Source organism: Paucidesulfovibrio longus DSM 6739, assembly GCF_000420485.1.
GTDB lineage: Bacteria > Desulfobacterota > Desulfovibrionia > Desulfovibrionales > Desulfovibrionaceae > Paucidesulfovibrio > Paucidesulfovibrio longus.
Map to the genome: position 1 here is coordinate 343,440 of NZ_ATVA01000015.1, position 42,169 is coordinate 385,608.

Below are 42,169 nucleotides of genomic sequence, written 5' to 3' on the forward strand. Positions count from 1 at the left end.
TGCTGACCAAGATCCTGGAAACGTTCGGATTTCGTTGCGACGCTGCGGAAAGCGCGTTCACGGCGCTTACGCTGCTCGAAAAGGCCCATACGGAAAACGATCCTTACCGCCTGGTCGTCACGGACTGGCGCATGCCCGGCATGGACGGACTCGACCTGGCCGCCAGGATAAAGAGCGACGAAAAGCTCTCCCCTCCTCCCAAGGTGATCATGCTCACCGCTCACGGCCAGGACGAAGCCATGCACCGGGCGGAGCAGCTCGCCCTGGACGGGTTCATGCTCAAGCCCTTCAACCGCTCGATCCTCTTCGACACCATCATGTCCCTGTTCATCAGCTCCAAAACGGAAGATACGGGGGTACCCCCGCGCGTTCCGCGCCACCAGAACGCCGCGGGCGTGCCCGACGCCATCCAGGGCGCGCATCTGCTGCTCGTGGAAGACAACGCCATCAACCAGCAGGTGGCGCTGGAGATTCTGGAAAGCGCGGGACTCAGCGCAGATGTGGCCGCAAATGGAGAAGAGGCCGTGCGCATGGTCTTCGAAAAGCATTACGACGCCCTGCTCATGGACATCCAGATGCCGGGAATGGACGGATATCAGGCCACGCGCATGATCCGCTCCTCGCCGGAATTCGACCGCCTTCCCATCATCGCCATGACGGCCCACGCCCTCAGCTCGGACATGAAGCGCTGCCATGCCGCGGGCATGAACGACTACGTGGCCAAGCCCATCGATCCGGACAAGCTCATGCTCACCCTCGGCCGCTGGGTGGATGTGAGCAGGCCGCAAGAAAACGTGCACCCGCGCCCCACGGAAGACGACGACATCTGCGAAGGGGAGCTCTGCGTCCAGGGCGTGGACGTCCACGGCGCCCTGACCCGCCTGCGGGGCAACAAGAACCTGCTCATCCGGCTCTTGCGCAACTTCGCCTCGGAATGCGGCGACATGCTCCAGGACATCGAGCGCATGCTCGGCAAGGGACAGCGGGCCGGAGCGCAGCGGCAGATACATGCGCTCAAGGGCGTGGCCGGAAACATCGGCGTGGTCGCCGTGGAAAAGGCGGCAACGCGGCTTGAAGGCCTGCTCAAGGATCCCGAAGCCGACCTCGGCTTTTCCCTGGCCGAATTGCAGGAAGCCATCGCGAGTTTCGTGCAGGCGATGCAACTCGCCCTTCCGGACGTGGCCTCCCCTGCTTCGCCCCAGAAAAGAAGGACTCCTCCGAACTTCGAGGAATTGCCGGACTTGCAGGGTCCGCTGGACGAGCTTCGAGAGCTCATCGAACTCGCGGACATCTCTACGGAATAATCGACAATCTGCGCGCGGTGCATCCGGATCACACGGATCGGTTGGCGCAAAAACTTGCGGCCTTTGATTTTCCCGGTGCGCAAGAAGAGCTGGAATACATCATCGCCGAATATGAAAAACGGAGCGAAGCCAGACAATGACTGAAAAGGCACGCATTCTCATCGTGGACGACCAGCCGTTCAACATCGAAGTGCTCAGCGAGCTGTTGCTCGTGGATTTCGATATCAGCGTCGCTGTCAACGGGCCCGACGCCCTGGAGCTGGTCTACGGAAAAACGCCGCCGGACCTGATCCTGCTCGACATCATGATGCCCGGATTGGACGGGTACTCCGTATGCCGTCTGCTCAAGTCGGACCCGCGCTCGCGCGACATTCCGGTGCTCTTCGTCACGGCCATGAGCGCCCCGGAGGACGAAGCCCACGGCCTGGAACTCGGAGCCGTGGACTACATCACCAAACCCTTCAGCGCGCCCATCGTGCTTGCCCGCATCAAGACGCACCTGTCCATGGCCAGCGAAAAGAAAATGCTCGAGCTGGCGGTGCGCGAACACACACGGGAACTGCGCCAGGCCAAGGAGGCGGCGGAGCAGGCCAACAAGGCCAAGAGCGCCTTTCTCTGCAACATGAGCCACGAACTGCGCACGCCGCTCAACGGCATCATCGGCATGACCCAGCTTCTGCTCGGCAACGACCCCACCACCGAGCAGGAAGCCTTCCTCATGGACGCGCTCGGAGCGGCCCAGCATCTGCTCGCCCTGGTGGAAGACCTGCTCCAGCTCTCCTCGCTGGAATCGGGCAACGTGCCGTTCAGGCCCGCCGAGGCCAGCCTCGAAGAATCGATCACTCCGCTTCTCGCCATGTACGGCAAGCAGGCCATGGACAAGGGGCTGGAATTCTCCTGGGACATCGACCCCTCCGTTCCGGACCGGCTGTTCATGGACGCGCCCAAGGTGCGGCAGGTGCTCATCAACCTGCTCAACAACGCCCTGCGCTTCACCATGCACGGCGAGGTGGAGATGACCGTCTACGAGTGGGCCTGCGAAACAGCCCCGGACGGGAAAGGCCCCGCCGGGCTGGTGCTCTGCTTCCTCATCCGCGACACGGGCATCGGCATTCCCCCGGACAAGCTGCACGACATCTTCGAGGCCTTCAGCATCGGCGAGGACTTCATGACCAAGCGGCACAGCCGGGCCGGACTCGGACTGGCCATAGCCAACCAACTCGTCAAACGGATGGGCGGAACCATCTGGCTGGAAAGCGTCGTGGGACAGGGCTCGAACGTCTTCTTCACCGTGCCCTGCCGACCTTGCGGCGAGGAATGAAGCAAGCGGCCCGGCGCTTTCGCGCCGGGCCGCTCTCCCGTCAATCCACTTCGCGATAAACGCGCGTTTTCACGGAATCGGGCATGACCCCCTCCGTGAATTCCCCGAGAACGGCGTCCTCCAGCAGGGAGCTGCGCCGGTGCGCTTCCACGTCGTCCCATGTCTCCCAGACGGACTCGAAGAAGATGTTGATCCTGTCTTCCAGGTTCACGGAATAGCCCGCGCGGGAGGTGACGAACCCAATCTCGCCCGGAAGCAGGCTGCGCAGATAGCCGAGACTGCGCTCCAGCGAAGAGCCGACCTCAAGTTCCCTGGCCCTGTCCATGCCGATGTCGAAATGCAGATGGTAGATGAAGGCCATGCGCTTCCCCCTATCTCGGCGACCAGTACGCGATGATGTAATAGACCCACCAGGCCAGCACGCCGATGATCGTCAGCTTGACGATGGGCGGCAATCCTCCGCCCGCCTCCTGGATGGTTCCGGCGAAGCTGTCGATGTAGCCGTCGGGCTTGATGGCGGCGGCGTCCTCCCCGGAGGGATCGGGCCGGTGGCCCTTGCTGCCCGGCAGTGTCTTGGCCCGGTGCGAGCGCAGGCCCAGCACCACGCCGAAAGCCAGCAGGACCAGGGCGCTGCCGATGATCCAATACAATTCGGTCCAATATTGCAACACGTTGTTAGTCACGGTGTCCTCCAGGTTCATTCGTCGGCCAGGGGGCGGGGTCGCGGTCGTCGAGCATCTCGAACTTGGCCTGCTCCACGTTGCGGAACTGGCCGCTGCGCAGGCCCCAGCCCAACAGGACCAGGCCCACGCTGATCACGAACGCGCTGAAACCAAGCAGCACCCACATTCCTTCAGGCATCATTCCCCCTTTTCCGAAGCGTTCAAGGACTTGGTCACGTAGGCCGCGGCGTCCCAGATGTCGCCGTCCGGCAGCAGCCAGCGGAACGGGGCCATGACCGTTTCGGGCACGCCCTCCATGGTCCGCCAGAAGACGTAGCCCATGCCCATCCCGGCGGGATAGGGCGCGGGCGCGGCAGCCATGCTCATGGCGGTTCCGGGGCCGCCGCCCTTGCCGTCGTCGCCGTGGCAGGTGGCGCAATAGACGCCGTAGACTTCCTTGCCGTGCTCCGTCGATATCTCATGCCCTTCGCCGAGCCAGTTCTCCTCGCTCAGGGTCATGTAGTCCGCGGCCACCTTGCCCGTGGCGAAAACGCTGAGGGCCACCTTGCCCGTCTGCATCTCCCCGTTGCCGGACATGTCCATGGAACCGGACATATCGCCCATATCGCCCATGCCGCCCATGAACGTATCCATGAGGTACTTGATCAGATCCCAGCGTTCCCGCCAGGGCAGGAACTCGCCCCAGGCGGGCATGGCCGTGTCCTGGATGCCGTAGCTGATCTTGGCCATGTGCTCGCCCAAGGATTCCGGCCCCATCTTCTCGTCGCGCATCTCGCGGAAATCAGCGGGCTTTGGATCCAGAACCTGTCCGGCCCAGCCCTTTCCGTCTCCGGCGGGACCGTGGCAGCGGGAACAGTTCACCAGGAAGGCTTTCTTGCCCCGCTCGTAGTTCACGCCCTGCGGGTATTTCTGCGACTTGAACACTTCGGGGAAAACGAAGTCCTCGCCTTCGGCCGGAGCCTTGGGAGCCTTCTCCGTCTGCGTGAACACCGTGCGCACGTAATGCACCACGTCCCAAATCTCCTTCTCGCCGTATTCCACCTTCCAGGCGGGCATGGCGCTCCAGGGCAAGCCCTCGCTGACGCGCCAGAAGTAGTCGTCGTCCTTGAAGTCGGGCTTGTCCACGGTGCCGTAGCTGCCGTCGCCGAAGTCCGGCGGCCTGGGCTGGAGGAAATCGGCGTAGGGGCCTTCTCCCCTGCCTGCCGGGCCGTGGCAGACCAGGCATTCGCGGGTGAAGATGTGCTTGCCGTTTTCAAGCGAGGCGATGCTCTGCGGCTCCGGGTTGGTCATGCCCGCATACGGAGCGGGCACGTCGCCCTCATCCGGGTCGCGCATCGCGGGACGCGAGAAGATGCTGCGCACATAGCGGATGACGGCCCAGCGTTCATGCGGGGTCAGGCTTTCCTTCCACGGCGGCATGACCGTGCCCTGCACGCCTTCGGAAACATGCCAGTACCATTGCTCGGCGGGCATGTTCTTGAACGGCTCCTGCTTGAAGTCCGCCGGGGTGACCACCAGCGTGCCGCCGTAGGAACCCAGGCCGTTTCCGGAGCAGCCGTGGCAGGTCATGCAGCGGGAAACATACAGTTCCTTGCCTTCCTGCAATCCAGCCGCTTCCCAGGTGGGCCAGCCCGCGGCAACGCCTTCGGCCGGAACCGCCAGCGCCGGAGCCGGGTCAGGATCCGTTTCCCCCTCGTAGGGCGCGGGAGGCTCGATCATGCGTTCCATGGCCACACGGTCCCCATGATCGAAGAGATAATGCGAAACCGCTTCCAGATCCTCCTCCGAGAGGAAGGAGTAGCGCGGCATGATCGAAAGCGGGGAATACTTGCGCGGGTTCTTGAGGTGTTCGATCTCCCAGGTGCGGCTGCGCTTGCGGCCCACGTAGGAAAGGTCCGGCCCGGTGCGTTCCGAGCCCAGGGTCAGAGGGCTGTCGAACACGAAATCGCCGCCGTTCGAAACCGGCCCCATGGCGTTGTCGCTCTCGCGGACATACTGCGTATGGCAGTAGTTGCAGCCGTTGGAATAATAGACCTTGTGCCCGCGCTCCTGCACCGCGTCGTAGGGATGCGCGATGATGGACTGCTTCGGAGCCCACATCATGTCCGGCATGAACACGACCATGAGCACCATGATGCTGAAGACCACCATCCCGCCGAAAACAGTGAAGCGGAAAGTCATCTTCATGACGCCACCTCCTGTCCGGCGCCCGGCTCAGCCACAGGCAGGCCGGGTTCCACGATGGGCTTGCCCGCGAAGTAGGTCAGCAGCACGTTCCAGGAAAAGAGAATGAAGCTGATGACCACGAGCACGCCGCCGATGGCCCGCAGAGCCATGAACGGCCGCAGGCCGGGCAGCACGCTCCAGATGGGCAGGCCCTGGTGAATCCAGGCCGAACCCTGCACGATTCCGGTCAGGAAGAATCCGCCGAAGAAGAAAAGAAAGCCGATGAAATAAACGCTGTACTGCACGTTGACCAGCGCGCGGCTGTAGAGTCCGCGTCCGAGTATGCGCGGCATGATGTAGAAGATGCCGCCCATGACCGTGGAGGCCGCGAAGAACATCAGCGCGAGGTGCGCGTGGCCGGGCACGTACTGCGTGAAGTGCGTGAGGTTGTTGATGGCCCGCAGGGACTGGTGCGACCCCTGGTAGGAGACGAGCACGTAGGCGGCCCAGCCCGTGACGGCGAAGCGCAGCGGAATGCTGGAGAAGAAGCGGTTCCAGTTGCCGCGCATGGTCAGGAAGATGTTCATCATGATCGCCAGAACCGGGATGACCATGCCGATGCTCTCGGCCACGCCGAAGGTCTTCAGCCAATAGGGAATGGGCGACCAGAGCAGATGGTGCGCGCCCACGCCCGTATAGAAGAAGATGATGCCCCAGAAGCCCACCAGGGACAGCACGTGGCTGTAGAGCGGGGTGCGCGTGTCCAGGGGGATGAGGTAGTAGATCACCGGAAGCAGGCCCGTCGTGAACCAGAGGCCCAGGACATTGTGGCCGTAGAACCAGTTGTAGAAGGAATCGTTGATGCCGACCGACGCGCCCGCGGGCACGTTCCACATCACGTTGCCGATGAAGTAGAGGATCGGCATCCAGATGACCGTGCCGGTGATATACCAGAGGCTGACGTAGAGCTTCTTTTCCACCCTGTGGGCGATGGTCATGTAGATATTCAAAAGATTCAGGAGCAAGACGATCATCACGCCCACGTCAACGATCCAGGGAAGTTCCGCATATTCGCGGCTCTGCGTGTTGCCGTTCAGTATGGACGCTATGCCGAGCAGCATGGCCGCGTTCCAAAGCAGCATGCAGACGTTGCCGAGCTTCTCGCTCCAGATTCTGCGTCCGGTGAGCTTCGGGACGATATAGTACCATGCGCCCATCATGCCCATGGAAAGCCAGGCGAACATCACCGTGTTGGTATGCGCCTGGCGCAATCTGCCGAAAACGAGCCAGGGCACGCCCTGGAACATGTCCGGAAATACGAATTCCAGCGCCAGGACAAGACCCATGAGGGTTCCCAGCACCACCCAGAGGCTTGCGGAGAGCATGAAATTCAGGCTCGCACTGTTTTGTTTGTCGAACATGCAATACTCCAGACTATAGTTCGGTTCTCTAGAACATTTAAAATGACGACAAATGACTAATGTACAATATTAATCCGAGAAATGACGGTCGCATTCAACGTTCAACGCCAATATGGACAACCACAATTTCTTCAAATAAGCGCACTCTAATCCACTGATTGCTTTTATGTCAATTGAACCTGTTTTTTCGTGTTTATTTTTTTGTCACAAAACCCTTCACAGACAACGTATTGCAAACGAAAACAATGCATCTGCCTTGCGTCAACAATTCTTCGGACAAAGCTGCCTCGCCGTCATCAGTCCCCTTTTGCGATCGAATCGGTTCGAAGGCCGCCATCCGGCCGGAACGCATTGAACTTGTTCATGCGCGGTGGTATCGGTCGATACAGGATGCATAATTTGTAGCTGCGGGACAGCCGGGCGCGAAACGCCGGGAGCATGACGGAAACAGCGAAAGGAGCAGGCATGAAGTCAGCCGGAAAAATCCATCTCGTCCTCTGCTGCATTGCGGCGCTGCTGCTGGCGGGCCTGCCCGCGCGTGCGGCCCAGCCTGGGCAGGGCGGAGCGGACCGCCCCCTGGAAATGGTCAAGGCCATCTACGCCCCCTACCTTGGCAAGGCTCCCATGACCGCCTCCTGGCTGGACCAGCTGGCTCCCATCGCCGCGCCCAGGCTCGCGGCCCTGCTGGAGCGCGAACGCTCCTGCCAGGCGCAGTACCTCAAGGCCTGCAAATATCTCTTCGACGTGATCGCCAACGGCGAAAAGCCCGACGTGCGCGGCCTGCAACTGCAACTGGCCGCGCCCAGCAAGGAAACCATGGAAATCGCCGCCATGTTTACGAACAACGGCGCGCCTGCGCGGCTGGTCTACCAATTCCGGAAGATGGGCGGCAAATGGCTGCTGGAAGATATCCGCTCCATGGAAGGCGAGACATGGAGCCTCGTGAAGCTGCTGCAATGAGGTGAGAACCGGACAAGCCGGGGACGGGACACCCGGCCAGGGCGGCCTACGGGCCGGCCCGAAAAGCGCCGGGCGGCGCGGGCAGGCGCCGCCCGGCCAATAAACGGAGCAAAGCGGACGAAACAGCTATCTCCGGAAGCGGTTGCGCAGGGCAAAGCCGAAAAGCGCGGCCTGGAACGTTATCAGGAGCTGCCAGAAGAGCATCCAGAGGCGCGTCGCGCCCCAAAAGCCATCCGCCGCAGTGGGCTGCTCCCGGAGCAGCGGGATGTAATAGAGGTAGTGGCCGGGGAAGACCCAGGGCAGGAGCGGCAATAGAACGAAAAGCAGCAGCCAGCAGAGCGCCAGGACCGGCTTCTCTCCGAATCCGCTGAGCAGCTTGTAGGCCCGCAGGGCATGGCGGGTCATGCGCTCGGAAGCCGCGTCGAACGTGGGCAAGGCCCACTGCCCGGCGATTTTCCAAAGCACGCGCGCGGCACGCCGCGCCTTGCCTTGCCGAACCCTTCGCACGGCCCGCTGCAATCGCGCCCGGCACTTGTTGGAAACCAGCCCGGCAAGCGCCTCTCTTCCGACCTCCCGCAAGGACCGGGTCCGTTGCGTCATGAGCTTGAGCTGCGCCTCCTTTTCCGCGATGTGCCAGCGCGAGGCCTCGTATTCGTTGTGCTCGTCCTTGTACTTGCGCTTCATGCGCTGGTAGAAGTCGCGCGTGGCCTGGAGCTGCCCCAGCTCATCCTCTACGGCCACCTTGATCCGGCCGTGCTCCTCCGGCCACTCGCAGTTAACGAAATGCAGGTTGGCGACATTGAGCACGCCGTTGAAGTTCAGCTTCGCCTTTCGCAAGTCGGGACAATCCCGGAAATAGATCGGTTCCGGGCCGATGCTGGCGCGGACAAAGCACAATTCGATTTCAGGTTCAAGCTTGAGGTTTGCGAAAATGCATTGCTTTAGAAAACTCGCATCAGTGAACCACACGTGCCCCTTGAAGTTCGTAGAACCGAAACCCACTCCCCCCCCGAAGATCGCTTTCCAGAAATCCGCTTTCCCCTCGAAGCTCGCGATCGAGAAATTCGCTGCCCCCCCGAAGCTCGCTTCACGGAAATACGCTGCCCCCTCAAATCGAGCATGGTGAAAAGATATCGCAGGAAGGGGGCACGCCTTCTCGAAACAGATATCCCCCGGAAAGACCACCCCCCTCAAATCGCACCGCGCCCCCTCGTCCTCCAAATCCACGGTGGCCTGGATGCGCTCCGAGATCAGCGCGTTGAACTCGTCCACGGATAGCGGCCTGCCCGCCAAATCCAGCTTGAGATGCTTGGGCGCATGGAACACGCAATACTCTTTCCCGCCCGCCGGATCGGTCCAGACCGGTTCCTGCGGGTCCGCCCATCTGAACTCGGCGCATTTGCAACAGGCCATGATTCCTCCGCGATGTACGTTTCGGAAGAACAATATAGAATGCATCGCCCGGCAACAAGTGCGCGAACGGCGCAAAGCAGCCCGCAGTGCGAACGGCGCAACCCGCCCGCAGAACACACCGAGCGACAGGAGCAGAGGACAAACGAAAAGGGCCGGATCATTGCTGATACGGCCCTTTGACATTCGGTGGTGGAGACGAAGAGATTTGAACTCTAAAGAAACGAGCCTTCACAGGTCCGCACAAGAGCGCACAGAAAGCATAAAAAGTCCTTTGTTGACAGCAATTAATGACGTGTATTATGTTCACACAATCACACTGGAAAAACCTGAGTGTCACGCTAAAAAGTTGTACAGGGGTTGTACAGAATGGCTGCCTCCAGATTTTACAAGACCGAGTTCAAGGGTGTCCGCTACCGGAAGCACGCCACTAGAAAGCATGGCGTGCAGGCTGATCGGTATTATGTGCTGACGTACAAGATCGACGGCAAGACCAAGACCGAGGCGGTCGGGTGGGCCTCAGAGGGCGTAAAGCCGTCTGAAGCGTATGATCTTCATTGCCAGCTCCTCCAGAACCGCAAGAAGGGACAGGGGCCGAGGACCATAGCCGAGATGCGCGCCGAGGGCGATGAGGAACGAGCTGAGCGTGAGGCAGAGAACAGACGCCAGGCGCGTCTGAATATTTCGTTTAAAAAGTACTTCGAGAAGTACTATCTCCCGGAAGTGCTGCAAGCGAACCGACCTGAAACCGTGGATAAAACTAAAATCCAGGTGGATAAATGGATAGATCCGGTCGTTCAGGAACTTCCTATGCGTGAGATTACACTTGAGTATATCAAACGGATTCGGGCGAATCTGAACAAGAAGGAGCGCAGTCCTCGGACCATTCAGTATGTTTTCGTTTCCTTCAATGCCATTTGGAATATGGCCAGGGAGGACGGCTTCGTCGAGGGCGAAAGTCCGGCCAAGAAGCGGAGCTTCCGTAAGACTATGCCCACGGTCGATAACCGGCGGGAGCGTTTTCTGACGAGAGACGAAGAGGACAAACTGCTCGCTGAGTTGGCTCGCCGGAGTCGGCAGTTACACGATATGGCTTTGCTTTCCATAGAGTGCGGTCTGAGGCGGGGCGAGATCTTCGCTCTGACATGGGATTGCGTGGATTTCGAGTCCGAAACCCTGCACCTGCGGCGCACTAAAAGCAACAAAAGTCGTTGGGTGCCTCTCACGCAACGAGCCAAGGCAATGTTGCTGATTATGGAGCCGGGCAGTGTCGGTGAGTTTGTATTCCTCGATCGATTCGGCAATCAGCTCAAAGCGCTCTCCAATTCATTCGACAAGGCCGTGGATAAGGTCGGCTTGAATGATGGCATCACTGACCGGAAGATGAAAATAGTCTTTCACTCCCTACGGCATTCCTATGCCAGCAACTTCCTCAAGGCGGGCGGGAGTCTTTATGCTCTTTCCAAGCTGATGGGGCATGGCAGTATAAATGTGACCGAGCGCTATGGTCATTTGGTCAATGACGATCTGGTTGCCGCCACCAAACAGATGGAGGCGAGTCGGACGAGCGAGAGGAGCGGTGGGAAGGTTGTTCCTCTGCATAAGGCACAAAGCTCCTCCAATAGCTTCTAACCGGAACGCTCTGTTTTTTGCGACCTTTTCAGCGAATACTGAGCTGTGTGCAGCTGAAGCACCCCACCTAGAACCGGAACCCATCCTGAGGTTGGCATATCCGGTTGGCAGTGCGAAAAGAAAGGGCTAGCCTCAAATCGAGACTAACCATTTATTATATTGAAAGAATAATGCCCCGGCAAGATTCAAACTTGCGGCACATGGATTAGGAATCTCGTGCTCTATCCTACTGAGCTACGGGGCCACATAAAGACCAATGATTGTGGCATGTTAAAGAACAGTTTCGTTGGCAGAGCCATCCGCCGTTCACCCCGGAAAACCCCGATTTGACGCGCACAGGATTAGGAATCCGAGCAATACATTTAATCCATTGAAATAATTGAAGAAAAATCCATAAAATGTCAGAGATAGCCTCGGAAAACTGGACCACTCGTCAAGGTGGACGTAAACAAGCCCAAGGAGGCTGTTGATGTCCAAGCAGAGAAAAAAATTTACCGCCGAGCTCAAGACCCGTGTCGCCCTGGATGCTTTGTCCAACGAGCGCACGCTTTCCGTGATCGCCAGCAAGTATAGCGTACACCCCCAATCAGGTTGCCCAGTGGAAAAAGCAGGCCAAGGAAGGCATCACCGCTTCTTTCTCTGACAAGGTCCAGCAGACCCAGCAAAGCGATGAGACTCAGATCAAGAAGCTTCACGCCAAGATCATGCAATTCATCATGTAGAAGGATTTCTTCCAGCAAACCTTCGCCAAAATCTGAGCTGCGAGCGTAGGCGTGACATCTTCGACATGGGCAATCCAGTGCTCAGCGTCCGGCAGCAATGCCGATCTATCAGACAGGGCCTCAAAATCATAGCCTCTAGTTGACGTAGTCAGATATGCAGGACAGCCGTTGCCAATACTTATAGATGATGGTAACATTTCGATAAAATTTAGAATGATGGAGCCAATCTATGCGCTTCGGAAGCTATTTTATCACGATCAACTTCGATGAAGATGTGCTACTACCAAGCTATCTTGGCTCCACACTGCGCGGAGCCTTTGGAGCTGCCCTGAAGACCTCTATGTGTGGGAACCTGAATCGCGAGTGCGAGTCTTGCAGGATTGCTGAACGTTGCCTTTACGCCAAAACGTTCGAGCCCAAGTCGTTCACTGGCAAGATGAATGTGCGAGGGGTGGAACCTCCTCCTTCATATGTAGTTGCCCCCCCCGACAGCCATACAACTTTCCTCGGCAAAGGGGAGACACTGGCCTTCACATTGCTTCTGTTTGGAGAGGCCAACTACTACCTTCCCTTTTTCCTTAACGCCGTTGAGATGATGGGACGGCGCGGGATCGGGCGGCGTCCGGATGGCCCAGGAGGAGCACTGTTTTCATTATACAGTGTTGAACAGGACCAGGGGCACAACCTTTTCGACCCGGCAGATGGACGGCTGGTTGGAGAGCCAGCAGTGCAGTACATCCGGCTGGAGCCCCCACCTGCGGGCAACCCTGGGATCCTGACCGTAAAGCTTCTGACCCCACTTCGGTTAAAGTTCCAGGGCCACCTTCAAGATACACTCCCCTTCCATGTGCTCGTACGCGCGGCACTTCGTAGGGTGTCATCCGTCTTTGCCGCCCATGGTGACGGAGCTCCTGAGATCAAGTACGCCCAGCTTGTAGCTGAGGCGAGCGCAGTGAAGACGATCTCGAGCGATCTGCGATGGCTGGACTGGGAACGGTATTCCAACAGACAGAAACGGCGGATGCTCCTGGGCGGCATGGTCGGAACGATCAGTTTTGCCGAGGTCGCCGCCGCCTATCTACCGATCTTGGCAATCGCCAGTCTTCTGCATATTGGCAAACAGTCCACATTCGGACTGGGCAAGTTCTCTCTTGCTTGGCGGCCAGATCAGGAAAGAGGAGCAATGACAATGTCTTCCACCGCTAGCCCAGCCAAAGATGAAAGCATTTGCTCACCACAGCTTTCGTCAAAGTAGACATGGAGGAGGCCTGAATGGATCAAATCGATATGGAAATATTGGCTCTTGCTTCTCTACTGCACGACATCGGCAAGTTTGCCCAGCGGGCGAAGCGGCCTAAAAGCGTCAACATGGAAGGCGAATATTGTCCGGCGTACAAAGGTAGGCCGAGCCATGCACACGTTCTCTACACCGACAACTTCATTGAAAAAGACCTTCTGCTTCCGCCAGAGTTGGTCCCTTCTCGGTCTCGAATTGCACGTTTGGCCTCCGCTCACCATAAACCTGCGGGAAGCGACCTCTTGGAATTGGCTATTGCGCAGGCGGATCGGCTCTCCGCTGGGATGGACCGCGTGCCGCAGGAAGATGACGCTGGCGACTATATGAACGCTCGCTTGCTCTCAAGCTTTTCCCAGATCAAGCTTTCCGAGAGCGGCGACGAGACGCCTAGACAGTATTACCGCCTTAGATCGATCGAGGAAGACCCCTTCCCTGTAAATCTAGAAACAGCGCAAGCCAGCAGCTATGCGGAACTGTTCCGCGCCTTCATTACGGGGCTCGGTAATATCCCCCTGGACATGGGGGTGAGGCCCTACCTAGCATCACTTGTTTCCCTTCTTGAAAGATACACGTGGTGCATCCCTTCCTCCACCTACCGAACGGAACCGGACATCTCGTTGTATGACCATGCGGTAACGACCGCCGCCATCGCCCAGGCCCTAGCGATGTACCACGAACAGCAAGGGGGGTTACCCGGCTCCGACGACCGGCGCCAACCAAAGTTTCTCCTCGTTGGGGGCGACCTCTCGGGGATCCAATCCTATATCTTCGACATTGAGAAATCACATGGCGCTGGCGTTGCCAAGTTGCTGCGTGCTCGGTCATTCCATCTGCAGGCCCTAACTCAATCGGTCATTCTCACCCTCCTGGAACGAACAAACCTCTTGCCCCAGGCCAAGATAATGGACGCGGGCGGACGTTTCGTGCTTCTTTTGCCTGCCGTGCCCAAGGTTGAAGAACTGCTGCCCCAGTTCGAGGCTGAGGTTCAGGAGTGGTTCCTTAAGGAGTTCAAGGGGCGCTTGTCACTCAACATGAGCCATTCAGTGCGAATGGATGAGACGGACTTCGCCCTTTCCGCTTTTCACAAGCGGCTTGATGAGTTCTTCGACTGCCTTGAGCTGCAGAAAATGCGAAAGTTTGCGAGCCTATTGGAGGGAGGACGCCCGCCCATTGCTGTGCTCGCTGGTGAAGACTTCACTGCAGGTGCCTGCGAGATATGTCGAACCAACCCGGTCTCGGAGAATGCTAGCGCCCGGTACGAAAACCAGACAGGCAAGTCCGCTAAGCTTTGCGAGCAATGCGAAGGGCAGATCGAACGGATAGGCAGGAGGCTACCACAGGCGGGTGCAAAATTCGCACTTTTCTCACGGATGGGCAACATGGATAGCATTCCGTTATTTGGGGGGATGGCGCTCCATTTTGCAGAGGTGGCGGACAAACGCCACAAGGGTGCCTTGGACATTGTAAACCTGCGCACCCGAGGACAATTCTCGTACCATGCCATTGCAGGACACCTGCCCAGGTTTGCTTCCGGTGATGATGCCCGGTGGGAGACAGAGGGACGAAAGGCAAGCCTTGAGGAATTTGTCATTCCTGATACCCCGAAGACATTCAGTCAGATTGCTCAGGAGGCACGAATCCCGGACGGCCAGGGCAGGCTGCGCGGTAAGGCCTTCCTGGGTGCGCTTAAGGCCGATCTGGACAATTTGGGGATGATCTTCAGCGTCGGGTTCGGCGACAAGCTTTCGCTTTCAAGATTTGCGGGCCTCTCCAGAATGCTGAACCACTTCTTCGCGGAGGTCATGCTTGACTTGATTGGCAAGAACCCTCTGTTCCATGACATCTACGTGGTGTTTGCAGGCGGCGACGACCTCTTCCTCATCGGCCCCTGGCACCAGTTAATGACCTTTTCGGAAACCCTTGCAGGTGCCTTCCGGCGATATGTTGCAGGCAATCGGGATGTCACCCTCTCCGCTGGCATCTTCATCACCAAGCCTACCCTGCCCGCCAACACCGTAGCACGGAACGCCTCGGCCCTGCTGGACGAGTCCAAAAAGTACCAACATTCCGGGGAAGAGGGCAAAACCAAAAATGCCGTCACCGTGCTGGGGGTGACGATTGGGTGGGAGGAATACTCGGCGCTCATGCAGAGAGGGACGTGGCTCGAACGCCTTGTGTTGGAAGGGCATATTCCCTCGGGGCTGGCGATGCGGCTCATGCGCTACGCCGACGACTGTCTGGCCTTTCGCAGCGGGAAAGGCGGTCGCCGGAGCGGTATGTACCGGTCGCAGATGCGCTATGACTTTGCTAGGAACTTGAACAATAAGTCTCTCACACAAAGGGACAAAGAAGAACTGGAAGCTCTGGGAACAGATCCTTTGACGCTGGAGCGAATGCGCCTGCCTATTTCGTATGCACTGTACAGAATGCGGACAGAGTGAGGAGGACCTATGAGTATCTACTTTGATGATCAGGGCAACATACGCAAGGAACTGCTTGGGGAGGAGTCGGAAAATGTCGCCCAAACTTTTGTTGTCCTTAAGGACAATAAGCTTGTTGCTCGAGAATCGGTGAACTCAGCACAATTACGCCGATTTTACGGGGAGTTGAAGAGCTTGGAGAAGAAGCTGGAATTTAAACGGCAAGGCGGGAGCAATTCCGATGCGTTCCTTTCGATTCTTCCCCTCGTGAAGATGGTCAAGTCCAAGGTTGCCTATGCCTCGAATCCGAAAAACCAAAAAGTCCCAATGGCCTTTGCAAACTGGCTAAAGAAAAACATAGATGCCATTGAGACTGCTGAGGACTTCGAGGCCTTTATGCTTCACTTCGAAGCCGTCGTCGGATTTTGTTATGGCCGGGGCATAAGCAATTCTTGAGCGAGAGGGAAAACTACATGAGATTGGAAAAAATCAAGCACATCAACGGCACGCTCCTTGTTGTCTCCGGCCTGCACATCGGTGCTGGCAGGGATGTCATTGAGATCGGTGGTATGGATCAACCCATAATTAAACACCCCATTACCAGAGCTCCCTACGTTCCAGGCTCGTCCATCAAGGGTAAAATGCGCTCTTTGCTTGAGGTCTACTATTTTATCAATAATGAGAAGACTCGAGAATTCGTTGTTCAGGGGAAGCCATGCGGGTGCGGAGAACGCAGCTGCCCGGCGTGTGTCATCTTTGGCGCCGCCAACGACAAAAAGGACATCACTATCGGCCCATCCCGTCTCATGATGCGTGATGCGATGCTCAGCAAGATCGATCAGGAGCGGTTCGAAAAGGGCGAACTGCCTATGGAGGTCAAGTACGAGAACATCATCCACAGAGTGAAGGGGGTTGCGGAGCATCCTCGCCCGCTCGAGCGCATTCCAGCCGGGGTGACGTTCGACTTCAATTTCTCCTTCAAAGTGTTCGAGGGGGACGAACCGGGCCTGCTCGACTACGTGTACCGGGGGCTCCGGCTCATCGAACTGGATGCCTTGGGAGGTTGCGGCTCCAGGGGCTGCGGGCAAGTGCGCTTCGACAACTTGGCCTGCGACGGTCAGAAAATTGATCTGACGAGCGTGAACCTCGACTAGGAGCGAGCCATGCCACTCTATCGGTACATAATCACGCCTCGCGGAGCGTTCGGAACCCCTATGCGCAGCGATACCCTGCACGGACAGCTGCTGTGCGCGGCTGCGGAACTTGATGGACAGGATGCGGTGACCGAACTCATCACCGCCTTCGAGTCGGACAAGCCTCCGTTCATCTGCTCTTCCGCCCTGCCGGAGGGGATGCTCCCCATGCCCTGCCTGCCGCCGCTGCCCAGGGACGAGTTCCGGGCGCGCTTTTGTAAGCAGGACGGGCCATTTTGTGGCGATCGCGTGCGGGCCCTAAACTTCTACAAGGCGTTCCGGAAACTTGCCTATGTGCCGATCGGCGTATGGAGTGAATTGCGAAGTGGGCTGGACCAGGCGAGCCTCTTCAAACGATGGGTCCAGGACTGGCGGAATGACTGCAACGCATTTCACCCAAAGCAGGCCTCAGCCGAGGCTGTATGGCAAACTGCCCATGTGGAATCGCACAACAGCATTGATCGAGCTACTGGTGGGGTACTGCAGGATGGTGGGCTTTTTCTTTCAGAATCTACCTTCTTCGGGTCTGACGCCAGACTCGACCTGTATGTTCGCGCGGAGACACCCGAGGCATTCGAAAGGCTACTCGGACACGTGGCGGCGACCGGTTTTGGAAGGGACACGAGTACGGGCAAAGGGTGGTTCACTTTTGAACGTGACGATACCTTCGACCCCTCCAGACTGAAAGGGTTGGGGACGCACAGGATGACACTGTCCGTTCTCTCCGCCATGGACATGTCCGAGGCCAAAGGGTGGTACCGGGTCTTTGCTAAGTCTGGCCGCGTCTGGGGTGCGCTGGGGGAGGGCAACCCCTTCAAAAAGACCTTTCTCGCCATGGCGGAGGGCTCGGTATTCGAGAGCCTGCCCGACCGGGGCTATGTACTGCGGGGGCTGCACCCGAATCCGAAGGTGGTCCAGGTGACGTGGCCTGTGACCATCGCCTTCACACTCGCCACCCAGGAGGCCGCAGCATGACGCGCCTTCACGAGCAGGTATCCTTCATTCGCCTGGAACCGCTCACGCCAATCCATATAGGTGTTGGCGACAGCATGGATCCCCTGGACTACATCATGAAGGAGGAGCACGGACAGCCATTTCTCTACTCTGTAGATGTGCAGGCCTGGGTGGAGGCGCAGGCAAACCCGGTCGAACTGGCAGAACTGTTTTCCAGAAAGTCACTTACAGAAATCCGGTCCTACCTGACAAAGGAGATTTCCCCTAGTGTGGATGTGTTCGGCGGCGCGTCGGCCAGAATTGCCTCGCGAGAGGTCTACGACAAGTACACCCAGGAACTGCGTGTACAGAGCAGCCTCAACCAATTGCTCATTGATCCGGCCCTGAAAACCCCCCTGACAGGGGCCCTGCTCATCCCCGGCTCGTCCATCAAGGGAGCGATCCGCACGGCCGTCATCGATTGGCTGGACACCAACTGGAGCATAGGCCTGAAGACAGCTATGAATAAAGACCCCAAGCACGGATATACAAACGCCTTGGAGGGGCTTCTTGGCAAGATTTCGGATAATGACTTCCGCGACCTCAAGGTAGGCGACTTTCCAGCAGCGATTGGAGAATCAGTCATCGTATCGGCCAAGGAAGTTCGCAAGCGGTACAAGCCGGAAAAACAGGGTACCCCGAAGAATCCCTGCGAGGTGAGCTTCTCGCAGGTCATGTCCAGCAAGGGCTATGCCGTGTATGGCAAGATTGCTGTGGGCGCCCACGGAGCTAGTCGGCGCGATACAGCCCTGACAATCTCGCAGGGGGGGAGGACCAAGACATGGACGTTGCAGCAGTTGATGGAGTTGTGCAACGAGTTTTACAGTAAACGCTATCTAGACGAGAATGCCCGATTCTATTCTCAGCCGCATCTCTCCAGAACCGCTGAGGCCCTCGGTCCCATCGATCCTTTGTTCGCCAATCCTGATCCCAGCGCCATGCTTTTACGGCTGGGCCACTACTCCCACGTGGAATGCATGACGGTTAGCAACAACCAACCCCAGACCCGCCGCATGAAGGATGGCACTTTCATGCCCTTTGGCACGACGCGGACCCTGGCTGACGGCGTTTACCCCTTCGGTTGGGCTCGCCTGACAATCATAAACGCCGAGAAGTATGCTCAGGCCTGCAGCCGGAGAGAGGAGGAGGATGCGGCCTTCCTGTCTGAGCGCACACGACGACGCATGGAAGCCAACCAGAGGCGAGAGGCGAAGGCGCGGCAGAAAGCGGAACAGGAGCGCATTGAGCAGGAGCGCCTGGCGGCAGAAGCAAGGCGCAAGGCCGCCCGTGAATCCATGACCCCAGAGGAGCGGCTTATCGACGATGTGAGGAGCGGACTCGGCAACGAGAACCAAGCCGTGGAACTTTACGGGAAGCTGGATGGGCTGCACGATGAGCTCCGTGTCTGCGCGGCTCGTTTGCTGAAGGCCTTCTGGGAGAAGGCCGGCAAGTGGGAGAAAAAGAAGTGTACGAACAAGCAGTGGGCAAAGGTCCAGAAAGTCCGGGACATCCTTGGAGACGAATAGCCAGGGGAGCAGCCAATGCCTGTGCTTTACGTGACGGAACCTGGGGCCACTGTTCGCTTGTCTGGTGAGAGCCTGCTGGTGACTGTTGAAGAGCACCATGAGGAAGCCCACGGGGCAGGTCGACGCAAGACGCTGCTGGAGGTCGAGTCCCACAGGCTAGAGTTAATCAGTATTGTTGGCGCGGGGCACATCACATCCACAGCGATGCAGCACTGCCTGGAGCGAGGAATTTCTGTAGCCTGGCTGACGAGGAGCGGCGAATTCCTTGGGCGCACGATCGGGGCCATGCCCCGCTCTGCCGAAATCAGATTACGGCAGTATGCTGCTACCTCGAATGTTGGGACGAGGCTGGAGCGGGCTGTGTCCGTTGTGAATGCAAAACTTCGAAACGCACATGCCGTCCTGCTGGACATCCAGAGCAACGACTCAGGAAACGATACTCTGAGGCAGGCTCTGACAGAGGTGAAGCGAATCGCGGAACATACGGATTCATGCAAAGAGATCAAGAGCTTGCTCGGCAGTGAAGGAAGTGGAGCGCGTGCCTATTTCGCTGCTTTTGGCGCTGCCTTCAAATCGGAAATCCCCTTTCGGGGTCGCAAGCATCGACCAGCTCCTGACCCCGCCAATTCATTGCTTTCCTTCGGCTACGTTATCCTGGGCGCAAGGCTTGCCGGTCTTCTAGAGGCCCGAGGACTTGATCCCTACCTTGGGTTCTTCCATGAACTGCGGCCCGGTCGTCCGAGTCTCGCTCTTGATCTTCTTGAAGAACTCCGTCATCCTATCGTTGATCGATTTGTTCTTCGGAATTGCAACTTGCGCGTTTTCCGTCCAGAACACTTCGACCCCCCTGACGAGGATGGGGCCGTGCGAATGAACCGGGAAGGGCTCCGGGTATTCTTCTCGCACTGGGAAAATCATCTGCTCAAACCCTTGCGTGAGCATGGCCAGGAAGAACGCATCTCTCCTCATGATCTGATCAGGCGCCAAGTGGAACGGTTTGCCGCCTCGCTGGGGGGAGGAGAGTTGTATCGCCCCTTCCTTTACGGGAACTGAGGATGCATGGCAAAATGTTGCGGTACGTCATCTGCTATGACATTCCTGACGACAAGCGTCGGACAAAAGTGGCCAAATGCCTGGACGGCTACGGTGACCGCATCCAGTTCAGCGTTTTCGAGGCGCTGCTCACCCATACGCTCATTGAAAAACTCATAGGGAAACTTACGGACATGATCGACGAAAAGGAAGACAGCGTCCGCATCTACGCCTTGTGCGCTAATTGTGCGGGCAAGGTTCACAAGCTTGGGGTCACTGACCCGGGGCCGGAGATAGGTGAGGAGACCGTCTTTATCGTTTGAAATGGATTCCAGTCGGCACCCTGTTTTCGTAACTGCAGAAACCCTCCCAAAGGAGGTCCGGTTACGGCATCTGGCATGTCAATAAATCTGAAGGGTTGTCGCCTTCACACTGCATTCCACCGAGCTTGTTCAATCGCGATGCCCTTTGCCTTGTGCCTATTACGAAACCATAACCTCGTGCCTTTGGGAACAGCCATCTTCTGGAATAGGGATTACACTGCATGACCCGCTAGAAAGGGGATTGCGACTAGGCGTAGATTTTGTTGTTGAATTTCTGGATTTGCTTATTACACTGCATGACCCGCTAGAAAGGGGATTGCGACTCGGCAACCTCGACCAGTCCCATCACGTCGTCCAACGTATTACACTGCATGACCCGCTAGAAAGGGGATTGCGACTTTTGTTAAGCGAGTTAAGCACACTTGACGCGCTCACCAATGATTACACTGCATGACCCGCTAGAAAGGGGATTGCGACCGGCTTGCCCGCCTTGACCCCAAAAAGGCGCTGGTTAAGGATTACACTGCATGACCCGCTAGAAAGGGGATTGCGACCGTTGAGAGTCGGAGGTGTAGCCCCCTCGTCAACAAGCCCAATTACACTGCATGACCCGCTAGAAAGGGGATTGCGACGACTACGAAAAAATACGCGCCTGGTTCCCGATGGTGGAGATTACACTGCATGACCCGCTAGAAAGGGGATTGCGACCCAGCTTCTCGGTCTGCTTGCGAATCGCCGCGAGCGTATTACACTGCATGACCCGCTAGAAAGGGGATTGCGACGCCGTGTGGTCATAGCTGACCTCGGCGGCAGTGGGCAGCTGATTACACTGCATGACCCGCTAGAAAGGGGATTGCGACACGTGTGGCGGGCGGTAGCCGTAGGGGATTGCGCCGAATTACACTGCATGACCCGCTAGAAAGGGGATTGCGACGCGATATTGCGCGCTGCGGGCCGCACGCTGGGCCTGGATTACACTGCATGACCCGCTAGAAAGGGGATTGCGACGCCTGAACATCGGCCTTGCTGGACTTGTTGAGGACAAAGGATTACACTGCATGACCCGCTAGAAAGGGGATTGTGACGCCAGTACATGAGACGCACTTACCAACGCCTGAAATTCTCTGATTACACTGCATGACCCGCTAGAAAGGGGATTGCGACGCTCCTTTTTGCGTTTTGTTGATGCTGGTTCTAGTATAAAACTAATTACACTGCATGACCCGCTAGAAAGGGGATTGCGACCTGGACCATCTCGAACCGCGCCCGCTTATCCGTTACGCCCATTACACTGCATGACCCGCTAGAAAGGGGATTGCGACGCTTGTTGAGCTTTTCCTTGATAGCCTTTTCGTCGAAAGTTTACACTGCATGACCCGCTAGAAAGGGGATTTCAGACTTTTCCTGAACCTTATAAGAATGAGACAACCCTCTCGAACAGAACCGGGGAGCACGGTACCATCGAATGTTAATTGCTCGGCAAGGACACCATGTAATGACCAGCCCAGCTCGCGCATAAAGGAGGCATGTATGGCAAACGGTGGCAAGACGCTTTTTTTGACCGTGGGGACCGGCACTGCAGAGATCCTACGTGAATCAATGCTCGTCCCGCTCCGCAAGTCCATTCTCCACGGGACATGGGAGGAAGTGGTCCTGCTGCCATCGCAAAAGACCACCGACTCCGCCAAACTGCTCTGCGAAGAGCTGCAAGGCATACGGCTTGTTGTGTCCCCCCTGCCCAGGCCTGGACAGGAGGACAACGCGGACCAGACCTATGCCCATTTCGAGTCCGTAATTGCCGAGCGGATTGCCTCCGGAGTGCCCCCAGGACAGATGGTCGCGGACTTCACACGTGGGACAAAGGCCATGAGCGCTGCCTTGGTCCTCGCTGCTGCCCGCCACGGAATTCCCCGTCTGAGGTACATCATTGGCGAGCGAAACAGCAGTGGAAGCGTCAAGGCCGGCATGGAAGTCGTGCAGGAATTCTCCACGACAACGGCAAGCGGGCACCGGCTTCTGGACCAAGCTCTGTTGGTTATGACGAAGGGCAACTTCGCAGCCGTACAGGACATTCTGCCTGCCGTGGAGGATCCCTTGGAGGTGGTGTGGCCGGAGGCCGTCAGAGAATTGTTCTCCTTTGCGCGGGCAGCCGCCGCCTTCTATAGCGCTTGGGACCGGCTCGACTATGCCGAGGCCCTGAGACTGCTCAAAAGTGGGATCCCGGAATGCCCAGATAGAGCGTGGGCGCGGTTTACTCCAGGCAAGGACGTGGCCAAGCATGTGAAGGAGCTGGCAGCAGCCAGACCAAACACGAATAAGGAGTGCGCGGCCTGGGTTCGGATCAAGGCTGTAGACCTGCTCGCCAACGGAGAGCGCAGGATACGGGATCGGCAATTCGAGGATGCCTACCTGCGGGCCTACAGGGTCCTGGAACTCATCGGACAGGTGGGGCTCTTTGTTCACGGACTGGATTCTAGCGATATCCCGAAGGACAACCCGGCTGTGCAGGCACTGCAGGAAAAGCTGAAAAAGAAACACGAGAACGGATTTGGGATGAACCGTCGCACAGGAAACTATACGGCGCCGCGAGAGTTGGCGGCCAGGTTGCTGAAGTTTATGGACGACCCGATGGGGGCCAAGCTCCTGGAAGTCGGCAAAGGCGGATTCACTCAGGCTCGGAATAACAGCCTGCTGATCCATGGCTTTACCGCCACCCAACAGGCCACTGATGAGTCGTTGCGTTCCATTTATGCCGATTTGGAACGCTTGCTGCGCGAGGAATTTCCATGCGAGGCCGAATCTACGCTCGAGGTGGCACGGAGCGCCGACTTCTGCCTGACGTCATGCCAGGAATAGTCTGGCCTAGGAGAACACGACTCTTAGCTAACACTGAAAATCCAGAGAGCTTATCAAAGAGGCGGGTCCATCCCATTACCTTGCTTTACCGCTACGAGGTCCGAAGAAGTGAACCCATTACTCACGTCAAGCAATACTTCAACTTGCTGACTGAGCGAAAGTGAGCCGCCAACATCCGCCAGCGGCTCTCTTTGTTTGCTCTACCTGATGATCAGCCCTCCCCTGTCCTCGTGGTCGTGGGCTTCATTGCTTTCGCGCTCGCCCTCTTCAACCCCTTCCATGACCTCGAGAGCCACTTCGGGGTCGGAGAGACAACGACGTTTTTCCACAGTCACAGCGTTAACACCCGTGACGGCCAAGATGCCGACAACAACGCTGCCGAGGAATGTCATGATGCCTCTCATGATTTTCTCCTTTATTCTAGATTTCAAACTGATAGCCGCAACGGTTGCAGCGGTAGTGGCCAATGACGTTTCTGTCCACATGTTCGCCGATCTGGTTGCCCACGGCGGCCCCGGCAAGAAAGCCTGCCAGGGCTCCAGCAAGCCCACCGGCCAGGACACCGATCCCGGTTCCCACCACCGGAACCACGGACCCGATGGCCCCGCCGAGCACGGCCCCGCCTTCAGCCCCCAGGTAGCCTGTTGCGGCCCCGGCCACGCCGCCCACCGCAGTGCCCATCCGCTGGACCACATTGACCAGCACGACATGGTCCGGACTATTGCAGACCGGACATTTCTGATTCTCCTTCATCTGAGACCTCCCTACGATTTGGTTGAATGGAAAAGCGCTTGGCCAAAGAACTGGAACACGGCCGGAGCCAGTTCCTGGATGGCCTGGATATTGATGCTGCGCCTCGGCATGAGGCTCGTGATGCCTGGGGAGTCAATGCCAAGACCGAAGACCTCGATCTCCGCCAGCAGCGCCGCAGACAGGGCCTGCGTCGCAGTCTCGTGGTTGTCGGGATCTCCGTCCGTGACGAGCAGCAGAATCTTGCGCTGCTCCCGCAAGGGGACCATCTCCAGGATCGCCCACCAGAGCGCCTCCCCCATGGGCGTCTTTCCGCTGGCCGCGAGACTGAACCGCGTATGCACGGGTTGGCCGTGCCGAACCAGCGGAGCCACCGTTTGCAGGTCCCCCTCCCCGTGTCCCGCCGGGAACGCTGTGACCGCCACGTTGATGCCCATGAGCTCCATGGTCCTGGCAAGCACATGGCAAACCTGCCCGGCCATAGCGATCCGCCTGCGCATGGAGCCGGAACAGTCCAGCAGGAGATGCACGGCGGTGTTCATGGCTGTGCGTTGTCCCTGTCGCAGGAAGACCTTCGCGTCCCGCGCCGCGAGCCGGTGCAGCCGAGTGGGTGCGACCCTGCCGCGCGACGACGGGACATTGTGACAGGCCAGCTGCGCCTGGAGCTTTCCCTGGAGCCGCGTGCGCAAAGCCAGGGTGATCCGCCGCGCGGCTTCCAATTGCTCCGCCATGAGCGGGCGCATGCTCTTTCCGGCAATGGTGGCCACCTGAACACGCGCCCCGGCACGTTCGTCCTTCCCTTGAACGCCCAGCTCCAGGGACTTGCCCAGGATCGCGCCGAGTTCGTCCGGCAGTTCCTTTTCCGTGGCTCTGAGCAACCGCTCCACGCTCGCGGCCTGCGGCTCGGCAGCCGGAAGCGCCTTCGCTTTGTGGCCAATCTCCCGGACAACCGCCCTGGCGGCGTCCAGGCAGGCCTGGGAATCCGGACAGGAACGCCTGACCTGCTCCAGGATGATTTCGACCCGAACCAGCAGGTCCGGCCAGAAGCGGTCCAGGATATCCCTGGTTTTCCGGACACGCACCCCCAGTTCCGGCACATCCCAGCCGCGCACGCTCAAGAGCAGCCAGTTCAGCAGCAGAAGGGCCGGATTTTGCTCGTCCGGCTCCGGGCTTCGCTCCAGGAACAGATGCCGGATCAGCCAGGTGAAATTCCGGCGGCAGCCCGGATACTGGGCCGCCAATCGGTTTTCCACGCGCCAATCCTCGAAGATGTTCCAGATGTGCTTCTCCAGGGCGGTGAGATCACGCAGGCAGTCAAAGTCCGTGTGTCGCAGATGCGCGGCCTCGTGATCGACATAGCCGCGCACCAGCCCCAGGAAGGTGCGGTCCGCTTCCGTTGGCAGGCTCGGCAGATGGATCACCCGACCGTCCGTCCAGGCCCTGTTGCCGCCGATATGCACCTGAATGCCGTAGGAACGCCCGAGAGCACTGGCCAGCAGGGGCAAACTGTGCAGGAGGGGATTCGTCCTCGCCATGACGCACCTCCCCTACCAAAGCCCCAGGCTGTCGAGATGGACCACAGGAGATGCCACGGGAGCATGCGCGGGGCTGAACGGCGCTCGCCCCAGGGGAAGCTCGGGAGCGAATTCCTCATCATTCTCCAGTCGCGAATCCAGACCCGAATCCATATCAGAGACCGGAACGGCGGCATCCAGGGCAGGCAGACGCGGAGCCTTGAGCAGACCCTGGAGAATCGCGTCCGGACTCCTGCCGTCCATGACCTTCTTGCCATGCTCCACAAGCAGGTCGGGATTGCCGAGCAAACAGACCAGCCCCTGAAGCATGACCAGTTCCGCGCCGTCGATCCTGCCGGACTCCGGAACCCTGGCCAGGGCCGTCTCGATCAACTCCGCCACGGGAGCCACCCGAGGCTCCACAAAACTCAGGCCGCAGAGCTTGCGCTGGAGGGTGCGCAGCGGCGAAAGCGCCTTGCGGGTGATCTCGGTTCTGCCCGCATAGCTCTTGTGCCAAGCATCCCTTGCGGCCTTGGCCACCTCACCGAAGAGCCGCGTGCCCAGCCCGCTCACCTCCTCATGCAGTCCCACCTGCGCCTCGGCATTCCGATCCTTGCGCGGAGGCGCGACCCGGAAGAGTTGCCAGCTGAAGCCTAGGCGACTGCGCACATGGTCCGCACTGACCAGTGAACTCGCGATGATTGACTCCCAACCAGGATTGTCCAGAATCCATCCGTGCACCGCATCGTCATAGCGGTGCAGGAAGGCCTCCTTGGCAGACTGGTAATCGTCCGCAATGGCCTGGAGTCCGGCCTGGACCTTTTGTACCGACGCTTCCGGGATGGCCCAGCCTCCCAGGAAACGCACGCCGATCCGGTCCAGCATGGTCACGGCCTTGGCCTTGAGCGAGCCGAAAATGCGCAGTTCCGCAGGATCGCAGATGCGCTTGCTGCCAAGCGAAGCCAGTTTTTCCGGCGGCAGGTCCGCCGTGCCGAAATCCGAGGGCGTGAGCTTCTTGCGGGCCGACCAGATGTTCACGTCCAGACGAACCGCCACCAATTCCTTGAGCACCTTGATATCCGTGGACATGGCGTCCTCCTTTGTATTGCTTTCATGTTCAAACCGCCCGGCATGGGCGCAGAAAAGAAGAGGGGGAACCGGAACCGGCTCCCCCTCAGGACACGTCTTGGTTTTGCGCCCCTGTGGGGGCGTCCGCCGATGGGAACATGCGCTGGGCCAGCTCATGCAGCATGGAGCGCGTTTCCCGTGTGGCCCGAAAGCCCAGCGCCCGGTCCAGGGCGTAGCTCACGGGCTGCACCCCTTGATGCGCCAGGGGCTGAAAGCGCAGGGTCAGGTCTGCCCAGCGCAGAAGCGTCCGTGTGGAAAACGTGACCTCAATGCTCTCGCCGAGCGGGGTCTGCGTGTCTCCGAAGCCGCGAAAAAGCCTGCGCACCTCGCCCGCGAACTCCACCATGGTCTCCCGGACCGCCTCGGGAAGCAGGGAAGCGGTTCTGGCAAGCAGGCGCAACTCCGCCTCCTTTGCCGGGTAATCCACCTCGCAGAGCCAAAACCGGTCCATGAACGCCAGGTTCTGCCGCAGCGTGCCCTGGTAGAGTCCGGTTTCGTCCGAACCGCCGTTGGTGTTGGCCGTGGCCACGAAGCGGAACATGGGATGCGGCTTGATGACCTCCCCGCCGTTTTCCGGAATGCAGAGCGGATCGCCATCCAGAATGCCGTTCAGGCCGGAAAGCGTGGCCGGGTCCAGCAGATCCAATTCGTTGAGCAGAAACAGCCCGCCGAACTTCAAGGCCAGGGCCAATGGACCATACTGGAAGGTCATCCGGCCCTCTTCCAGGCTCAGATGCCCGACCAGGTCGGTGAACTCCAGCCGCGCATGGCCGGTCACGTCCAGGACCGGGTAGTTCAGTTTGGCCGCCAACTGCCGGATCAGGCTGGTCTTGCCGCTACCCGTGGGGCCGAAGACATAGAGCGGATCAGCCTGTTGCATGAACCAGACGATGATCTCCCGCATGGTCTCGTGGAACTGGTAGTCCGGATCGGGATCCGGCGTGTACGCACACGGAGCGGCAAAGCCCTGGATCATGCGCCCCGAGGGTTGGCCGCTGAACACCGTGCCCGCGTCCATTTCCACGACCTGAAGATTCTCAAGCTCCAGATGCGACATGATTGTTCTCCTGTTGTGTTTTGGTTGCGGCTTGCGGATGACGCCCCACGAACAGACGCTCATAGGGGTTGCCCATGTCCGTGCTGCGGGTCAGAATCCGCTCGCAGACCTCTCCCCCCACCATACTGGTCAGTTCCGCCTGTAACCTGCCACGGTTCAGCGTGGTCCGGCCTGGCATGTTCGACACCTTGAACCGGTACTTGCCCGTGCTCAGCCAGCCGCCAGCTGCATCCCACCTCGCGTACTGTCGGCAAATCCTTTCCTCCATAGCCCGGATCTCCTGCTCCAGGCTCTTGCGGTTCGCCTTCAGCTCCTCAAGCTGACGGAGCGCGGCGTCCCCCTCCGGGCTATCCACCTGCCCGGAGCTGAACTTCGGGCAGGTCGCCGCATGGTCGCACCAGTCGCAGAGCGGGTGAAACCCCTTGGCGTATTCCAGATCACCCAGCCGGATCAGGCCGTTCGCATACTTCCGGTGATTGTCCCACAAATCGCCCGCTAGCCGCAGGGCCAGGGAATGCATGGCCTCATCCGGAAGATACGGCCCAAAAGGCTTTGCTTCGGACATGGAAAGGCAGAGCACCCAGCCTTCGATATCAACCTGTTCCGGGGATTCCGGGAGCCGGGCGCGGAAAAGACGTGCCGCAAGCTCAGGGAACGTCAGGCCGGAGAAGAGCACATGGCCATCTTCCGCCCGTAGGTTGAAACAAGGCTGGTTCCAGCAGGACGCGAGCAGACCAAGCTGGCCATAAATCTGCATCTCGTAGGCCGGGTTCAGGGTTTTGGGCAAATGCCCGGTGCTCTTGAGCTCCAGAATGCGCACCGCAGGTTGCGCGCCTCCGCGAACCAGGGTGAAATCGAGATGCGCACGGAGCGGAATCGAGCTTTCACCCTGCTGAAGGGTGGTTTCAATCTCCAGTTGCGCAATGAACTGCGAACCGTTGGCGCTGAGCGCCTTGCTAATGCCGGTTTCCAGCCAGTGTCCTCGTTGCAGGATCAATTGGCGTCCCAGGACGCTTTGAACCCGTTGGTCGTCACCGTCCCCAAACCACTCCGCCACCTCCTCCGGGGAGACTCCCGAGCCGGAAGTGGACTTGTCCGCCACCGCAGCCCGCATGCACTGCATGGCCCTGCCCAGGTCGGACATGCCCACATAGCTTGCGCGTTCTCCCAATTGCGCCTTGGTATTGCGTTGGGCATGTGCCAGAAGCCCCCGCGCCATCTGTGCGAGAAGCGCCTGGGCCTTGTGTTTGTTTTGCATCGTGTCCTCCAAAACGCGGAAGGCCCCTGGATTTCTCCAGGAGCCTTCCGCTGGCGATGATGGTCGAATGAATGTCCGGAAACGGTCAGGCCGCGTTAGTCGCATACCGCCACCAGACCTTGCGTTCCGGATCCCAGCGGAAGCCCGCCTGTTTGAGCATTTCGCGCTTGTTGCGGGTGTCGCCCGTGGCCGTGATGCACTCCCGCCCGTCCTGGGCCGCAACGCTCTGGTACTGGACGCCGTCGAGTCGCGGCAGGGCCTGCAACGGTGCGGCTGGCTTGGACTGCGGTTTTGGGGGCATGGCCCCCTGCGCGTCGTCGTCCTGCTCCGTCACCAGCCCCACCAGGGTCGAAAGCGCATAGCGCCTCGCATAGGTCAGAGCGGAGCCGTAGCCTTGCGGATCGGCCTTGGGCAGCGGCATGACCATCATGGACGACTGCCATTCACCAGACTCCGCATGGACCAGCTTGGTCACGAGACCGAGATGCCCGGTCTCCGCCGGAACAGGGTATTGCGCCACCCACACGCCCTGCACAAGCAGCGCCTCGCGGCAGGTGTCCATCACGGAATTCAGGGTCGCGTAGCGGCTTTTGGTGAACGGATTCTCCCGGTCCTTCTGCGCATGCGGAAGTGCTTGCTGGACCTGAAGCATGGCCTTGGCCAGATTGGTGATCTCTGGGGAATGGAAACTTTGCACCTGCATACTCCCTCCTTGAATAGTGATTGGCTGAGCGCTGACAACACGCGCCAGCTTAGAAAAAGCCTGTGATTCAAGGAGATAATATATAGGTGAAATGGGTTGAAATGCGTTTTTAGTTTACAAAGCCAATAGGCTAGAGCACCAAATTCCTAACCTCGGTGTCGCAGGTTCGAATCCTGCCAGTGAAGTAGCCCCCATTTCGACCGGACAGCAATGTTTTCTCTCAAGCATTCAACCGCCAGATACTGAAACTCAAAGCACACGCAAAACTGACCCAGATCAAGTATGGAACCAAAAGTACGGCTGCGAGACGGGAAATTCGGAAGAATAAGACAACCGCGAGCGTGAGCAATGGCAACAAAAGAGCCACCACCAGGAAACCAAGCAAGGTATTTTTCAAACCAAAAAACAACGGGCTGAACGAGTAGTTGACCACCAGTTGTGAAAAATAGAGCAGCAACGCCAAGCCCTTTTTTTCAACCGAAGCGCGCAACACGAGCCACAGCGCGCCCCCCATAGCCGCATACAACAGGGGCCAGACTGTTGGAAAAATCCAGGCCGGAGGGTAAAACGCTGGTTTGGCCAAAGTTCCTATCCACTCCCCCGGCGGAAATAGAACCCCAATCACGCTGCCGCCCAAAACATGGGCACCGATGAGCAGCAATGCGTGGCCTTTAGATTGAAACCGTGTAGACTTCATTTCGGGTAAAAGTCCTGGTTAGCGTTACGCATTGACAGCTGCCATGATCTCATGCCCCAGCGCCTACGAGGGGCGATTGCCTGTCGACACGAAAAAAGACGAGAAAACGTGTTTTATCCTTTTGCTCAAGCTCCTTAGGATAGCAGCGTCGACAAAGGGAGTATAGCAACTCGGTGTCCTGTTCTTCTCTGAGCATCGTCAACAATAACCTGACGCCCTTATAGCCAGGTCCATCTTCGATAAACAAAAAATGAGCCTTGGGGTTGCTAGTAACGTTCTTGTGGCTGAGCCTATTATTCATGATGATTGCAAGTGATCCGTCATCCATGACGTGTGGGCGGGAATAGATCGCAGCGTTTACTTCCCCGTTTTTATTTGCTGTCGATAAAACGCCATAGCCTTTGGTCGACTCAAAGTAATTCTTAAGTTCCATCCGCATCTCCTGTATTAACTACATGCAATAAAAAGTTTCATGAGAAGACTATGATCTATTTCCGCTTTGGCCTTATAACTTTGGTTACGAGTAGAATCAAATCGTCATTGAAACTAATTCAAAAAAGCTCAAGCATAACTCAGGATTTTTTATGTACTTACTTAAGATTTCCTTTGTATCAAGCTGGTAGCCTGCAAGATTTACGAGATCATTCTTATTTAAGCTCTGAAATCCCATTGACCAACCGACAAACAACCGTTTTTTGGACGCACCTTCTGCAAGCAGAGTAACACTGTGATGACGAGAGTCATTTGCTATTTTTTCATACAATGCTTTAACCTTGTTTTTTGGGCCTTCGATGTACTGAATGAATACACCTTGGCTGTAAACAAGATATCCTGTTATTCGGTTTTTCCTATTAAGCGACTGTGACTGTTTTTGAATCTTTAGGATTTCAGATTCATCTAAAGACTCATTTGACTGACTTGCATATACAACAAAATACACATCGCTTATTTGTTTTTCATTGCTATTGACGTTTTTCTTTACAAACCTTATAAAAGATTTTTCTGAAATTGGTTTACTAAAGAGATAGCCCTGTCCTGACTGTACGCCAAGCGTTAACATTTCATTCAACTGGTCTTCAGTCTCTATGCCTTCGGCAACAAGTCGGATTCCAAGAGACTTTGCCATCCTGCTAATTGCAGCAACTATCGCTTCGTTTTCACCGCTTTTTGCAAAATCCCAAACGAACATCCTATCAATCTTTAATGTGTCAACATTAAGACGAACGAGCTGTGACAAAGATGAATACCCGGTTCCAAAGTCATCGACCGCGACTTTCATCCCAATCTTCCGCAGTTCATTTAATATGTTGATGTTGCCTGTGACGTCAGACATCAGAGATGTTTCGGTTACTTCTAAGACAATTCTTTTAGGATCAGCTCCTGTTGATTGAATAATATCCTTGAATATTTGGATAAGCTGTTCATCTGCGAACTGCCTGGCTGAAATGTTAACTGTCAAATATGGAGTACTGCCACGTAACTGTTTTTGCCAGCGTCGTTGTGCCCTGCATGCCTGCTCAAAGACCCATTTGCCAATTTGGACTATGGTCCCATTCATCTCAGCAATGGGGATAAAGACTGCTGGAGAGATGGGGCCTTCTGGAGAATTCCAACGAAGTAATGTTTCGGCCCCGGCTACAACCTCAGTCTCTAGGGTTACGATGGGTTGGAACACTACCTCGAACTCACCTCGATCAAGGGCAAAGCGGAGCCCATTAGAAATGGCAAGACGTTGATGTGCAGCTTGCTGAAGAGATTCATTGAAGAAGCTCCAACTGTCACGTCTACTTTCCTTAACGGCGTACATGGCGTTATCCGCAAAGCGCAGTAAATCATCCGCCGAATGGGTGGTGCCATGCCCAAAAGCAATTCCTATGCTTGCAGTGACCCCCAGCATGATCGAATTATATTCCACTGGCGTTCTCATGGCCTCATTCAGACGATCCGCCAGGGTCGCCATGTTTGTCGGCTCAGAGACATTCTCGCACAAAACTACAAACTCATCTCCGGCAAAGCGGGCGACAGTATCCCCAGGGCGGACGCTTTCAAGCATCCTCGCAGACAGGGTTTTCAGCAGGTGGTCACCGGCATCATGTCCATGGCTGTCATTAACTGCTTTGAAGCCATCCAGATCGACAAAAAGCAATGCGATATTATCATCTCTACGTTTTGAGCGATTCAACGCATTCGAAATTCTTTCGTAAAGCAGCGCCCTGTTGGGAAGCCCTGTGAGTGAGTCATGGGTCGCCTGCCTGGTCAACTCCTCTTGAGATTTTTTTATTTCCGTAAGATCCTGCAACGTCGCGACGAGAACCCAGTCATCTCCACTTTCGAACTTCGCTATTGATGCCTCCAGGGGAAAGAACGTTCCATCCTTGCGATACCCGGTTTTCTCTCCTTTCTTTCCCATGCGCATTTCATGGGCTTCACTTTCGATAAACCATTTTACCGCCTTGTCGTGGCGTTGCCTCATGTGGGGCGGCACTAGCAGACGCATTGGCATTCCCACCAACTCATCTTCAGTGTAGCCGAACACCTCAGCAGTACCTCTATTCGCAGCTGTGATCATCCCAGATGAGTCGGTAGCCAATATGGCCATATCAGCAACATCCAGAATTCTCTTAGTATCATTCAGGTCGCTATGATGTTTGGCAACTTCTTGAGCTAACTTGGCGGTTTCCCCTGGTAAAAGGATACGTCCTTTGCCCTCATGGGTGATAAAAACCTCTTTGTACCGACTGGGAATCTCAGGTGCTATACACCCAAAATCCTCTACAATGGTAAACGATCCATCACTATCACATTGGGATAAATAACTATTGACGTAGGCATGATGTGTATCTGAATCCATGATGACTTCGCCTTGAGGGGCATTGATTCGAATAGACTCCAAAGCCTCTACAATTTTTTCACTGGCTGTAGAATCTGCCCTTTGTACTGCGTCGGAAAAAGCTAATACACAAGTATATGCTCCTTCTCCAAAGTTGGTAAGCGTTCCGTTGCCGTTCGGCCAGATCCCTTCAATTCCAGGATACTTTTTAAGTCGTTCAAGAAATTGTTCATTTTCTTTTGTCTTGACCGACATGAAGTATGTGTTTGATGAGTAAAGCTCTTCCCGGACTTCAGGGCTCAAGTAGGACACCATGACTTCATCATAGTGCCCCATGACGACAGACATGTGTTTTTTCAAACCACGTTCATAAAAGCGATTCAACACCAGAAGTTGGTCCGCCCCAGCAAAATATGGAACGAAGACATCTGCTCCTGAGCGTGCGACGCCATCTAGGACCCATTCGACCTCTTCCTCGCTAACGCCAATTGACAAGTACTGTTCGCCTACGGTTTCACCGCCAAGAAGCTCAAGAGAACGTTTAGCGGCGTCAATTGACCCCCTTGGCCACTCGTAGTTATTCCCGGCAAAGTACATTTTCATGCCGAAATGATTTGCCATGTAGGGAATCATTTTCTCTATCTGCTGGTTGGGGAGAGCGGCAAAATGGAAAAAGTAGCGATTAAAAATGCTGCCTTCGTAAAAGGAGAAGTTTAGATAGGGGATTCGTGAAGGCACAGAGACCTGGTCTGAAACGGCAATTCGCGAATTGGACAGCAGATTCCCAATAATCGCAATGCAACCATCCTCATGCACAAGCCTTCTCGCAGCGGGGACAGCGGTTTCCGGCAGACTGCCGTCATCGGCGATGACGAGTTCCAACTTTCGTCCTAGCAGCCCGCCTTTGTCGTTGACTAGAGAGGTTGCAATTTGACCTGCCCTGGCAATATCTTGCCCGTAAATGGAAACGATGCCTGATAGCGGTGCTAGCAGGCCCAGTCGAATCGTGTCTCTTTTTTTTTGTGACATAATGTTTTGTGTATTATGGGAGCCCTCTAAGCTCCATCTTCACGATGTTTACGACGAAAAGCTTAAAGTTGTAGAGGATCTTGCCTTACAAAAGACTTTCCAGCACACGAGCAAGGTCATCTATAATGATCGGTTTAGGGAGATAATCATTCATACCTGCTTTTATGAACTTTTCACGGTCGCCTTTCATGGCGGAAGCTGTCATCGCTACAATGGGTATGGAGGACACTTCCTCGAGTGTTGCTCGAATACGGTGGGTTGCCTCAACGCCATCTATTCCAGGCAATTGTATATCCATCAATATGCAATCAAATGCATTCTTTCCGAGAGTCTCAATAGCCAGTTCAGCGCTAGTGACACACAAACAAGTGTGCCCAAGATGCCCTAGAAGCCCTTGAATTGCCAATTGGTTTTGCGGTTTATCCTCCACAACAAGAATATTAAGAGATTTAGATATTTTCTTTTTGTGTTGAAGTACTATATCTCGTGTGCTTAATTTAGATTGCTTTGCACCTTGATTCTCAGCTCCAACTGAGACTTGAATTGTGAAATATATTGTTGTCCCTTTCCCAACTTCACTGACTACACAAATTGTACCCTTCATGCTCTCGACAAGTCGTCTCACAATCGCCAACCCAAGTCCTGTTCCTTCAATATTTTTCTCGCTTGTGATCTCTGTTTGAGAGAATGGGTTGAAAATGCTTTCAATATTATCAGCTGGTATTCCAACGCCAGTGTCTTTGACAGCACATAAGATGCGCGTATCATGCCCTTGCCCGAGTAAAGCCACTTCTACATCGACATTTCCTTTATCTGTGAACTTAGCGGAGTTGCCTATGAGGTTGAAGAATATCTGTCGTAGACGACCTTTGTCGGCATTAATCGTATTAAATCCCTCTGGATACATCGTGCACGAAAAAATGACTTTTTTACTACCGCTCATTCTTTCGAACAGAGAGATTAAATCTTCCAGCATGAGCCCGAGGTTGAAGTCAGAATAAGTGAAATCAATTTTATCCGCTTCGATTTTCGATAAGTCAAGAATGTCATTAATTAATGACAAAAGGCTTTTTGCTGATGACATTCCAAGCGATATATATGATTTGTGCTCTTCATCGGCATCTGATAGGTCCAGTAGCTGCAACATCCCAATCACCCCATTGAGAGGGGTGCGGATTTCATGACTCATTGTTGCGAGGAATCTACTCTTTGCTTTGTTCGCAGCTTCCGCAAATTCCTTGGCTACGATCAGTGCTTCCTCGGCTTCGCGACGTTTAATCGCATTTTCTCGAAACACCTCAACTGCTCGCGCCATGTCGCCAATTTCATCTTTATCATTTACGGAGGGAATATCTACGACACGATCTCCAGCCAACTCCTGCATCGTTACTGTCATTTTCTGGATGCGAGCAGCCACTCTTTTGAAGGTGAACATGATTGAATATGCTAATACAATACAAAACAACGCAGCCATGATGGATGCTTGAACCAAAACACCTTTTGAAATATCCTTTTGGTTGAGCGTATACTCAGAGGTTATTGTTACGACACTATCCATAATTCCAGAAATGGACTCAAGAGCAGTCACCATTTTGTTTGTAAATTCCTGCCTTGGGATGGGCAATGGTTCGCCCTCAAGTATAGCTTCAAAGTTGGCGTCACGGGCAGGGACAAAGTTTCTGAAATAATCTTCATGAAAGCGGCTCAAAGCTTCATTTAACTCTGGCCTATCCAACTGCTGGGCGACTCGCTCAAGTTCTTCAAGGTGTAACGCTGTTTTTGCCTGAAGAATTTGTATTTTTTGGACTTCACCATTCTTGAGCTTTCCATTAGTCCCATATGCAGACAAAATCATTGAGCATTCTGGACCTGCAGTGTTTCGGACTTCCAATGCTTTGAGCTTCAGGAAGAACAACTCCGAGACGACTCCGTCAGCCAGGCTGATGTCCCTGGAAACGATGAACAGCAAGTTCTCTATTGACTTGATGAGCTTCGTCATTTCTGCAAACCACTGCGAAGCTATAGCAAGGTCACGCTTATCTTTAGTAACCAACATGTTTTCAGCAGCCAGGGTGCGTAACCGCTCAACAACAGAAAACTGCTCACCTATTGATAAAACTGCGTTATCTACCCCTGCGCTGTGAGACTCTTTCAAATCTCGCAGCGCAACTTGCAGAGCCACATCGCCTTCAGCTCTTTGCTGTAAAATGAACTCTCTGTTCCCCGCCATTCTTTCCAGTGGACCATCATTGTTCAACACAACATTTGTTCTGCCCCTGTCAAAACCATAATGTCGTACAGCTTGGAACAGGTTATCGGCGATGGCGTTAAGAGAATAAACTCTGCTTGACTGTCTGTATTGATCAAGAGAATTGGAAATGTTCAAGTAGGATGATGACGCAAAAACTAATGCTAGAAAGCAAAAAACTATTAATAGTAAATTCTTGATCTTAAGCACATGTCTCACCACTTGCTCTATTCCAGCGACATTATTATGTTAAACGTAGGATCAAAGATTCAATATGCTCCACATCAACAGGCTTCGCGGTGTAGTCGTTCATGCCCGCTGCCAAAAACTTTTCCTTGTCACCAGACATGGCATATGCCGTCATGGCGATGATCGGAATGTCCTTCCGGCCTTGTCCTGCATCTCCCCCTCGAATGGCTTTGGTGGCTTCAACGCCATCCATAATAGGCATCTGAATGTCCATCAGAATTACGTCAAAAGTGTCCTCCTTGAGAAGGGCAATTGCTTCCTGACCATCCTTGACGGCTTTGACAATATGCCCCTTTCTTTCAAGAAGCTTTGAGGTGGCGAGCCGGTTCACGTCTTCATCTTCAGCCAACAGAATTCGACACTGCTTGCTCTTTCGAACTCTCGAAGCGGAAATCTCTTGACTCAATCTCGACTCATCAACGCTAAACGTTACGCAAAAGTAGACGGTGGTGCCTTTTCCGAGTTCGCTTTCTATGGCAATGGTCCCGCCCATAAGTTCAATCAGTTTTTTGCAGATCGAGAGCCCCAAGCCTGCGCCTTGGTAATCCCTCCGATAGCCTGTGCTCACCTGCGAGAAAGGCTGAAACAATTGCTTAATCTTTTCGTCTGCTATGCCGATACCGGTGTCAGTGACGCTAAAAAGAACACGAACCTGATTCGAATCAGATGTTGCCAACGGATACGCTTCGACAGAAATGTGTCCTTCCTTGGTAAACTTAAACGCATTACCAATTAGATTGGTCAATACCTGCTGCAGACGCGGAGCGTCCCCTTTCACAACGCTTGGAATCACAGGATCAACATAGCAAAAATGATCAATATGGGTCTGCTGTGCAGTTGGCTTAAACAGTTCACATGTTTGCTTGAGCAATTCAACGAGGTCCATGGGCTGTGACTGAATTGTAAGCCGATTCGCCTCTACCCTGGACAAATCAAGAATGTCTGAAAGAAGACGTGTCAAACGCTTCGAAGATTGAATGGCGGTAAGGATGTACTCCTTCTGCTCCTCGTTCATACTGATCGTTTGCATAAGTTGAAGCATACCGAGAACGCCATTCATGGGAGTCCTGATTTCATGGCTCATGTTGGCAAGAAACTCAGACTTCACACGACTGGCGTCTTCAGCTTTATCCTTGGCCTCAATAAGGGCCACCTCTACCTCTTTTTGCTCTGTGATATCCCGAAACTCGACCACACGGACCTGTTTGCCTTTGTAGGGGATATTCTTGGCTTGCAGGCGTAAAGGATACTTGTCTCCGTTCTTGCGGACTCCGATAGCTTCGTAGGGTTCTTCATACCCAGCAAGAATGTTCGCCATGACCATCTCGCGAGCCTCCCTGGCAATGAGCAAGAGGCCGTCCATCCCAATCAGTTCCTCCATGAAAAATCCACTGATGTCGCAAAGGCCCTGGTTGCAATCCAAGATAAGACCTTTGTCGTGGATGGTGATGCCACCAAAAGATGCATTATGCAGGGCCTTGAACCTTTCTTCGCTTTCTCTCAGGGCATGCTCGGATAGCTTGCGCTCAGTGATGTCCTGGTGGGTTCCAGCCATGCGGATGGGAGCCCCCTGCTCATCCCATTCAACGACCTTCCCCTGATCGAGAACCCAAATCCAGTGTCCATCCTTGTGCCGCATCCTGGCTTCACATTGGTAGATTTGGGTCTTCCCCTGAAAGTGATCTTGCAAAGACTTCTCAGACCGTTCGAGGTCTTCCGGGTGGCAGAGGTTCATCCAGATCTGGATCGAAAGGGGCTCCAACTCTTTCAAAGTATACCCAGCAATGATCGCCCATTGTTCGTTGAAGTACACCTCTCCACTCTGGACTCTCCAGTCCCACAAACCGACTTGAGTTCCCTCAACAGCGAGCGCGAGGCGCTCCTGGCTTTTCCTCAACTCTTCGTAAAGACGGTCTTTTTCTGTTTTTGCCCATGCGAGTTTGATATTCCCATAGCTTAAGGATGCAAGAGTGTCGGCGAATTGGGAATAGAATCGCATGACGGTGTGGACTCTTTCCCGGCTCCAACGTGGCACCCTGTCCAGGGCTTCGAGATATTCCTTTTCGTCAAACCCATAAAGTTGGGCTTGGCGTCGAAATACTTCCCGGTCGGGCTCCTCGTCTTCGAAGAAAAACTGTCCGAGGAAGATGTTGCCCAAATGATTGCCCCCAACAATGAGCGGGGTGGCAATGTCCCACATGTTGTTTTTGCAGCGGTAAAGGCGAAACTCGCCTGGGAGGACTCCAGAAGACAGTTGCAGGTCGCTTCGCCTGCATGACTTGGCGGTGTCGGGATGTTCTCGATGAAAACGGGTGCAGATATCTTGCCATCCTGTAGCAACCAGGACATTCCCCTTCATGTCGAGAACGCCGATGCCAATTCCCGTAACCTGGTAGAAGTTGTCCATCATGGACTGCAGAGCTTCGCTGTCGATAATGTCAGAAAGCTCCAGATCTGCCATTCCCTCCTCAGGGTGGAGAATGGCCTTCAACTTGCGTCGAACCCTTCGCTCGCTTTCGCGTAAGGCTGCCTCAGCCCGCTTCCGCTCCGTGATATCTCGACTCACCCCCATAAGGTAAAGAAACCGGCCCTCTTCATCCGTCACGCTGCGGGCGTCAATCTCAAGCCAAACGCTGTGACCATCCTTATGCAGGGCTTCCAGCTCTAACCTGCGCTGGGCAGCACCAGCCTGCCCTTTGGCAAAAATATCTTGGAGCTCTTCCCGAAGTTCGGCGAGTAGCTTAAGGCTGGCGGGAGTGAAACGTTGCTGTGGAGAGGCTGCAATGGCCTCTTCCGGAGTAAAACCAAGGACAGTCTCAACAGAAGGGCTCATGTATGTCACATTCAAACTGGCGTCACGCTGCCATATAATGTCCCGAACATTTTCCGTCAGGAGGCGGTAGTGCTCTTCGCTTCGTCGCAGGTCTTGCTCAGATTTTTTTGCTTCTGTTGTATCATGAAAGACACCTAGTATTAGGTCTTTACCCTGAAGGCTGAAACGTTTTGCCTTGACTTCTGCCACCCGAAAGCTGCCATCAGGTCGAAGAGATCTTATTTCCTGTGTTAGTTCTTGATTTTCCAAGTGTTTCTTGAAGTGTCGAGTAACTCCTTCCTGAGTCATGTCATCAAGTGAATGTAATGCGCTTTGGTGAAGTCCGATAAGCTCTGTACGTGAACGACCGAACAATTCTTCAGCAGCATTATTACACTCTATGATAATACCCGTGTCTAGCTCTGCGACCAAGATGGGGCCTAAAACAGAATCGTATAAAGCTTTGTAGCGCTTTTCGCTCTCTTCTAGTTTTTTTAGAGTTTCAATGCGAATTAAATAACGCCCTATAATATCTCCATATGTATTAACCAAGCGCTGTTCGAATTCAGGGATAAAAGGCAGGTCTTTGTCATACCCAACTTTGACGAATCCCTTCTTGCTTGAGCCCAAATCAATGGAAGCACTCAAGCTGACAGATGCAGAATGATCGCTGTTTGAATAAAATTTGTCATTGATGGATACGGCAGCAATCACATGATCTGGGTATTGCATGCTCGGTGGAGCAATATCAGTAACGAACTTTCTAAAAAACACATCTGGATCATAGTCTTTGTCAATAAGCTGGCCAAGGCCAATTATACCTTGGAGTTCTTTGATTCTCTCCTTGTGCTGGTACTCCCAATCAAGAGGCTTTATAAGGTCTTGTTCAGATGACCTCTCTGAAAGCGAACCGAGATAGCGCGCAGAGTTCCCCTTGGCATCCAAGTGGTTATCCTCACGTAAGACTTGCTTCGAAGGCCCTTCCAGCTCACGAACCCGAGCCCGCAGAGCTTCAAGCTCAGAAATCAGTTGAGATTTTGATTTGGTACGATCGGATTCCACGCCCCCTCCGATGTATGTTCTACATGGATATGCCCATTTTCATGTAAAAATCACAGCCTCAACCCGTGACATCCCCCCCTCGCCCCCCTGATACTGGCCCTTGGACCTGGGGGATTTTACCTGAAAATCCGGAGGAAACCATGTCGGAGCGCGCGAATGGATATTGTACGTGTCACTTCTTCTATAGCACTCGGGAGGGGCAAGCTCAAGATCAAGTACCTCATGCCTGGAGAGCTTGATGCCCTGACCACGGCCTTCCAAGACTGGTTCGACGCCTCTCGCAACGCGGGTAAACAAAGGTCGATGCATGGCCGGTACTGCATCGTATACCTGATGCTGAGATTTACCGGGGCGCGACAGGGAGAGGTGGTCCGCCTGGACGATGCGAAGGACATTGACTTCAGAGCAGGCGAAATCAGGATCGTGACCTTGACCAAACAAGGCGAATAGTGCCTGTCCGGTAATCCTCCCATTTTCAGTGCGCCTCAAAAGTAGAGCCTACGCCGCTATCTTCAGTTTCTGCATCGGGGTGATGCCGCCAATGCCCATGTTGGGCCGTTCATTGTTGTAGGTCCACAGCCACCTAGCGGCGTGGTCCTGGACCTCTTCAATGCAGTCAAACAGGTGCTGGTTCAACCAATCATATCGAACGGTCCGATTGTACCGCTCGACATACGCGTTTTGCTGGGGCTTGCCAGGCTGAATATGCTCCAGGCGGATGTCCTGTTGCGCAGCCCAAACCTGAAGATTGTTGCTGATATACTCAGGCCCGTTGTCGAAACGGATGATTCCGTGCTTTCCACGCCATTCTATGATCTGCTCAAGCGACCGAATCACCCGTTCGGACGGCAGGGAGAAGTCGACCTCGATGCCGAGGCCTTCGCGATTGAAGTCGTCGATCACGTTGAACAGACGGAAGCTGCGCCGTCCTGCAGTTGGTCGTGCATGAAATCCATGGACCAGACCTGATTGATTTCAACTGGCTGCGTGAGCGGATCAGGCTTTTCTCTGACGATCCGCTTTTTCGGTTTGATGCGCATGTTCATCTCCAGTTCGCAATAAATCCGGTACACCCGTTTATGGTTCCAGCCGTAGCCTTTGACGTTGCGCAGATGCAGAAAACAGAGGCCAAAACCCCAGTTGCGCTGGTTGTTCGTCAGCCGAACCAGTTGTCGGCGTTTTTGACATCCGGCCCAAAGAACAGGCCCACGTTGAGGAAGACGATGACCAGGTAATCGAAGCATTGTAAGGAGTCCGTTTTGACGGGAACACTCCTGTCGCAATTCGTCTGGTAGCGGTATTTGACCTGAATCCGGAGCGTCTTTGTCGCGAGGGCAGGATCAGGGTGGGTGCAGAGCAGATCATACCCCTGATTGTTGGGAGGGGCCCTGTAGGTCAGGATATTGCGTCTGAGCAATTGTCCGGTGACAAGGTATTCTGCGCTGAGGGGAGACCACTGGCAAGTTGAGCTTCTTTTTCCTTCTGAATTTCATGGTTAGTCGTCCAACGGCAAGCAGAGCACCGTCATCACCGCTTCGCCGTTGTCGCCCGGGCCGATTGTCGCCACGCACCG

At 55.5% G+C, this 42,169-nt stretch carries 33 protein-coding genes, 2 pseudogenes and 1 CRISPR repeat array (1 of these 36 running past the window's edge); of the genes and pseudogenes, 15 read left to right on the top strand and 20 right to left on the bottom strand.

All coding sequences use genetic code 11. The annotated features are described in order from the left end of the window. Window positions 1-1,304, top strand: the 3' end of a protein-coding gene (locus G452_RS19450) for a hybrid sensor histidine kinase/response regulator (RefSeq protein ID WP_022662621.1). Its footprint begins 1,888 nt before the window's first position; only the last 1,304 of its 3,192 coding nucleotides appear in the window; its start codon lies off the left edge, out of view; its stop codon occupies window positions 1,302-1,304. A gap of 136 nt (window positions 1,305-1,440) precedes the next feature. Further along, the gene (locus G452_RS19455) at window positions 1,441-2,625 is read left to right on the top strand and encodes a hybrid sensor histidine kinase/response regulator (protein ID WP_022662623.1); all 1,185 of its coding nucleotides are present in this window, start codon (window positions 1,441-1,443) and stop codon (window positions 2,623-2,625) included. 40 nt (window positions 2,626-2,665) lie between these two features. Here G452_RS19455 and G452_RS0112590 read toward each other — a convergent pair whose 3' ends face one another. From G452_RS0112590 to G452_RS19460, 5 genes are read right to left on the bottom strand one after another with little or no spacing between them, the layout of a single operon-like run. Then, on the bottom strand, window positions 2,666-2,986 hold the full coding sequence (locus G452_RS0112590; protein ID WP_022662624.1) for a hypothetical protein: 321 nt from the start codon (window positions 2,984-2,986) through the stop codon (window positions 2,666-2,668). A gap of 10 nt (window positions 2,987-2,996) precedes the next feature. Next, window positions 2,997-3,308: a hypothetical protein gene (locus G452_RS0112595; protein WP_155887707.1), complete on the bottom strand. Its 312-nt coding sequence runs from the start codon at window positions 3,306-3,308 to the stop codon at window positions 2,997-2,999. Next, the gene (locus tag G452_RS21155; protein WP_162141307.1) at window positions 3,301-3,486 is read right to left on the bottom strand and encodes a cbb3-type cytochrome oxidase assembly protein; all 186 of its coding nucleotides are present in this window, start codon (window positions 3,484-3,486) and stop codon (window positions 3,301-3,303) included. Before G452_RS21155 ends, G452_RS0112595 begins: the two co-directional genes overlap by 8 nt. Next, window positions 3,486-5,495, bottom strand: a complete 2,010-nt coding sequence (locus G452_RS0112605) for a c-type cytochrome (protein WP_022662627.1) — start codon at window positions 5,493-5,495, stop codon at window positions 3,486-3,488. Before G452_RS0112605 ends, G452_RS21155 begins: the two co-directional genes overlap by 1 nt. Continuing rightward, a complete protein-coding gene (locus G452_RS19460; RefSeq protein ID WP_022662628.1) occupies window positions 5,492-6,895 on the bottom strand; it encodes a cbb3-type cytochrome c oxidase subunit I in 1,404 nt (467 codons plus the stop codon). The genes G452_RS0112605 and G452_RS19460 overlap by 4 nt, the downstream gene beginning before the upstream one ends. A gap of 465 nt (window positions 6,896-7,360) precedes the next feature. Here G452_RS19460 and G452_RS0112615 point away from each other — a divergent pair, with 465 nt between their 5' ends. Further along, the gene (locus G452_RS0112615) at window positions 7,361-7,855 is read left to right on the top strand and encodes a hypothetical protein (RefSeq protein WP_022662629.1); all 495 of its coding nucleotides are present in this window, start codon (window positions 7,361-7,363) and stop codon (window positions 7,853-7,855) included. Window positions 7,856-7,981: 126 nt separating this feature from the next. Here the strand turns inward: G452_RS0112615 and G452_RS21860 are convergent, their stop codons facing one another. Further along, window positions 7,982-8,692, bottom strand: coding sequence for a hypothetical protein (locus G452_RS21860; protein WP_235619617.1), 711 nt, complete (start codon window positions 8,690-8,692; stop codon window positions 7,982-7,984). A 159-nt stretch (window positions 8,693-8,851) separates the two neighbouring features. Then, window positions 8,852-9,451: pseudogene (locus tag G452_RS21960) on the bottom strand (pentapeptide repeat-containing protein); the annotation flags it as partial. A 183-nt stretch (window positions 9,452-9,634) separates the two neighbouring features. Between G452_RS21960 and G452_RS0112625 the strand changes: the two are divergent. The 11 genes from G452_RS0112625 (at window position 9,635) to G452_RS0112680 (ending at window position 23,259) form a co-directional block, all read left to right on the top strand. After that, a complete protein-coding gene (locus G452_RS0112625; RefSeq protein ID WP_022662631.1) occupies window positions 9,635-10,897 on the top strand; it encodes a tyrosine-type recombinase/integrase in 1,263 nt (420 codons plus the stop codon). A gap of 469 nt (window positions 10,898-11,366) precedes the next feature. Next, the gene (locus G452_RS21540) at window positions 11,367-11,540 is read left to right on the top strand and encodes a hypothetical protein (protein ID WP_155887709.1); all 174 of its coding nucleotides are present in this window, start codon (window positions 11,367-11,369) and stop codon (window positions 11,538-11,540) included. A 308-nt stretch (window positions 11,541-11,848) separates the two neighbouring features. Then, window positions 11,849-12,874: a CRISPR system precrRNA processing endoribonuclease RAMP protein Cas6 gene (gene cas6, locus G452_RS19470; RefSeq protein ID WP_022662632.1), complete on the top strand. Its 1,026-nt coding sequence runs from the start codon at window positions 11,849-11,851 to the stop codon at window positions 12,872-12,874. A 17-nt stretch (window positions 12,875-12,891) separates the two neighbouring features. Beyond that, entirely contained in the window at window positions 12,892-15,357 is a 2,466-nt protein-coding gene (cas10, locus tag G452_RS0112640) for a type III-A CRISPR-associated protein Cas10/Csm1 (protein ID WP_022662633.1), read from the top strand. 9 nt (window positions 15,358-15,366) lie between these two features. Then, window positions 15,367-15,792: a type III-A CRISPR-associated protein Csm2 gene (gene csm2, locus G452_RS0112645; protein WP_022662634.1), complete on the top strand. Its 426-nt coding sequence runs from the start codon at window positions 15,367-15,369 to the stop codon at window positions 15,790-15,792. A gap of 17 nt (window positions 15,793-15,809) precedes the next feature. Then, complete coding sequence (gene csm3, locus G452_RS0112650; protein WP_022662635.1) at window positions 15,810-16,490, top strand: type III-A CRISPR-associated RAMP protein Csm3; 681 nt, start codon at window positions 15,810-15,812, stop codon at window positions 16,488-16,490. 60 nt (window positions 16,491-16,550) lie between these two features. Beyond that, window positions 16,551-17,504: a type III-A CRISPR-associated RAMP protein Csm4 gene (csm4, locus tag G452_RS0112655; protein WP_155887711.1), complete on the top strand. Its 954-nt coding sequence runs from the start codon at window positions 16,551-16,553 to the stop codon at window positions 17,502-17,504. Then, the gene (locus G452_RS0112660; RefSeq protein ID WP_022662637.1) at window positions 17,501-19,048 is read left to right on the top strand and encodes an RAMP superfamily CRISPR-associated protein; all 1,548 of its coding nucleotides are present in this window, start codon (window positions 17,501-17,503) and stop codon (window positions 19,046-19,048) included. The genes csm4 and G452_RS0112660 overlap by 4 nt, the downstream gene beginning before the upstream one ends. A gap of 15 nt (window positions 19,049-19,063) precedes the next feature. Further along, window positions 19,064-20,101 carry a CRISPR-associated endonuclease Cas1 gene (gene cas1 / locus G452_RS21160; protein ID WP_081650605.1) on the top strand — a complete coding sequence of 346 codons (1,038 nt, stop codon included), beginning with the start codon at window positions 19,064-19,066 and terminating at the stop codon, window positions 20,099-20,101. A 2-nt stretch (window positions 20,102-20,103) separates the two neighbouring features. Further along, window positions 20,104-20,403: a CRISPR-associated endonuclease Cas2 gene (cas2, locus tag G452_RS0112675; protein WP_022662640.1), complete on the top strand. Its 300-nt coding sequence runs from the start codon at window positions 20,104-20,106 to the stop codon at window positions 20,401-20,403. Between the two features lie 211 nt (window positions 20,404-20,614). After that, window positions 20,615-21,801: a CRISPR direct-repeat array (repeat unit 37 nt; unit sequence ATTACACTGCATGACCCGCTAGAAAGGGGATTGCGAC). A 132-nt stretch (window positions 21,802-21,933) separates the two neighbouring features. Next, entirely contained in the window at window positions 21,934-23,259 is a 1,326-nt protein-coding gene (locus G452_RS0112680) for a TIGR02710 family CRISPR-associated CARF protein (RefSeq protein WP_022662641.1), read from the top strand. Window positions 23,260-23,459: 200 nt separating this feature from the next. On the opposite strand, the gene G452_RS0112685 is transcribed toward G452_RS0112680, so the two are convergent. From G452_RS0112685 to G452_RS20735, 12 genes are all read right to left on the bottom strand, one after another. Next, entirely contained in the window at window positions 23,460-23,663 is a 204-nt protein-coding gene (locus G452_RS0112685; RefSeq protein WP_022662642.1) for a hypothetical protein, read from the bottom strand. A gap of 16 nt (window positions 23,664-23,679) precedes the next feature. Continuing rightward, window positions 23,680-24,012, bottom strand: coding sequence for a hypothetical protein (locus G452_RS0112690; protein WP_022662643.1), 333 nt, complete (start codon window positions 24,010-24,012; stop codon window positions 23,680-23,682). Window positions 24,013-24,023: 11 nt separating this feature from the next. Next, the gene (locus G452_RS0112695) at window positions 24,024-25,544 is read right to left on the bottom strand and encodes a VWA domain-containing protein (protein WP_022662644.1); all 1,521 of its coding nucleotides are present in this window, start codon (window positions 25,542-25,544) and stop codon (window positions 24,024-24,026) included. Between the two features lie 12 nt (window positions 25,545-25,556). Next, a complete protein-coding gene (locus G452_RS19475; RefSeq protein ID WP_022662645.1) occupies window positions 25,557-26,612 on the bottom strand; it encodes a DUF3150 domain-containing protein in 1,056 nt (351 codons plus the stop codon). An 85-nt stretch (window positions 26,613-26,697) separates the two neighbouring features. Continuing rightward, a complete protein-coding gene (locus G452_RS0112705) occupies window positions 26,698-27,708 on the bottom strand; it encodes an AAA family ATPase (protein ID WP_022662646.1) in 1,011 nt (336 codons plus the stop codon). Continuing rightward, entirely contained in the window at window positions 27,689-28,966 is a 1,278-nt protein-coding gene (locus tag G452_RS19480; RefSeq protein WP_022662647.1) for a hypothetical protein, read from the bottom strand. Before G452_RS19480 ends, G452_RS0112705 begins: the two co-directional genes overlap by 20 nt. A gap of 85 nt (window positions 28,967-29,051) precedes the next feature. Then, window positions 29,052-29,669 carry an ERF family protein gene (locus G452_RS0112715; protein WP_022662648.1) on the bottom strand — a complete coding sequence of 206 codons (618 nt, stop codon included), beginning with the start codon at window positions 29,667-29,669 and terminating at the stop codon, window positions 29,052-29,054. A gap of 220 nt (window positions 29,670-29,889) precedes the next feature. Next, window positions 29,890-30,366: a TspO/MBR family protein gene (locus G452_RS0112720; protein ID WP_022662649.1), complete on the bottom strand. Its 477-nt coding sequence runs from the start codon at window positions 30,364-30,366 to the stop codon at window positions 29,890-29,892. Between the two features lie 49 nt (window positions 30,367-30,415). Then, the gene (locus tag G452_RS0112725) at window positions 30,416-30,799 is read right to left on the bottom strand and encodes a pyridoxamine 5'-phosphate oxidase family protein (protein WP_022662650.1); all 384 of its coding nucleotides are present in this window, start codon (window positions 30,797-30,799) and stop codon (window positions 30,416-30,418) included. A gap of 96 nt (window positions 30,800-30,895) precedes the next feature. Further along, window positions 30,896-34,225 carry an EAL domain-containing protein gene (locus G452_RS21165; RefSeq protein WP_081650606.1) on the bottom strand — a complete coding sequence of 1,110 codons (3,330 nt, stop codon included), beginning with the start codon at window positions 34,223-34,225 and terminating at the stop codon, window positions 30,896-30,898. 85 nt (window positions 34,226-34,310) lie between these two features. Further along, on the bottom strand, window positions 34,311-36,683 hold the full coding sequence (locus tag G452_RS20730) for an ATP-binding protein (RefSeq protein WP_162141308.1): 2,373 nt from the start codon (window positions 36,681-36,683) through the stop codon (window positions 34,311-34,313). 34 nt (window positions 36,684-36,717) lie between these two features. After that, complete coding sequence (locus G452_RS20735) at window positions 36,718-40,596, bottom strand: PAS domain S-box protein (protein ID WP_155887715.1); 3,879 nt, start codon at window positions 40,594-40,596, stop codon at window positions 36,718-36,720. Between the two features lie 156 nt (window positions 40,597-40,752). Here G452_RS20735 and G452_RS0112755 point away from each other — a divergent pair, with 156 nt between their 5' ends. Then, window positions 40,753-41,046 (top strand): site-specific integrase, encoded by a 294-nt coding sequence (locus tag G452_RS0112755; protein ID WP_022662655.1) that lies wholly within the window; start codon window positions 40,753-40,755, stop codon window positions 41,044-41,046. Window positions 41,047-41,094: 48 nt separating this feature from the next. Here G452_RS0112755 and G452_RS19495 read toward each other — a convergent pair. Further along, window positions 41,095-41,765 (bottom strand): annotated as a pseudogene (locus G452_RS19495) (IS3 family transposase); the annotation flags it as partial. Between the last annotated feature and the right edge of the window lie 404 nt (window positions 41,766-42,169).

What these genes read in the sequence shown, in the direction of transcription:
- G452_RS19455 (WP_022662623.1), top strand. Translation starts at nt 1,441, where the DNA reads ATGACTGAAAAGGCACGCATTCTCATCGTGGACGACCAGCCGTTCAAC.
- G452_RS0112590 (WP_022662624.1), bottom strand. Translation starts at nt 2,986, where the DNA reads ATGGCCTTCATCTACCATCTGCATTTCGACATCGGCATGGACAGGGCC.
- G452_RS21155 (WP_162141307.1), bottom strand. Translation starts at nt 3,486, where the DNA reads ATGCCTGAAGGAATGTGGGTGCTGCTTGGTTTCAGCGCGTTCGTGATC.
- G452_RS0112605 (WP_022662627.1), bottom strand. Translation starts at nt 5,495, where the DNA reads ATGAAGATGACTTTCCGCTTCACTGTTTTCGGCGGGATGGTGGTCTTC.
- G452_RS19460 (WP_022662628.1), bottom strand. Translation starts at nt 6,895, where the DNA reads ATGTTCGACAAACAAAACAGTGCGAGCCTGAATTTCATGCTCTCCGCA.
- G452_RS0112615 (WP_022662629.1), top strand. Translation starts at nt 7,361, where the DNA reads ATGAAGTCAGCCGGAAAAATCCATCTCGTCCTCTGCTGCATTGCGGCG.
- G452_RS0112625 (WP_022662631.1), top strand. Translation starts at nt 9,635, where the DNA reads ATGGCTGCCTCCAGATTTTACAAGACCGAGTTCAAGGGTGTCCGCTAC.
- G452_RS21540 (WP_155887709.1), top strand. Translation starts at nt 11,367, where the DNA reads ATGTCCAAGCAGAGAAAAAAATTTACCGCCGAGCTCAAGACCCGTGTC.
- cas6 (WP_022662632.1), top strand. Translation starts at nt 11,849, where the DNA reads ATGCGCTTCGGAAGCTATTTTATCACGATCAACTTCGATGAAGATGTG.
- cas10 (WP_022662633.1), top strand. Translation starts at nt 12,892, where the DNA reads ATGGATCAAATCGATATGGAAATATTGGCTCTTGCTTCTCTACTGCAC.
- csm2 (WP_022662634.1), top strand. Translation starts at nt 15,367, where the DNA reads ATGAGTATCTACTTTGATGATCAGGGCAACATACGCAAGGAACTGCTT.
- csm3 (WP_022662635.1), top strand. Translation starts at nt 15,810, where the DNA reads ATGAGATTGGAAAAAATCAAGCACATCAACGGCACGCTCCTTGTTGTC.
- csm4 (WP_155887711.1), top strand. Translation starts at nt 16,551, where the DNA reads ATGCGCAGCGATACCCTGCACGGACAGCTGCTGTGCGCGGCTGCGGAA.
- G452_RS0112660 (WP_022662637.1), top strand. Translation starts at nt 17,501, where the DNA reads ATGACGCGCCTTCACGAGCAGGTATCCTTCATTCGCCTGGAACCGCTC.
- cas1 (WP_081650605.1), top strand. Translation starts at nt 19,064, where the DNA reads ATGCCTGTGCTTTACGTGACGGAACCTGGGGCCACTGTTCGCTTGTCT.
- cas2 (WP_022662640.1), top strand. Translation starts at nt 20,104, where the DNA reads ATGCATGGCAAAATGTTGCGGTACGTCATCTGCTATGACATTCCTGAC.
- G452_RS0112680 (WP_022662641.1), top strand. Translation starts at nt 21,934, where the DNA reads ATGGCAAACGGTGGCAAGACGCTTTTTTTGACCGTGGGGACCGGCACT.
- G452_RS0112685 (WP_022662642.1), bottom strand. Translation starts at nt 23,663, where the DNA reads ATGAGAGGCATCATGACATTCCTCGGCAGCGTTGTTGTCGGCATCTTG.
- G452_RS0112690 (WP_022662643.1), bottom strand. Translation starts at nt 24,012, where the DNA reads ATGAAGGAGAATCAGAAATGTCCGGTCTGCAATAGTCCGGACCATGTC.
- G452_RS0112695 (WP_022662644.1), bottom strand. Translation starts at nt 25,544, where the DNA reads ATGGCGAGGACGAATCCCCTCCTGCACAGTTTGCCCCTGCTGGCCAGT.
- G452_RS19475 (WP_022662645.1), bottom strand. Translation starts at nt 26,612, where the DNA reads ATGTCCACGGATATCAAGGTGCTCAAGGAATTGGTGGCGGTTCGTCTG.
- G452_RS0112705 (WP_022662646.1), bottom strand. Translation starts at nt 27,708, where the DNA reads ATGTCGCATCTGGAGCTTGAGAATCTTCAGGTCGTGGAAATGGACGCG.
- G452_RS19480 (WP_022662647.1), bottom strand. Translation starts at nt 28,966, where the DNA reads ATGCAAAACAAACACAAGGCCCAGGCGCTTCTCGCACAGATGGCGCGG.
- G452_RS0112715 (WP_022662648.1), bottom strand. Translation starts at nt 29,669, where the DNA reads ATGCAGGTGCAAAGTTTCCATTCCCCAGAGATCACCAATCTGGCCAAG.
- G452_RS0112720 (WP_022662649.1), bottom strand. Translation starts at nt 30,366, where the DNA reads ATGAAGTCTACACGGTTTCAATCTAAAGGCCACGCATTGCTGCTCATC.
- G452_RS0112725 (WP_022662650.1), bottom strand. Translation starts at nt 30,799, where the DNA reads ATGGAACTTAAGAATTACTTTGAGTCGACCAAAGGCTATGGCGTTTTA.
- G452_RS21165 (WP_081650606.1), bottom strand. Translation starts at nt 34,225, where the DNA reads ATGTCACAAAAAAAAAGAGACACGATTCGACTGGGCCTGCTAGCACCG.
- G452_RS0112755 (WP_022662655.1), top strand. Translation starts at nt 40,753, where the DNA reads ATGGATATTGTACGTGTCACTTCTTCTATAGCACTCGGGAGGGGCAAG.